Here is a 57,001-nt window from a genome sequence, read left to right as displayed (position 1 = left end):
CGCCCGAGAGGATTCGAACCTCCGACCTGTGGTTTAGGAAACCACCGCTCTATCCGACTGAGCTACGGGCGCTTCCAAAGTTAACTTATAACATAATAAAGCGTTCCGTGCAATATGGCATACTAGGTTAGCCGTAATGGATTATGGAAAATACTTCGTAGTCGCGGAGCTTATCCCGACCCGATAAGAAGTCTAGTTCGACCAAGAATACGAAAGCTTCCACCGTCGCATTACACGATTCCACGAGTCTCGCGGTGGCGAGAGCCGTACCGCCGGTAGCCAGGAGGTCGTCGCAAACCAGGACCCTGTCGCCGGCGTCGAACGCGTCAGCGTGCACTTCCACGGCGTCGGTGCCGTATTCCAGTTCGTACTCCTCGCGCCGGGTGTCGCAGGGCAATTTACCGGGTTTGCGGATGGGAACGAAGCCCGCGCCCAGAAGGTACGCTACGGGGGCGCCCAGGATAAACCCCCTGGCTTCTACCGACGCCACGTAGTCGACGCCGCGGTCGCGATACCTTTCGGCCAAGGCGTTTACGGCAAGTTTGAAAGCCTCCGGTTCGCGCAGCAACGTCGTAATGTCCTTAAATATGATTCCTTCTTTAGGCCAGTCGGGGACGTCCCGGATGTGGCTTTTAAGTCTTTCCTCGATCACCTGATGCTCCTTTCGGCCGGCACGACGTTATGGAACGTCACCGAACATATTATCACTCGAACCCCCCTCGGACTTGGCCATTTGCCGTAGTTTGTTCAACGCCTCTTTCTCTATTTGGCGCACGCGTTCGCGCGTTATCCCCAATTTCTCGCCGGTCTTTTTTAAGGTTAGCTGTTCGTGGCCGTCGAGGCCGAACCTCATCCGTAAGACGTCCTGCTCCCTTTTGCTAAGGCGCTTCATTAGTTCGGCCAGTCTACCGTACCGCACGAGCAGATAAGCCGTCGCGTACGGCGCTTCGGCTTTATCGTCCTCGACCTTTTCCAAAAGCGACCGCTCGGACCCGGGCAGTTCGGCGTCGAGTTTGTAGGTCCTGCGGGACGACAGGAGGATCCGTTCGACTTGTTCCCGCGAAATACCCATAACCGCCGCTACTTCGGCCGGCGCCGGTTCCCGCTCCAGCTCGTGAGCCAATCCCTGCAGGGTACGGAAATATTTCTTGGTAAGGTCGACGACGTGTACCGGCACCCTTATGGTCCTCCCCTGATTTATCAGCGCTCGGTTTATGGTTTGCCGAATCCACCACGTGGCGTAGGTGCTGAACCGACAGCCCTTGAGGTACGAGAACTTCTCCACCGCGCGGATAAGGCCGAGGTTCCCCTCCTCTATGAGGTCCAGGAAAAACATCCCTCTGCCGATGGACTGCTTCGCGACGTTTACTACGAGGCGCAGGTTGGAGACGATCATCTTGGCCCGGGCGTCGCCGTCGCCCTTCTCTATCTTCCGGGCCAGCTCGATTTCTTCCTCTTTAGTTAGAATGGGGATCTTGGAGATATCCAACAGGTACGCCCGCACGAGGTTGGCCTCGTACTCCTTCTCCGACTCGAGGTCGTCTATGACCTCGGAGATCTGGTCGGGCCCGAGGGCGTCTTCGTCTTCGGCCTCCGTCTCTTCGTCGAGGCGGTCCGGTTTTTCGGGGCTTTCGTCGGGGGGCGGTTTTTTTGCCACGTTATTCCTCAACGGCGAATCACGACGAGCCTGGAAGCGGCGACGTCAAGGCCGTTTTGAAGCCTTAAAATATATACCCGGCACGATACGCCGGCCGGGGGCGCGAATAGTCGTCCTGTAAACACGCGGCCTTGGCTGGATCAAAACTTAACGTCGAACGATGCGAATTCTCCCCTCGGCTCCTCGTCTATCCCGTCCACGCGACGGATGCGGCCGTAAGGCGGCCCTTGGCGGAGAACCCGTTCGAAACCCAATACCTCGTCGCGCGGCCCCTCGAGCACGGCTTCCAACGAGCCGTCGTACATATTCCGCACGTAGCCGGTCACTTTGAACACCGCCGATTCGCGAACGGCCCAATAACGGAACCCCACGCCCTGGACTACGCCCGAGAATAATAACCTGCGCCTGACGACGTCGGCGGAGAGCATCTTCGTTTACTTCAATAACGACGCGAGCTTGGCTACCGCGGCCTCCGCGTCCGGCGCCGGCCATACCCCCTCTATGCCGGGCCAGGTATTTATACCTACCACGGGTTTCCCGAGTTTTAAGGCCAGCGCTATTTCGGATAAAGTCCCGTAACGGCCGCCTACGGCTATTACGCCGGAGGCCGCGGCGACGAGTACCGTATTTCGCGCGTGGCCCAATCCTGTGGGGATTATTATATCTATGTAATCGTTGGCGGTCGCCGCGTCGTACGTCGGAAGGATGCCGACCGTCGTGCCCCCCGCTTCCCTGGCTCCTCTGCTCGCGGCTTCCATTACGCCCCCCAGGCCGCCGTTGATTACTATCCATCCGCGTTCGGCGGCTCGACGGCCGACTTCGTAGGCGGTCTCGGCGAGCCCCGGCTCGGCGGCCGCGTCGCCGATTACGCTAAGTTGGACGAGCATAAATTATCGGTTGCCGCGGCACCGGTAGGGCCGCGGCGACGGGAATTTGGGGGCGAGAGGATTTGAACCTCCGACCACCTGCCCCCCATACAGGTGCGCTACCGGACTGCGCTACGCCCCCGCGTCAGCCTATATAATATATAAAAACAACCCGCGCGGCAACCGAAAAATTCGCCCCACCGTCCCTTAAGACAACGGTCTTGCGCGGCAGGGATGCCTTTTGCGACCTACTCGCGTCGTTCGCTTCCGCGTGGGCCGTAAACAAAAGAGACTCCTCGCGGAGTCTCCTTAAACTTTTTCGGGGCGACTGGATTTGAACCAGCGACCCCCTAGTCCCGAACCAGGTGCGCTACCGGACTGCGCTACGCCCCGATAATCCGCGCCGGGCAATCGCCCGCCGCCTATTTATTATACTAAATCGGTACCGGATATGCAAGCGGTACCCCGTTCGGATGGCTACCGCTTGGCCCGTTTTTTGTCGCCGGCGGCGAGAAGGCCGAGCAATTTCTCGAGGTCTTTGCGGAGTTCGGCGACCATACCCCTGTCCTGGGCCGGCCGCCGGCGCGCGGCGGCGAGTTTCTTGCGGGCTCCGGCAATGGTATAGCCTTCTTCGTACAACAATTTCTTTATGGCCAATACCAAAAGGATGTCGGCCTTACGGTATGCGCGGCGGCCGTTGGACCGCTTCTCGGGCTTCAGCGTCGGGAACTCCGATTCCCAGTACCGGAGGATATGGCTTTTAAGGCCGGTGAGCGCCGAGACCTCGCCGATGGAGTAAAAAATCTTGTGGCGGTCGCTTAGAAAATCTTCGGCCATGACGTTACCCCCGGCGGCTTAAACCTCCACTTCCAGGGAGAAATCGAGCGCCGGCGCGGAATGGGTTAGCGCGCCTACGGAAATACGCGTCGCGCCCGTGCGGGCGTACGCCGCCACGTTCGACAACTTGACGCCACCCGAGACCTCTACGACGGCGCGGCCGTTTACGGCGATACAAGCGTCGCTCGCGGCGTCGGGGTCGAAGTTGTCGAGCATGATGACGTCGGCTCCGGCCGCTGCGGCTGCTTCCGCCTCCGCGATGGTTTCCACTTCGGCGTAAATCGGCACGCCGCGGCTTCGTTTCTCCTGCGCCCGCCTGATCGCCTCCGCGACGCCGCCGCATAACCTTTTATGGCTGTCCTTGACCATAATACCGTCGTAAAGGCCGAGGCGGTGGTTTTCGCCGCCTCCCGCCCGCACCGCGGCTTTCTCTAAGGAACGCAGGCCCGGCGTCGTCTTCCGCGTATCGAGTATCGTCACCGTTACGTTATCGGCGCGCGCGACGAACGCCGCCGTTAGCGTCGCGATGCCCGAGAGCCGTTGGATGAAGTTCAGCGCTACCCGTTCGCCGGCCAATATGGGGCCGGCGGGTCCTTGCAACCTCGCCACGGCCCGGCCCGCCGAGAATTTGCGGCCGTCCTCGAGCAGGGCGTTGAATATTACGCGGCGGTCAAGGGTACGGAAGACGCGGCGCGCGACGTCGATGCCGAACAGGACGCCGCTGTCGCGGGCGACGACCGCGGCTCGAGCCCGCTCCCCGCTGATGCCGAGCAGCGTCGTCGTAAGGTCGCCCGAGCCCACGTCTTCCTGAAGGGCCCGAGATACGACGTCATCCAAAGCAGATTCGGCCGGCACGGCCAACGCTCCTCAGTTCCCGCTTTCCCGCCCTATCTCCATCATGCGGTCTATCGCCCGTCGGGCGGGTTCGGCGATATCCGGCGGTATCGTTATCTCGTACTGCGTGTTCTTGAGCGCGTCGCGGACGCTCTCGAGTTTGGTCAACTTCATATTCGGGCAAACCGTTTCCTCGGCCACGGGCCAGAAATTTTTCTCGGGGCAACGTTTCTTGAGCGGGTACAACATCCCCTTCTCGGTCCCTATTATGAAGTCGGAGGCGTCCGACTCGGCGCAATATTTTAGCATGCCGCTCGTGGAACGCACGGCGTCGGCCAGCTCGATTACCTCCATCGGGCACTCCGGGTGCACGACGACTTTAGCGCCCGGGTGTTCTCCCTTGGCTTCCAGGACCATCTCCGCGGTGACGCGGGCGTGGGTGGGGCAACAACCCGGCCAGATTATCAAGTCCCGGCCTGTCATCTTGTGCACGTACGCGCCCAGGTGTTGGTCGGGGGTGAATATTATCTCGCGGTCCTCCGGGATGGAAGAAACCACTTTTACGGCATTAGCCGACGTGCAACAAATGTCGGTTACGGCTTTCGTCGCGGCGGTCGTGTTTACGTACGACACGACGACCGCGTCGGGGTGTTCCCCCTTAAGCGCTAAAACGTCCCCCGGCCGGACCATTTGCGCCATGGGGCAATTCGCATCTTGCTCCGGCAAGAGCACCGTTTTTTCCGGGTTGAGCAGCTTCGCCGTCTCGGCCATAAACCGAACGCCGCATAAGACGATGAGGTCGGCGTCGGTTTGGGCCGCGACCTGGGCCAGGCCCAAGGAATCGCCGACGAAGTCCCCTATGTCTTGCACTTCGGCGATCTGGTAGTTATGTACCAGGAAGGCGGCGTTTTCAGCCCGTTTCAACTGCGCCATCTCGGCGAGTACGTCGCTCTTGCGGTCGACGGCCGTGTCTACTTTCATAACGGCGTTATTCTCCCGGCGCCGTTTGGCAGAAAGCCTCCGCCAACGGGCGGTCGGCGTCCACTTTTAACCCGTGCGCCGTTTCGCCTCCGGTTACGAAATATATTTCGCGTAAGCCCGAACCGGCCAATATAGGGTATTTCGCTTTAAATTTTTTCCCTTTAATTTTAACGTCGTATTGGGAATTGCCGTCCGCTATCTTCAAGTTCCCCGCGCCGGTTAAAATCTCCCCCTCGACCTCGAGTACGTAAACCGAGGATTCATCGCGCGTTTGTTCCTCCGAGACGACGTCGAGGTCCGTTATCCCGGCGCTAAAGTCGAACGGCTTTTCGGGGTCGAATTCGGCCATAAAAAACCCCTTCATAGCGCCGTACTCGTTTGCCGGCCGGCGCGCGACGACCACTTTCCGCGGCCCGTCCGCGGTGCGAAACCATAGGTCGACGACTACCAAACCGTTTTCGGGTTCGAATATGTGCGTATCGACTTCGTCCAACCATACGCCGATAATGTCGTCGGTCTCTAGCGTCAAGGTTACTCGTAAGACGCCGGCGGTTTCCCGTTTAAGTTTAATTTTTTTAAATACGATGGAGCGTTTTGAAAAAACCTGGGTGCAGAAAAGCGTCCCCTCGTCGGAAACCACGCAGCCGATACCGGAGTGCGTAAAACGCCGGTCGAGGATGTTTTCCCGATGATATTCGCTCGCGAGCAGGAGTTCGGTGAGTTTGCGGCCTACCTCGTCCGCGTCGGCGGAAGGGGGCACGCTGTTCTCGGACGCCAGGTTCTCGGCGACCGAGATATCCGTCAAACCGGCGCCGTACACACGGTCCAAGGCATCCTTTAAACCGGGCGTCGGCGACTCGTGAGCGAAATAGTAGAGCCGCCTCATCTCGTCGGAATGCTGGCGGGCCGCGGCCGTCAAACCGTCGTCGAACGCAAGCGGGTGTAACCCCGCTTCTTCCCTGACGCGATTGACTTCTTTGAACATCGCTTCCTCGACTTCCGGTATCCCGTGGATTTCGGAAAACAGATCTCGCCGGAAGTCGGCGTCGTCCCCGGCGAACGACGCAGCAGCGGTCAAAGCCGGGACCGCGAACAGGCCGATAACGCGCCAATAAATCGTACGTTTCCCCACTTAAAGGATATTATCACGTAGTTATCATAAACGCAAGGAAAAAACTTGCGTTTCGTCCTATAAAATGTTAGAAATTATTGATGATTGCATCGGCTAAACCGCTGGTAGTCGGCCTCACCGGGGCCATCGGCGCCGGGAAGAGTACCGTCGCCGGGCTATTGTCGAAAAAGGGCGTCCCGGTTATTGACGCGGACGCGCTGGGCCGCGACGTTGTAAAGACGTCGGCCCGCGTAAGAGAAGGATTACGGGCCGCGTTCGGGCCTTCGGTATTCACCGCGCGAGGCGACGTCGACCGGGACGCTTTGGCTCGAGCGGCCTTCGCGTCCGAGGAAGCGGCGGCGCGACTGAACGCCGTCGTTCACCCGGCGTTGTGGGAACGTATAAGGCGCGAGTTGGCCGCCCATAAAAACGCCGACGTGGTTGTCATAGACGCCGCTCTTATAGTAGAATGGGGCTCGCCGTTACCCGTCGACTTAGTCGTAGTGGTCGACGCCCCCGAAGACGTTCGTAAGCGACGGTCGCGGGGCAAGTACGGCGAGGAGGATTTCTACGCGCGCCAACGCCGCCAATTCGACGAACGGCGCAAACTCTCCCGGGCGGACGTGGTCGTCGACAACTCCGGGTCGCCGGCGGAACTTGAGAAAAAAGTAGATATTTTGTATCGGGTTTTATTGGAAACCGCTCGTGGGAAGTCGCTCGAGCCTGGGCCGCTGGCTGTTTGAGAGGTTATGCCGTATCTAGTTAAAGTTGAAGGCCGCTTCGCCGCCGCGCACGCGATTCGCGGATACGACGGTTCGTGCGAGAGGATGCACGGCCATAACTTCACCGTAACGGCCGTCGCCGAAGCCGCGACGCTGGATGAGCTCGGGATAGCCGTAGATTTCAAAATAATGAGTAAGCACCTTAACGAGGTACTCGACGTTTTGGACCACCAGAACCTGAACGAGTTGCCCGCGTTCTCGAGCCGCAACGCCACCGCGGAAAACGTGGCGGCTTTCGTCTACGAGAGATTGGCGCCGAAGGTCGAAGCGCTGGGCGCGAAGTTACGCCGCGTCACGGTCGAGGAGTCGCCGAAATATGCCGCGTCGTTCGTCCCGGACCTATAACGCCGTAGTCCTCCTCTCCGGCGGCCTCGATTCCGCGCTCAACCTGGCGCTCGCCCGGCGCTACCGCGGGGCGGCGTTGGCGCTCACCTTCGATTACGGCCATCGCGCGGCGCGAGCGGAGGCCCGCGCGGCCCGGAAACTGTGCTCCTTCTACGGCGTCGATAGCCGCGTCGTTCCGTTACCTTGGTTCCGCGAGTTGCTCCCGCGCCGGCTGGCCCAAGCGGGCGCATCCCTCCCCTCTCGGCTTTCGGACGTGGATGCGGTTTGGGTGCCGAACAGGAACGGCGTCTTCGTGGCCGTAGGCGCGGCGTTTGCCGAAGCTCTCGGCGCGCCGGTGGTAGTGGTCGGCTTCAACGTCGACGAGGCGGCCTACTTCCCCGATAACTCGGCGGCGTTCGTGAAGGCCGCGAACGGCGCGCTTCGTTACTCCACAGCCGGCAAGGTTAAGCTCGTGTCGTACACGGCTTCGCTGGGAAAAGAGGCCATCGTGAAAAAAGCGGTTCGTCTCGGCGTACCGCTGAAATACGTATATCCTTGTTACGGCGAGGGCCCGCGGCCTTGCGGACGTTGCGCCTCCTGCCGGCGTACCGCGGCGGCGTTGGAAGCGGCGGGTTATCCCGAGCTACGCGCGGAGATATTCGGCGGCCCGTCGCGGCCGAAATGATTAACGGAAGTATTAACTTCGGGGCGATTTTGATATCGTCGACCGAGAGGACGACGTGGCGTCCGTAAAAACTTATTTCGAACGTACCGAGAGGCCTTACACCGAACTATACGGCCATTTCGCGCTGACGAACTTCGGCGTCGCGGGAGACGCCGTCGTCGCGTTCGTCGGGCCCTGCGACGTCCGGACGGAGAACCTCGTCGACCTCGAGGACGCGCGCGCCGGCGCGAGTATAGTCGCCGCGCGGATGTTGCATTTCGTCGTCGAACACTTCGGCCTGCCGCTGGCGGAAGCTATATGGCGGCAACGCCTGTTGGCCGCCATCGTCCTGGAGGAAGTGCGGCGGCGGGCGCCGCAAGCGCCGCTTCGGCGCGAAGGGGACGACGTCTACGCCGGCGACGGCAAGTTGACGGTCTCCATCGCCACGTCGTCGCCTACGTCGGCGATTATCCACTTCGGCGTCAACGTCGACGGCGCCGGCGCGCCGGTAGAGGTCGCCGACCTGAAGCGGCTTAACGTCGACGCCGAAGAGTTGGCGGCGGCCGTGATGTCCCGGTACGTCGACGAAGTGGACCGCTTCGTCGAAGCGCTAAGCAAAGTCAGGGGCGTATGCTGAAAGGATATATCGACGAAATATTCGTTAGCGTCCAGGGAGAAGGGCCGCTGGTCGGTACGCCGATGCTGTTCATTCGGTTCGGCGGGTGCCAGGCGGCGTGCGAGCACTGCGACACGCCCCGCGCGCGTACGCAGATGTCGCAATTCCCCATTCACGGCCCCAACGCCAGAGCCGTGGCCAACCCGGTGAAAGTCGTCGACCTTACTACCCACGCGGTGCCCCTTCTGCGGGGCCTACCTTTCCTCGCGATCACGGGCGGCGAGCCGCTCGAGCAACCCGGCTTCTTATCGCTCCTTTTGACGCGCCTTTCCAAGACGGGCAAACGCGTTTTGCTCGAAACCCGAGGGTACCATCACCGCGAGTTGGCGGAGGTAATACCGAGGGTCGACGTCGTCGCCGTGGACGTAAAGCTGCCGTCGTTCTCGGGGCGGCCCTTACCGGTCGCCGCGACCAGGGACTTCCTCAAGGTCGCCGGACAGAAGACGTGCTACGTGAAAGCGGTGGTGGGCCCGGATACGGGCGAGGGAGAGGTTATGGAAGCGGCCCGCCTCGTCGCGGACGTTAACGGCGACATCCCGTTCGTAATCCAACCCCGTAACGACGAGAAACCTCCTCCCCCGGGCGAGGCGGAGCGGCTGCTCGTGCTCACGGCCCAGCTCACGACGCTCCTTGCCGACGTCCGCCTTATACCGCAAATACATCGCGTACTGGGTTTAAGGTAAACGCAAACGAGTGGTTAAAAAGGCGCCCGTCGCCGGGCGCCTTTTGCGTAGTACGGTGCGACCTAAAGGTCCTTTAACATAACGTCGGCGTCTTCGCCGTCGAAGTAATAACGCGCCTGCCGCGCTACCTTTTTAAAACCGAATTTTTCGTAAAGGTTTACGGCGGCGCGATTGCTCGGCCGCACTTCTAAAACGACCCGGCGGCAGCCGCGACGGCCGGCTTCTTCGATCGCGTCCTTCACCATCGTCGCCCCGTATCCCCGCCGGCGTTCCCACGCCGCGACCGCGACGTTCAGCAGATGGGCCTCATCGGCGCAAATCCATAAATCGTAGTAGCCTGCCACCCGCCCCTCGAGCGATAAAATTTTAAACGTCGCCAAATCGTTCTCGATTTCGCCGTAGAGGGCGCGTTCGGGCCAGGGACAGGGAAACGCCGCTTTTTCGATGGCGCTTATCGCCGGCACGTCGCGCGGCTCGGCAAGCCTTAGCGTGGTTATCACACCTGCCCTCTTTTAAGGTAGTACGGCCGGAGGGTCGCGACGTCGTCGGGGCCGCGGCGTTCGAACGCCCGAGCGCCCAAACGACCCAATACCGCGGCGTCGGGCCAGACCTCGAGCCAACGGCCCGCGGGCCGCGCTCGACGGAGCCAGGCCGCCGGCGGCGACACCGGACCCGCGTATACGTCGTACGGTAAGGTCGCTAACGTAAGCTCGTCCCCTATGTCGGGGGCGAGGATTTCCTTCGGGTAAGGAGGCGCGCTGTCGTAGACGGCGTAAAAATAAAAACCGCCCCGCGCGTCCGACACCGTTACCACGGCGCCGTCGCCGGGCGCCGCGGATGCGACCGCCGCGAGCGAGGATATGGCCACGAGCGGAAGGCCGGTGACGAACGCCAAACCTTTGGCCGCGGCCATCCCGACCCTGAGGCCCGTAAACGACCCGGGCCCGCCGGCGGTTACTATCAAATCCGCTTCCGCCGCGGGCCAAGCTTCCTTCTCCAACTCCCGGAGCGCGGGCATCAAAACGCGCGATAAACGCCCCTCGGCGTCGATGCGGCGCGCCGCTTCGAAAGACGACGACGCGTCCACGAACGCCACCGAGGCGCGCGTGGTGGACGTTTCTAAAGCGACTACTCGCAAAATAGGCCCTCGAGCCGGCGCCGGAGCTTCGGCGCTACCGGCCCGTCCAACTCCAAACCTATCCGCCGGCGTTTCTTGTCGACGATTTCGAAATACAGTTTTATTAAAAGGGTGCCTTTACCCCAAAAGCGGGGCGGGAGGTGCGAGCTCCATTCCACGGCCACGATTCGTTTGTCGTCCAGGTAATCATCCCAGCCGAGGCCGGCGGCCTCCGTGGCGTCGAGCCGGTACAAGTCCGCGTGGACCAGCGGGCCGTACTCCCTCACGAGCGTGAAGGTCGGGCTCCGCGCCTCTTCCGTCGCCTTTAACCCGCGGGCCAAACCTTTCACGAACGTCGTTTTGCCCCCGCCCAGGTCGCCGTCCAATAGAAGGACGACGCCGGGCGGCAGCGTAACCGCGAGCCGTTCGGCGAGCGCCGCGGTCGCACGGGGGGAAGCGGTAACCACTTCTCGCACGGCGTCTACTTCCCCACCTCCCGCTGCAGCTTCAGGAGGTGCGACCGGAAAGGTTGGAACAGGTTGTCCTTCGCGGCTCTGTCGTAGTCGGGGTACGTCCAAGGCAGGGTCGCGAAGGCGCCGTCGCGATAGATGAGCTCGACGACGGCGTATATACCGCCGCGGAGGTAAACCGCTTGCGGCAGCGGTTTGGTAGTCGCGAGAACCAGTTGTAAAGCCGAGATGTATCCGGGGTCGAGGTTGACTCGTCTTTCGCCCGCTCGCCGCCATCGGTCTTCCAGCGCGACGCCGGCCAACTTGCAATCGGCGAGGGCGGACGCCGGGACAAGATGGGCGCCGGCGCACCAAAAACGTATAAGGCCGGGGCCCATTCCTTTCCGGTAGTAGTCCGTAAAGTCGAAAGGTATGCGGTCCGTCTCTCGCGCGGTCTCGAAGATTTCGTCGTTCGCGGCCCGGACGACGTCGTCGAGCGATACGCCGGCCGCTGCTATTACGCCTAAAACCGGAAGGACCGCGGGCTCTTTTCCCATATTGCATAAAAGGCGCGCCGTCCGACGCGCCCGAGCCGGCCGCGGGGACGCGGCGCCGACACTATATTATAAATTATATCACTTATTCGTTATAAGATAATTGAAGACTTGGATAGCTACCCGGCCGTGGCCATATTGCTTTCGCCAATCGAACGTGCTGAAAGCGACGAAGCCGCGGCCGTACGCGAAGCCGATGAGCAGCGGCGCGTTGCCCCGCGTGCCGGAGGAGGTCTCGACGTCGCCGCTGACGAAAACGGTACCGGTTGTATCGTCCGGTATGGCCCAATTGCCCAGGTCATACTTTAATCGCCACTTCGAAATCGTCGCGTACTTTCTTAAGTCGGCGTCGACGAAAACCCCATCCACGTCTTGCCCCGGTTTGCCTATCTCCGGGTCGGCCCGCCAAGTAACCTTCCCCGGCCACGCGGCTTTGAGGAACGGCCACGCTCGGTCGGACGTTATCAGTAGCCCTCCTTCTTCGACGAACGAGCGCAGGTTCGTTATAAAGGCCTCCTCCTGAGCCGGCGTCAGGTCGACGCCGCTGTTCAAGCAAAGTATGTCCGCGTCCCGCAGGGGGTTTTGGTTTCCGGCGAAGGCCTCCGCGCGTACGGTTTTATACAGGTAGCCGAGGTCGGCGAAGAGCGCTCCCATATCGTCGTAACGGCCCGGGACGTTAAAGAAGGTGCCGACTCGAGCCGGAGCCAGCAGCACTTCGACGTCGGCGGCTGAATAACCGTCGACGACGTCGACGTGGAAGCCGGTTTTTAAAAAGCCGTTCGGTGAGGTCACGTTGATGCGGTATAACCCGTCCGGGATACCCGCTATCGCGAAATAACCCGTCGCCGACGTAACGGTTTCGCCGTAGTAGCCCCCCGCCTTGAGGTCCGCAACGACCACTTCGGCGCGGTAGGCCGGCGTCCGACCGTTGGGGGCATAAATATTGGCCGCCACGCCTTCGACTTTACCTAGAAATAGGTTGCTGCGGCAAGCCAGCGCGGCCAGCAATAACGTAATATAGAGCGTCTTTTTTACCATTGGCATCGGAAAGCCGGTACTCCCATCTCGGCCAGCTCCCGGGCTAAAAACGCGCGAATCTCCGAAGCCGACGTCATCCGGACCGCCTGCTCGGCAACGTAGCGCGCGTCGACGTACCGGGCGGTTCTTAAGACTATTTTAATATCGGGAACCGAGGCCGGGCTCGCGCTGAACTCGTCGAAGGAAAGGCCCAGTAAAAGTATAGCCGCTTTGGGGTCGGCGATCATTTCGCCGCATACGCCCACCCATATGCGGTTGCGGTGGGCCGCGTCGGCGGTGGTTTTTATAAGTTTCAATACCGCGGGGTGAAAGGGCTCGTAAAGATAGGCGATCTTTTCGTTGCCCCGGTCGACCGCTAAGGTATATTGGATCAAGTCGTTAGTGCCCAAGCTGAAGAAGTCGCACTCCTGGGCCAATAGGTCGGCGTCGAGCGCCGCCGACGGGACTTCGACCATGATGCCCACTTCGAGCGCCTCGTCGACAAAACGCCCTTCCCGCTCCAGCTCGCGCCTGACGTCCGCGAGAATCTCTTTGGCGGCGCGCAACTCCCCCACGTCGGAGATCATGGGGAACATAACTTTTATTCTTCCGTACGCGGTAGCCCGTAAGATGGCGCGAAGTTGCGTCCGAAATATATCCTGGCGTTTCAAACAAAACCGTATCGCACGTAAGCCGAGGAAGGGGTTGAGCTCGCGCGCCACTTCCGGAAAGGATAAAAACTTATCGCCGCCGATGTCGATAGTCCTGATAATGCAGGAGTGGGGGAAGGAAGCCTCCGCCGCTCTCCGGTACGCTTCCAGCTGTTCTTCCTCGGAGGGGAGGTCGCTCCGGTGCAGGAACAAGAACTCCGTACGGTAAAGGCCGATGCCGTCGCAGCCGTGCCGTCGTACGGCTTCCAGTTCCGGCAAAAGCTCGATGTTTGCCGAAAGCTCTATCCGATACCCGTCGAGCGTCGTCGCGGGGAGCTCCGCCAGGCGGGCGCGACGTTTTTTTTCCTCCAGCAATTCGCGCGTTAGCTTCTCATACCCCGCCGTGACTTCGTCGCTCGGGCTTACGATAACGCGGCCGCTTATGCCGTCCACGACGAGGTTGTCTCCCGCGCGGACGTAGCCGACTACGCCGCTGGCGCCCACTACCGCCGGCACTTCCATACTACGAGCCATAATCGCGGTATGGGAAGTCCGGCTCCCCACTTCAGTCACGATCGCGCGGACTTTATCGCGCGGCAGCGCGGCCGCGTCCGAGGGCGGCAGGTCGTGAGTTACGAGTATCGAATTCTCGCCCAGGTCCTCGAACAAGCGGTAAGCCACGCCCAGGAGGTTCATTACGACGCGGTTGCCGACGTCGCGTAAATCCACGGCGCGTTCTCGGAAGTACGGGTCCTCCATAGCCTCAAAGACTCCCAACATATCGTCGAGCGCCGTTTTGAACGCGTACTCGGCCGATACCTCCTCTTCACGGATCTTTTCTCGGGCTTTCTCGGTCAACATCTCGTCGTCCAGGACTAACATATACGCGTCCAATATTTCGGCCCGTATCGACGTCTCGTGTTTCTTGACCTCGTCCCGCAGCGACGCGAACTCGTCGCGCGTAAAGGCGAGGGCCCGCGCCAGTCGCGCTTGCTCCGCTTCGACCTCGGCGGGGGATATCTTACGTTCCTCCACCGTAAGCTCGCGCGGAGCTACGACGAACGCTCTACCCAGCGCTACGCCGCCGCTTACCGGAATGCCCGAAAACTCTTTCACGTCAGTTCAGTCGAGGGTCCCGTTTTCCAAAAACGATTTGAGCTGTTCGCACGCCCGTTCTCCGTCCGGGCCGTCCGCCTCCAAGTAAACCGTTTCGCCCCGGGATATCGCCAACATCATGACTCCCATGATGGATTTACCGTCGACGCGTTCGCTGTTCTTCTCCAATATTATTTCGGCCTCAAACTTACGGGCCAGTTTTACGAACGACGCCGCGGGCCGCGCGTGCAAGCCGTACTTCTGCCGAACCGTTACCTTTTTCCGAGTCGCCGCCATATTACTTACGCCGTTATCGCTCCCACGACCGTCGCGGCCGCGGCGACGATGTACCAACATAACCCCGGCCTAATCCCCAAGCTCTGGACTATTACCGAAGCGAACACGGCTATCCCTACGGCCGCCGCGGCTCCGTAACCTCCTAAACCGGCATGTGCCACGCGCCATATTACGGCCACCGTGAATGCCCCCAGAAGAAACGACGCCGCGATTTTTACGCCCACGGCGAAACGAGGTAGGCGGAGCATTTTAAGATAACTCGTTACCCGGCGACCGAGCCTCAAACCCACGTGGAAGAGCTTTACCCTCGTCCAGAAGTGGAAGACGTTATATACGGCCAGCGCCGAAATCGCGCCGACGAAGGCGTAGCTCGGCAGAGCGCCGTAAAAAACGAGCGCCACCAAAGCCGCCGCCGGCATCAAGCCGGTCCAGAACAGGTCGTCGCCCAGCGCGCCCAACGCCCCCATCATAGCTTTCTTTATATGCGCGACCTCGCCGTCCACCCCTTCGCCGCCGCGCAGCTCGACGTGCGCTACTACGCCCAGGATACAATTCGCGAAGTACGGCTGCGTATTAAAAAAGGACAGGTGTCTTAGCACGGCCTCGCGCCGCTCTTCGGGCGTACGGTATAACTTCTTTATCACCGGCCATAACGCGAATAAAAAGCCCAACGACAACATACGCTCGAAGTTGTTCGTAGCCTGGATGAACAGCGAGCGTATCACCATCTCCGCGCGCATACGACGCGGTAACGAAACCTCGGCCGGTTGTTTTGTACGTCTCATATTACGAACGCGAATATGGCCGCGACGGCGGCCGCGACGGCCGCGCCGACGCCGAAGGCCGCTATGTTTCGGCCTTTCCAGTACACCTTCAACGCGGCTCCTATGCCCACGGCGGGCGAAACGGCAAACGCGAACGCCAAACCTCTATACCAGCTCGGCGTGAGGTGTTTTAGCGTCAACGTTAGTATTATCGAACCGACGAACGTCGCCGCGAGCAATAGAAAAAAGTCTTTCAGGAAAAAGTTAGCCACGCCCTTTACGACCGCGCCGCCGAGCGCGAGCGGCCTCCCGTCCAGCAGGTCGTTCTCGCTCCGGTGCAGGACCCCGACGTTACGGCTTTTTATCCAAAAGTCCAATCTACCGGCTAACACGCCGACCGGTATCGCGAGGCACGCCGCGGCTACCGCTCGAGCCGGCAAAGGCGCCGCCCCCGGCCCGGCTAAACCCACCGCGGCGATAGCCGTAATCGGCGCGCTCGGCGGAACGTACGCGCCGACGGGGATTTGACCCAACCATAAGAGTTGGAACGTCAAGGCTACCCAAACGCCCAATAACGGCTCGCCGACTATGTAGCCCACTAAGACGGCGCCTACCGCCGGTTGCGCCAACATGAATTGCCCCACGGCAATATTATCCAACCCCAAGAGAGCGCCGACGAATGCGACGCAAATCGCCCGTTCCGCGCACGCCAGTACGACGGACCCTTCCAACATACGCTCAGCTAACCTTCAGCGCGACGCTACTTTCGAGGCTGCTCACACCCGCGGGTAGCCGCCGCCAAAAGAAAAAAGATGAGCCTTGGTAAATTTTTTCGAGGCCGCACTCCGAGCGATTGACGGTATATATCGGCGCGTGCCAAAGCGCGTACGCGGGCTCGAACGCTATAACCATTTCCCATTCCGCGAGGCGGTCGGCGATTACGAACGCCTTATCGGCCCGAGCCCCGAAGACGTTATTACACCCATATATTTCCCGGCTTCTAACAAACGCGTGGTCAGGCGATTCGGATTTAATATTTAAAGTCAATTCTACGCCGAATATCGAGGTTTTGGGCAATTCCGTATTGATTACGTAGTTTAGCGTGAGACCCCGCTCGGCCAACGATATTGTTTTATCCAAGCCTAATATCCGGACGTCGCCGGCCTCTATCGCGCCGCCGACGCGCCATGCGCCGCCGTTTCGTACGGGTTTGCCCCACGAGAACGGAACGAACTCGCTCGCGCCCTCGGCCGCGTACGCCTCGGCATCCGTCTCGCCGTCGAATAGGCGTTCCAGAAACAGCCTTTTAAGATGGCGGTCGTAAACGAGATAACGTTCGAGGCCGGATTCCTTGGCGCCGCGCGGCGCATGTATCGTCTTCGCCCCGCCGGCGTCGTCGCACACGGTGGCCGCCAGGTCGTCGTGGTAAGGTTCGGGCCGCCTGGCCGGAACGTCGGTCAAGACGACCGGCGGTTCGCGGCGGGTGAACTCCACCGCCGCTAAACCCCGCGAACTAAGCACCGCCACGACGTTTTCGTTTTTCAAGATGATTTCAACGACGCCGTCGGCGTCCAAGTCGCCTACTTCTTCGCTCTCCAACGTCCCTAAACAGCGGTCGAGCATCGCTTCGGCGCGGACGAGCTCATTTTTAACGCCTCGCCGAATATGCGGCAGGTAGAAGCCGCCGAAGACGCCGTGCCAATAGGCGTCGTTAGCTTCCGCCCGCCACAAATGGCGTCGGACGCGCTCCGCTTCCGCGGCCGGCAACCGGTCGTTCTCTTCTACGCGCCGACTTACTTCCTGGACCCGCTTGTGGAAGAAATTTACTTCGGGGTACTTCTGGAAAAAGGAACGAAACCCGCTTCCCGTGACCAAATCGCCGTCGGCGCCGTCGGCCGCGAAGTCGGGCCCTAGTCGTTGGAGGCGTCGTTGTGTACCGGTCGGCAGCGCCCAGCGCGTCATCTCGCGGTACGACGTTGCCGGAAGGTACGCGGGGCCCGCGGCCGGTACGGCCGCGACGGCCTCACCCAACGTGGCCGCGCGGAGCCAATCGTTATGTTCCTCCAACGCCCCGAAGAAATCGTCCAACCAACCGTCTTCGTAACAGAGTTTATAAGTCCCCGGCCACTCGCCGAACTTTTCCCCGTCGTCGGCCAGGCACGCCATTTGGGCGCCCGTCTCGTATAGTTTTCGTAGGTAGCCCACGACCTCGTTTACGGGCGCGAACGGGACCATATACCGCAGCCGTTCCGAAATCGGGCACGTCGTTAACGTCGCTCCCTGGTGTTCGGCCAACCACGGGCGGTCGAGTCGGTCCGCGGCTATCCCGGCGGCGCGGAAGTGCCAATCGTCCAAGGCCGCGAAGCGCACGCCGACGTCGGCCAGTATCCGCGGGACGTGCGGTTCGTAAACTCGTTCGGCAAGCCACATTCCCCCGACCTCCGCGCCGAAAACTTTCTCCAATTTGTCGACGTACGCGACGATAGAACGTTTGACGTCGTGTTCGGGCGCGACCGGTGCGAGAGCCTCGTAATACGTACCGGCCAGTATTTCACATTGCCCCCTCGCGACCATTTCGCGAATCGACGCTACGGTATGCGCCGCCTCGGCCTCCATCCACTCCAGCAAGGCTCCGGATATGTGGAGCGAGAACTTGACGAGAGGATGGCGCTTCGCAGTTTGGAAAAAGGGTCCGTAGGCACGTTCGTGAACGCGCGCCACGACCTCCGGGAAGTTGCCGAACGGTTGATGGTCGTGGACGGCGAACGCGAAGACGAGCCGCTCGTCCCGCTCCCCGAGTCCCGCGTTTACCGCTGAAACCCGGCCGTTCATAGGTCGCGCGGCAGCTTCGAAATGACCTCTACCGGCCGGGCTTGGGGTACCATCTGGAAGTAAACCCGGACATTACGGGCCGCGAGTTCGCAAAGCGCCCGGCAGTCCTCTTCGTCGACCGATAAACCTTCCATGATTTGCCGTTTACCCGGGCCGAAGTGCATTCCGCCGACGTTTAACTTCTCGATTTTAACGTTCATATCCAGGAGGCGGAGGGCGTCGGCCGGCGTTTCGAAAAGTACGATGGCGGAGCGTTCGGCGAAAGCGTCGCCGTTGAGCTTCGCCGCCGCTTCCCGGGGCCGGAGTACTTCCACTTTGACGTCCGCCGGTGCGCCCATCTCCATCATCGTGCGCGCCAATTCGTCGTCCGCTACGCGGTCGCTGCATACGAGGATCGAATTAATTTTAAGATAACGCCCCCACCCCACGACGACCTGGCCGTGTATCAACCGGTCGTCCACCCTGTATAAAAGAACGCCCATTTTTTAGCGGACGGTCGACCTCGGTTAACGGAGTTTTTCGGCCAGTACGGCTCGAACGTCGACGATGGATTTCCTGCCGGCCTTAACCATTTTGGCTACTAAGTCCTTAAATTCGTAGAGGTCGCGGTCTATGGACGCTTCCAGAACCATGGGGAGGTTAACGCCCGTTATAACGGCGACTTGTCCCGGTTCGCTCTCGCTCACGAGCCGCGCTGCGACGTTCGAACAGGAGCCGCCGAACATATCGACCAATACGAGGATTTGTTGGGCGCCTCCGCGCTCGAGCTCTCGCCACGCCGTTTCGATCTCTCGCTTCAGGTCGTCGAGGTTCTGGTCGTTGCGCAGCCCCACCGCCCGGAGCAAGGGTACGCGCCCCATAATCATAGCCACCGAATTTATCAGCTCCTCGGCTAACGCGCCGTGGGCGACTATCATAATCCCGGTCATACTTTTCCTCTTTTGCGTAACTCGTAATCGGCCGCGATCTCGGCGCGTAATTTATCGTTGAAAACCCGGGCTGCGTCGAAGCCGTAACGTTTCAATAGATAGTCCAACGCCGCTACCTCCACGAGGGACGAAATGTTTTTGCCCGGTACCACCGGGATAACGATAAAGGGGGCCTCGACGCCGAGGATGTTGACGACTCGTCTGTCGAGCCCCGTGCGGTCGTACTCCTCCTTGGGGTTGAGCGGTTCAATTTTCACGACGAGTTCTACGTTTTTTGACGTGCGTACGGCCCGTATGCCGAACAGTTGCTTGACGTTCAGTACGCCCAGGCCGCGGATTTCGATGTGTTCCCGGATATTCTCCTTGGTGTCGCCGACGAGCTCCCCCGTTATGCGACGGCGGACGTGCACTACGTCGTCCGCTACGATGCGGTGGCCGCGGGCGATTAAATCCAGGGCGCATTCGCTTTTACCCACCCCGGCGGGCCCTAGAATAAGGACGCCGACGCCGTAGACGTCGAGCAGGTCGCCGTGAAAGGCCAAGCGGGGCGCGAACTTGTCGCGAAGGTAATCCGAGAGGAGCGCGATTACGTCGGTAGTCCGGCGCCGGGAGACGGCTACCGGTATACCCCTGTTACGCGCCGCTACCTTTAACGCCGGCGGCGGCCTTCTCCCGCGCGCCACGACGAAACACGGTAGGCCTTCGAACGAAGTGATTTTTTTAAAAATCTCGGAGCGCCGCTGTTCATTTAAACTAGCCAGGTACGAGAGCTCCGTCATACCGAGGACCTGAACCTGGCGGTACGAAAACCGGTCGAAGTAGCCCGTGATGGCCAAACCGGGCCGGTTGATTTCCGTACCGCGGACGTGCCGGTCGAAGCCGCCGTTATCTTCGAGGGAGGATAGCTTAAGGGTTTTCTCCGTCTCGATGAGCATTTCGCCGACCTTAACGCCGACGGGCGGCTTCGTGCCGCCCAGAGATAATTCCTCGACGTTGGCCGTTTCCTTTCGGCGTTTCGCCATCGGGGGATTAAACCTCTTCCTCTTTAATCACCGCCAGTACGTCATCCGACGTTTTCGCCTCCAAGAGCCTCTTGCGGACGGCTTCCTTCTTTAAGAAGCGCGAGAGCTTGGCCAGCGCCCGCAAGTGCTCGCTATCGGTGGGCGCGCACAGGAGGAAGAACAGGTGTACGGGTTTCTCGTCGAGCGCTTCGAAGTCGATGCCCTCCGAGGAGCGGGCGAATACGGCAACCAATTCTTTTACGATGTCGGGATGACCCTGGCGGGGGTGCGGTATCGCGGCGCCGTTCTCGAATCCGGTACTGCACAGGTTTTCCCGCTCCCGCACCGCTTTTAAGATCGCTAATTCGTCGCTTATTTTGCCGGTCCCGGCGGCGAGCGCGACGAGCTCGCGGAGGGCGCCGTCTTTATTCTGCGCCTCTATCTCCATTTTTATCCCGCTGGGGTCGACGAAATCCGATATCTTCACGGCGAAGCCACCTCACATATTTGCTCGCCCGAACGGCGGATTATCGGCACGGGTACCGGTGCTAAGGTTCTATCAGGCCGATATTGCCGTCGCGGCGATGGTAAATGACGTTTACCTCATCCGTCTCCGCGTTCTTGAAAACTAAAAAATCTCGACTCATAAGGTCCATTTCCATGACCGCTTCCTCCACGGTCATGGGTTTTACCGGTATTCTATCTACGCCGACTACGACGCGAGTGTCCTGTTCCCCGGCCATAGCGCGGTGGTCGTAAACCGTCATGACGGCTTCGTGGGTTTTTCCGGGACGCGCCGCTCGTCGGCTCTGGATCCTACTGCGGTATTTCCGTATCTGCTTTTCTATCTTGCTGCAGGCCATATCTATGGAGGAGTACATATCGGCGGTGTTGCCTTCGCCCCTGATCGTCAAATGGTCGGCTGCGATAGTAATCTCGGCGATATGATGGTACCTCTCGATCCTCAGCGTTACGACGGCGTCCTGGACATCTCTGAGCCTTTTGGTTATTTTGTTTATCTTTTTCTCGATATAATTTTTCATCGCGTCCGTAACGTCGACGCGCTTCCCGGTAATCTGTAACCCCACGTATGCTACCTCCGACTAGTAAGTAATATTAAGGCAGCGGAGCGTGAAAACCGACCCACCTCGCACGTAGTTTACCATAACCGCGGTGTTTTTTTCAAGAAGAGCCGGATTCCCCCCGGCCGTTTTTTACGCGGCGATAGATATTCCCGGCCCGGTACGAGGAGCGTACGTACGGGGCGCACGCCGCGGCCGAGAAACCCATGGCTCGCGCCGCCGCCTCCAGTTCCTTAAAACCCCGCGGGTCCCAGAACCGGGTTACCGCTAGTTGGTTCCTGGTCGGCCTGAAGTACTGCCCTATCGCTACTATCGAAACGCCGGCCGAACGCAAATCCCGCAAGACGGCGTACACCTCATCCTCTTCTTCGCCCAGGCCCACCAGTAAAGCCGATTTCGTCAATACGCCGGATTCCGCCGCCCACGCCAACACCTCGAGCGAACGCTTATATTCGGCTCCCGGCCGAACGCCGGGGTACAGGCGCGGTACGGTCTCGACGTTGTGGCCAAAAACCGCTATGGGCGCCGACGACACGAGGTCGACGGGTCGGCGCGCGCCGGCGAAGTCCGGGGCCAATACCTCGACGTCGGCGGAGGGCAACGCCGCGCGGATGGCTTCGACCGCCGCACGTATGTGTTCCGCCCCGCCGTCGGCCAGGTCGTCGCGGGTGGTAGACGTCACGACGACGTATTCCAGCTCGAGCGCGGCCGCGGCCCGGGCGACTTTTTCTGGCTCCCGCGCGTCGAGCGGCTTGGGCCCGGGCGACACCGAACAGAACCGGCAGTCGCGCGAACAGCCGGGCCCCATAAGCAAAAAAGCGGCAGTTCTGTCCTCCCCCATACAACGGCCGCGGTTCGGGCACCGGGCCTCTTCGCACACCGTATTCAGGTTCGCGACGGCGCGCCGCGCCGGCCCCCGGCCGACGCGTTCGGTTACGGGCCGCCTAAGCCACGCGGGAATGCGTTCGCTCTCGTGCGTATGCACAGCTTAAGGCTTGTGCGTGGCCAAGCCCTGCCAGTCCTCCAACGCTTCCGCGACCAACTCGGCGTACGTCGGGTGTACGGCTATGAATTCGCCCAGCTCGGCTACGGTCGCGTTGCACGCCATCGCCGCGGATACGATTTGGACGACTTCCGCGGCGCCGTGGCCAACGACGTGGGCGCCCAATATTTTTCCGTCCTCTTCCGCGGCCAGGACTTTAAAGAAGCCGTCGACGAAGCCGTCGGCGCGCGGGCGCCCGAGCGCGCGGTAGTCGGCCTTCCCCTCGCGCGCGGCGACGCCGCGTTCTCGGGCCTGGCTCGCGTTCAGGCCCACGCCGGCCGCCTCCGGCTCCGAGAAGACGGCCCAGGGTACGCGGTCGTAGTTCATCTCTTTGCGGCCGCCCAGCATGTTCTCCACCGCTACCAGGCCTTGCCGCGTCGCGACGTGCGCCAACATCGGGCCCCCGGCCGCGGCGTCGCCCGCCGCCCAAATACCTTCGGCCGTGGTCGCCATCGTGGGGGTCGTTTTAACGCGGCGACGTTCGCTCTCCACGCCCACCGGGCGGAGCTCCTCCTCTTCGATATTCCCCTGCCGCCCCACGGCGACCAGCGCCCGTTCCGCCTCGAGAACGCGCCCGTCGGCCAGATGGACGGCGACGCCGTCGCCGCGTTTTCCCAGGTTCTCTACCTTAGCGCCCACCATTACCCGGATGCCGGCACGTTTCAAAAGGCCGGCGAGGCGCCGCGCGACGTCCGCGTCGAGCCCCGGGAGCAGCTGCGACATCATCTCCACCACGGTTATTTCTGCGCCGCGACGCCGGCATATAGCGGCCCACTCGAGCCCTATGGCGCCGCCCCCTACGACGACGAGGCTTTTAAAATCCAGCGGCGAATCGACGAGGTCGTCGCTCTCCAGGACGAGCCGGTGGTCGACCGGCATCGCCGGAAGGGACAGCGTGACGGAACCGGGCGCGTACAATATCCCCTTCCGCGCTCTTAAAACCGTCTTCGCGTCGCCCTCGACGACGACCTCGCGGTTGCCCGCCAGGCGGCCCCGTCCCCGGACGAGCTCCACGCCTCGCCTTTGGAATAGGAATTCGATTCCGGCGACGAGCTCGCCGACCAACCTGTCCTTATCGGCGACGGCGTCGCTCCAGGAGCGAGTACCGGCGGCGCTGCGCCGGCAGTAAAACTTCGTCGGGATGCAACCGACGTTAAGGCAAGTCCCGCCCAGCCGGCCTTCCTCTATTAAAACGACGTCGGCGCCCAGGCGGGCGGCGCGTATCGCGGCCGGGTAGCCGGCGGGGCCGCCGCCCACGACGACTACGTCACACTCTCTTCTTTCTGCCATATTTGCCCGGGATTTTTAACCCTCGGCGGTACTTCGCGACCGTCCGCCTCGCGACGCGAACGCCGCTTTTGGATAGCTCCGCGGACAGTTCTTCGTCCGATAGGGGTGCGTTCTTGTCCTCGTCTTCGATAATATCTTCCAGCACGGCTTTAGCGCGTTCTACCGATACCGAGCCCTCGGCCGCCGAAACGCGTCCGGTGAAGAAGTACTTCAAGAGGTAAACGCCCGGGGGCGTATCGGCCACTTTTCGGGCGACGGCGCGGGAAACGGTGGAGACGTGGAAACCGACTTGCTCCGCGACCTCTTCCATCGTAAGGGGTTTCAGGCCGGGTTCGCCGATGAGCAGGAACTCGCGTTGGCGTTCGAATATGGCGGCTACCACCCGCTCGAGCGTACGCCGCCGTTGGTGCAGCGCGCGTATGAACGACGCCGCGGCCGTCAAACGGTTCTTCAAAAAGCGAACGGTTTCCTGGTCCGGGTCGCCGTCGCCCGCCAGCAACGCGCGGTAGCGCGGGCTTATATACAACCGGCCTACCCTGTCGTCCATTAGCGTAATTTCGACGTTTCCGGCCACGAGCTCGAGGCGAACGTCGGGGATTAGCGACGGGTTCGTTTCGCCGCCGAAAGCCCTGCCCGGGCGAGGCTCGAGGCTCGTGATGAAATCTATGGCCTCTTCGACTTCGGCCGGCGATACTTTGAGTCTCGCGGCAAGCTTCGCCGGCGAATCGGTCACGGTTCGGTCTAAATACTTGTCTATTATCACCCCCGCGAGCGGCGGTGCCGCTTCGCCGGCCTCTTCGTACTGCAGAAACAGCGCTTCTCTAAGGTCGCGCGCACCCACGCCCCGGGGCTCGAGCTTTTGGACGATTTCGGTCAGGACCCGTTCCGCGCTGCTCGCCTTAACGCCTATTTCTTCAGCGATGGAGGCGATGGGCACCCTTAAATATCCGTCGCGGTCGAGCGCGGAGATAATGTACGCCGCCGCTTCGAAATCGGAGTCGCTCACGCCCGATACTTCGAGCTGACGGACGAGATTCTCCGCCAGCGTAACGGGGGGCTCCGCGGCCGCCGCGAATTGGTCGAACTCTTCCTCTCTCTCGTTAAAATAATCGTCGCGCGACGCGTTCTCGAAGTAATCCTGCCAGTCGATATTCTCCACGCGCTCGCTGAGCGACGGCCGCGGCCTCTCGGCGGCGTAAAGGCCCGGTTCCCACTCTAAAACGGGGTTGGCCTCCAATTCTTCTTCGATAGCGCCCTCGACTTCCAGGTTGTTCAACGTGAGGAGGCGAAGCGACTGCTGGAGCCGCTGCGATATGATTTGGCGTTGTTCCAGTCTTTGGGTGATTTTCATATCGACCGCTTAGCGTCGGCGCCGCTACATACGGAATTTCTCGCCCAAATAAATTTTACGCGCGTCGGGGTCGTTGATAAGCTTTTCGGCGTCGCCCGAAATTAGTATCTGGCCTTCGAACATTATGTAGGCGCGGTGGGTTATCTCGAGGGTTTCGCGGACGTTGTGGTCCGTAATGAGAATTCCCAGGCCGGCCTTCTGCAGCTGTAAAACGATGTTCTGGATATCCTCCACCGCGAGGGGGTCGATGCCGGCGAACGGTTCGTCCAACAAGAGGTACAGCGGTTCCGACGCGAGCGCACGCGCTATTTCAACGCGCCGGCGCTCGCCCCCCGACAGCGTATAGGCTTTCGCCTTCAGTAGGTGGTCCACCCCCATCACCTCGAGCAGCTCCCGGGCCCGGCTGCGGCGCTGACGCGAATTCCCGCCCATAACCTCGAGTATGGCCAGTATGTTCTCCTCGACGCTCAGTTTTCTAAAGATCGAAGGCTCTTGGGACAAATAACCTACGCCCCGCCGCGCGCGTTTGTACATCGGCAGCCTGGTCAATTCCTTCGAGCCCAGGAATATCCTTCCGGCGTTGGGTTTAATTAGGCCGACGATAATATAAAAAGTGGTCGTCTTTCCGGCGCCGTTCGGACCCAGCAGGCCCACTATTTCCCCCGGTTTAACGTCGATGGATACGTGGTCCACGACGCGCCGCCCCGAATAGACCTTAATCAGGTCCTCGGTCCTTAGAGCGGCGTCGGCCTTTTTGGCTTCGGCCGTCCGAGACGGCGAGATGACTTTCCTGACCGCCTCTTCCGACGCGACTTTAACCACCGGAGCCCTCACTTTCTTTAGCGGCCGGCGTTTCTTCGGTAAAATAGGAACCGCGCGCGCGGCCTAAAACGACGATGCGACGCACCTCCCGCGCCGAAACGAAAACTGAAATGCGGTCGCCCGCCGTCTGGGTTACGCCGCTCCTGCCCTCGGCTTTGGCCGGACGGTATACGCCTTCCGCGTTGCCCTCCACGATAATTTTTTTAACGTCGCCTTCGTTCATCATCACCCGGATTAAGTCGCCCGCGGCGTCCACCTGTTCGCCGGTCTCCCGGCCGAATTCGTCGAAGGGCCAATAGTGCCCCTCGGCGTCGCCGACGATGTCCACCTGCTCGAGGACGCCGTCTGCGAAGAAACCTTCCATATTGCGGCCGGAGGCTTCGACGCGGCCCGAAGGAGGTTCCTCACCTTCGTCGCCGGCGCCCGCCTCAGCCTCTCCTGCGGCGATTTCGCCGGAGCCGGCTTCCCCTTCGGCCTCCGAGGCGGCGGGCGGTGCTTCTTCGCCGGGTTCGCCGAGAGCCTCGGCCGGTTCGGGCGTAAAGCTTTCTCCCTGTTCCTCTTCCCCCGGGGTAGCCCCTTCCTCCTCTTCCTCTTCGCTTCGGGAGAAATATAGAATGCGGGCGGACCCTTCGGCGACGGCGCGCCGCAACTTCTCCTCTTCGAGGAATAGCGTAATGACGTCGCCGGCGAGGCGGCTATCGCCCTGGTTTACTACAGGCTTGCCGCTCAACTCTATCTTATCCTCTTTACCGAAATGCTTTAACTTCTGGCCGTAACCTTCGACGTCCTCAGAAACGATTTTAACGTCGCTGGCGGCTTCGCCGTAATCCTGGTCCATCCACATCCGCATTATATCGGCCGTTATCGTTATAGGCCGGTCCCGCTCGAGGATAAGCCGAGGGCTCTTCGTGGCTACCGAGAGTTTCTCGCCGCGGTGGTACTCGGCGTACCCGGAAGTCAATGTATAATTCTGCGTGTTGTCTTTTACCTTAACGTTGCCGAGCAGGGTCGCGAGCTTTTCCGCTTCGTACGAATACGCCTCGTCGCAAGTTATGATGGTATTGCCGTGCACGATTACGACGTGGCCTATGCCGTGCAATACCTGGTTTCCGGCCGAGTAGTACCCTTCGGTAACGTCCGCTTCGACGTGGTAGGGTTTCGCTGCGCCCTCTGCCTCGGCTCGAGCCGGCTCCGCGTTTTCCGTCGGCACAATACCGTCCGTATCTTTCTCGTCACAAAGGCCGGCGTACGGGCTCATTACGAGTAACCAGCCGAGAGATAATAATATACTTGATATGGTCTTATTTAACTTACTCATTATATTGGCCGTATATAGATAGTATTGCGATAAACGGACGCCGTCCCCCGTCGGGCGCGGGCGGTACCGCCCTTTTTTAGGCCCCTCTGTCGTAGGCGATATCAAAAGCACCGCCGCGCCGTTTTATGGCACGAATTTCGATTTCGCCGTCATCGTAAATTACGTCAGTATATCCCCTTATGTACGCTTCCCAGAGTACGCGCGTTGCAGGGTCGTAATGGCTCCAGAAGTAACTTTCGGCGAACCGCCCGGTAAAAATGTGCGTAGCTCCCAGCTCGTCGACGTAGTCCGCGACTTCCGAAGGCGTATCCAGCGTTGCTACGTGGATCAACGTTTCGGACGCCTCGAAAAACGAGTCGTATATAGCCTTCCTTTCCAAGTATAGCAAATGGTCGTTAAAAATCATCAAAATTACGGCGTCCTCGGGTAAGTTTTCGTTCACGAATATGTCGGCGGGGTATACAGGGACCGTTCGTAATAAATAACTGTCGACGTTGCGGCTCATGATATATTTCAACGCGTCAGGGACATAGTAACAGACCCCAAGCGCCGTGACGGCGTACCCGAAGGCGATTACCGAGGCTATTAAAATAAACGTCAACGCGGTACGCGCCACGCGTTTAAATGGCGCCGTTATATGCGCGAAAACCCCCGCGGTTAAAATCGCGGACGTCGCGAAGGCCGCGCTTAAAAACCTTAATTGCTGAGATGCCAAAAATGCCCACGCGACGAAGTAGAGTGTCGTGTACGTTATTAATCGCCACCGCCGGAACCAAATTAAAGATAGCAATAAACCTACAAGGCTGAAGGGCAACATAAAGCCGTCGAACTTTTCGTAGCCGGTGTCAGCTTCGAAGGATACACGGTACGGCAAAAGTACGTAATCTATGGGGTCCCGCCCCATTCCTATCGATTTTTGCCACACCAAGACTTTTTCCGCGGCTACGGGCGATAAGTCGCGGCCGCCGAAAATGTTGTAAAGCGATGGGAATACAGGGTTTCCCCGCTCCACGAACGCTTTCCCCAACCACGGTACTACCGTAATAAAGGCTACGGCGAGAAAGGTTATTACGTGCCGGAGGTAAACGCGACGACGTAATAGGTCGGTTACGAAAATGGGAACCAGCCCGATCAACGCATACACGCCGGTATATTTTACGCCCAACGCGGCGCCCAAAAGGACGCCCGCGAGCGCCGCGTCGCCATAATTTCTGAACCCTCGCAGGTAAATAAAGAGCGCCATTAACGCGAAAGCGCCCAAGATCATATCCACGTACGCCGAGGGGAAATACACTAAAAAAGCGGGGGTAATAAAGAGGAAGGCGGCCGCGGCCGTGGCCCATAGGTTGTCCATATAACGGCGGGCCAACCTCCAGGTCGCGACGGCCATAAGGCCGTTAATCAAGGGCGCCACCGCGGCGGCGCAGCCTACGCCGTTCCACAGGTAAGCCCACGTGAACATCATCTCCGCGCCCAGCGGCATAGACGAGTACGCCAGCCGCGGCAGGTATACGAAGCCGTGAGCTTCCGCGTAAACTTTCGGGAGGTAGATGTGGTAGACGAGGGAGTCCCACTCGAACGGCGGCAGGCCGACGCGTATAAGGGCTGCGGCGACAAGCGGCGCGACGGCGGCCGCGACGAGGAGCGGCCCGGGCGTCAACGACGTTAAACGCTCTTTGAAAAAGCCGCCGAACTCGTTGCTGTAACGCCACAGCAGCGGGGCGGATAAGCCCAACAAAAGCAGCACCGCGGCGCGTACTACCCACGGGTACAATAAGTGGACCGCAGCTAAGGCAAAAGCGGCCAGGCCGAATATTATGAAACCGAGCGCGAGCTGGATTTCCCAATACGGTTTTCGTTGGCGGAAGACGGACCGGTAGACAAGCCGACCCACGAAATACGCCGCCCAGGCAAGCGCGAAGAATAGAAAAACGTGCGCGATTTCATTCCCGAATATCGTTAGTATCTCCCGGCGGGCCGGGTGATAATAAAAAAACGCGACCAACGACGCCGACACGCTCGCGGTAGCGACGACCGCCGCAGCGATAGCTTGTAATTTCCGCGACATCACTTCTCCTGGAATTCCGCCGTTATTATTAAAAACTTGCGTCAGCGTTAAGATTATAGCGACTACGTAGACCTATATCAAGCTCCTTCAGCGCGGCGCGGCCCGCTTACGGCGAAGCGGGCGGGTCTTAAGTTTATAATGTCGCGGCCGCGGCGCACATCCCGCGGCCCTTCTCGACTCGGAACGCCGCGTCTCACCCGCGGCGCTCGAGCGCGCGTATCTCGTAATAACCGTCGTCGTATATGGCCGTCGTGTACTGCGCCAGGTACGCTTCCCACAGGCGCCGCGTCGACCGCTCGTAATAATTCCAAAAGAACGCCGCGCCGACGCGATAGGTCATAACGTGCGTCGCGCCGAGGCCCTCGACGTACGACGCCACTTCGGCCGGGCTCCGTAGTTTTTGGATATCGTACACCGTCGCCGACGCGTCCAAGAAGGAGTCGTACACCGCGGGGCGCTCGAGGTACAGAAGGCAGTTGTCGAACAACATCAGTACGACGGCGTCCTGGGGCAACTCGTCGTTGACGAATTCGTCGGCCTTGTAGCAGGGCGCTTTTTCGCGTGCGTACGCGTCGGCGCCGCCCTTCTCGTAATACCGCAAACCCTCCAGCCCCGCCAGGATGTTCGGTACGTTAAGTAAATAGCCCAACGTCAATAGCAGGCCGACCGCGGCGAAGCGGCTTACGGCGCGCGCCGAACCCGCGAAGGCGTCGGCCGCGGCGGCGAAGACGCCGGCCGTCAACGCCGCGAGCGTCGCGTACGCCGCGCTTAAAAAGCGAAGCTGTTGCGACATAAAAGCCCACGCGGCGAAATAGAGGACCGTAAACGTAAGCAGCCGCCAACGCCGGAACCAGACCAGCGCGAACGGTACGACGAGGAAGCTAAAGGGCCATAAGCTGCCGGCGAAGCGGCCGTAGCCGCTGCCGCCGAGGACCGAAACGCGGTACGGGAGGAGTAGATAATCCACTACGCCGCGCCCCATGCCGATACGCCGCAGCGCCGGTAGGAGCCCGGCCGCCGCCTCAGGCGACAGGTCGCGGCCGCCGAAGACGCCGTACAAGGCCGGGAAAACCGGGTTGCCCCGCTCGACGAAAGCTTTGACGAGCCACGGCGCGAAGACGGCGAAAGCCGTTATTAGGAACGCCGCCGCGTAGCGCAGCGGGACCTTTCGTTTGATAGCGTCCACGGCGATTATGGGTAGAAACGCGATCAGCGCGTACGCCGCGGTATACTTTACGGCCACCGCCGCCCCCAACAACACACCCGCCAAGGCCGCGTCGGCGTAACGCCGGAAGCCGTTCACATAGACGACCAACGCCATCACGGCGAAAGCGCCCACGACGAAATCCACGTACGACGAGCCGACCGCGGTCGCGAAGCTGGGCGTGAAGAGCAGCAGGGCCGCGGCCGCGACGGCCCAAAGGTCGTCGAGGTAGCGGCGCGCCAGCCGCCACGTCGCGATCACCATTAGGATATTCAGGAGCGGCGCGACGGCGGCCGCGGCGCCCAGGCCGTCCCATAAGTACGCCCACGTAAACATCATCTCCGCGCCGAGGGGCATCGACGCGTACACTAAGTGAGGTAAGTAGACGAAGCCGTGGCCCTCCGCGAAGACCTTGGGTATATACAGATGATAGACTAAAACGTCCCACTCGACGGGCGGTAAACCGGTTCGTATCAGGAGCACGAGGGCGAACGGTACGGAGGCGACGACCACCGCGACGACGCCCGCCGACGCGCGGTTCCACTTTTCGCGCACCGCCGCCGGTGCTTCGCGGACGCAGCGCCACCACAACGGCGCCGACAGCGCGATTACTAGTAATACCGCGCCCCGGACGAGCCACGGGTAAAGGAGGCGGGTCGCCGCTAATAAGAACGCGGCCGCGCCGAAGACGACGAAGCCCAGCGCTACGTCTATCTCCCCATAAGTAGAGTTCCGGCGGAATACGTATCTCGACGCCACCCTACCTACGAAGTACGCCGACCACGCCAGCGCGGCGAACAGAACGAGGTGCGCGCCGTGGGTAAGCAGCGCGACGAACCCTTCGCGGTGACCCGTTTGGTAATAGAAGAAGGCGAAGGCCGCGGCAAGCGAGCCGCCGCCGATAACCGCTACGGTCAGGACGCCGCGTAGTCTGTACGCGGCGCGCGAGGGTGCCGCGGCCATTACCGCAACACCCCCAGTATTAGCGGCCGGGGTACCGGCTTTTCGCCGACGTCGAACGCGACCCGGGCGTAATCGAGCGCCCGACTTAATCGCTCGTCGTCGTCGTAGTGGAGCGTCATCAACTCGTCGCCGGCCGCTACCGGCTCCCCCTCCTTCTTGTGGAGTACGACGCCGGCGGCCGGGTCGACGACGTCTTCTTTGGCCTGTCGGCCCGCCCCCAACGCGTTGGCCGCCCGGGCGACGGTAAAGGCGTCCAGCCGCGATACGTACCCCCCGCGCTCGGCTTTGATAGGGGTCGTTTTCGTCGCCTCCGGCAATCGCGTCCACCATTCCTCAACGGCGCCCTGGGCCCGGGCCATCTCGTCGAGCTTCGCGAAAGCTTCCCCACTCTCAAGGGTCGCGTCCAAACGGCGCCGCGCTTCTTCGGGGCCGGCGACGCCCGCCACGACCAGCATCTCCGCGGCGACGGCGGCCGAGACCTCGAGCAGGTCGTCGGGGCCTTGGCCGCGCAAGGTCGCGACCGCTTCCGCGACTTCGAGCGCGCTGCCGACGGCGTACCCTAACGGCTGGTCCATAGCGGTAATCACGGCGACCGCTCTGCGGCGGGATGCCCGGGCCGCGGCTACCAAGCTGCGGCCGAGCTTGCGGGCGTAATCCTCGTCTTTGGCGAAAGCTCCCCTCCCGGCTTTGACGTCGAATACGAAAGCGGGCGCGCCGCCGGCGAGTTTCTTACTCAATATGCTGGAGACTATTAAGGGCAACGCCTCCACCGTAGCCGTAGCGTCCCGGAGCGCGTAGATAATTTTATCCGCAGGCGCTATAGCCTGCGCTTCGGCCACGGCGCACCCGACGCGGTCGGCCTGCTCTTTCAACTCCTCGGCGCCGAGCGATAGGTTTATGCCGGGGATGGCTTCCAGTTTGTCGACGGTGCCGCCGGTATGCCCCAGGCCGCGGCCCGACAACTTGGCTATCCGCGCGCCGCACGCCGCCGCCCAGGGCACGGCGACGAGCGTTACCGTATCCCCCACGCCCCCGGTGGAATGTTTGTCGACGTACGGCCCCTCGCCGAGTACCAGCTGTTCGCCCGAAGCGGCCATGGCCGCCGTCAACGCCGCCGTTTCTTCGGTCGTCATCCCCCGGAAATATACGGCCATAAGGAGCGCCGAAACCTGGTAGTCGGGGAGTTCGCGGGCGACGAGCGCGGCGACGAAACGCCGCCAATCGTCGTCGGCGATGACGTCGCCGTCCCTTTTGCGGGTTATTAAATCCCTAAACCAATAGCTCGCGCCGGCCATTATTTTAAAAGCCGCCCGCCGGCGGCTATTTGCCTTGAAGCGTAACGTTTAAGATGCGATTGCCTCATAGGCTGCCATAACGGCGGCCGTAACGTAGTCGACGCAATACTTGTCGCGGATATTCAAGCTGCGGTAGGTTTCGCGCCCTTCCGGTTCGTTCAGGTCGACGTTAATCAATTCCCGGCACAGGATGGTGCCGAAGCGCTCGCGGAAGTCCTCGACTACGCGCGCGGCACGTTCGTAGGACCGTTCTTTCGCCTCGTCGCCCTCGCCCTCGCGCCTCCCGTGCCGCAAGCCGACCGCGATCAACGCTCCGGCGAGAGCACCGCATATTTCGCCCCGCCGGCCCAGGCCCCCGCCGAAGCAAGTTGCTACGCGAGGTAGACACGCTTCGCCGTTGCCGAAATAACCGCTCACCGCGGTCGCCACCGCTTCGGCTCAATTGTAACCTTCGCAAAAAAGGCCGACGGCGGTCCTGGCGAGCGCGTCGGCATCCTCTATCTCCCGTCCCGCCCTTTTACTTCCGTGTGCGCTGCGGACCAATCGGGCGACTCCTTAACGCTAATCTTCGTCGGTATCTTCGTCCGGGTCGCCGAGGTGGAACCTCAACCAGCGTTCCTCGCCCCAAGCTTTTAATTGATTGGAGTAAATCTTGGGGTGGCCGCCGAACTCGATGTTATTTTGCGCATACTTGGTGCAATCGTTTATTTCGGCACACTGCGCGCAATAACGGTAACCCCGTCCGTCGAGGCAAGCGATTATCTTACACTGGGCGTTATAACAAGTTTCGGCCGGGCCCTGGCACCCGGCGCAATTAATCCGTTCGGCCTCGACCCCCATTTCGCGGGCGAGTTCGACGATGGCCTGGCGGTCGTCGGCGTGCGCGGCGATATAAATCCGACATTCGCCGCAAAATTTACCGCATCGGCCTATCAGTTTGCGGTTCATAGGCTACCTCAACGGTCAAGGATATCTAAAAGGTCAGGCGCGATTACCGCGGCCGCAACTTTCAACGCCGCCGATCCTACTATGCCCGCCGCGACGAACGGGTCGGGCATAGAGACCTCCGCCGGGAGCTCGCCGAACGTTTCGGCGAACAGGCGTTCGCCGCCGGCGATCTCGGCGCGTGCATCTTCGCCGCCCGCGAGGGCCTGACGGCACAGCTCCATATTCTCTTCCAGGTTGGCTGCCATCGCCGCGTCGTCTTCGCGGGCGGCACTCGCGAGTAATGCTTGTTCGGCCGCCCGCAGCAGTACCGGTATATACGACCCGGCCCACATGTACGCGTACCCCAAAAGCTTCCACGAGCGAGGGTTATCGGGACGCCGGTTAACTTCACCGACGTAAAGCTCAATTTGCTCCCAAACGGTAAGCCGGCAGTTGAGCTCCCGCAACGAGTCGTCGCCGGACGTGCGGCGCGGCGGGCCGCCGGTTTCGTCCCAATAAAGGCGACACCGCTCGAGCGCCGCGGCGGCGTCCCCCGCCTCGAGTAAGTCGACGATATCTTTCCGGACGCTGGCATCCATGTTAGCGTTAATTGTCCGCCTCGATACTTCCCTCTTCGACGAGAAAACGTTTTAGCGCCTCGATTACGTCGGCGTCGAATTGCGTGCCGGCGCCGTCGCTGATAAGCTCTACGGCTTGGGTTACGCCTATGGGGCCGCGGTAGTGGCGTCGGGACGTCATAGCGTCGAAGACGTCGGCGACGGCGATGACCTTACCGCCGGGCGATATGTCTTCGCCGCACAGCCCTTTGGGATAACCGGAACCGTCGAGGCGTTCGTGGTGGTGGGCGGCCACCGCCGGGACGTCGCGCAGGCGCTCCTCGAAATGGATGCGCGCCAGTATCTGCTGCGTGTGGAGAACGTGTTTTTTAATAACCTCGTACTCCGCGGGCGTCAGCGCCGTCGGTTTGCGTAATATGTGGTCGGGGACGCCGATTTTCCCGTAATCGTGCAGTAGCGCGGCGTAACGAATCACCTCTACGTCTGCGGCCGGCAAGCCCAGTTTTTGGGCCGCGCCGACGGCGTACCGCATGACGCTGCGGCTGTGGCCGGCGGTGAGCGGGTCCCGGGATTCGATGGTCTCGGCGAGGGTATCGACCAGGCTGTCGAACATTCGTTTGCGGGCTTCCAAGAGGCGGGCGTTTTGGATGTAGATGGCGGCCTGCGACGCGATGGCCTGGAGGAACTTCACGTCGTCTTCCGTGAAGCTGCCGTGGGCCCGGTTGAGGCATTGGAAGACCCCCAACCGGTCGCCCTGGGCGTCGTCCATCGGAACGCAGAGTATATTCCTCGTAGTATACCCCGTTTTGCGGTCGACGTCTTTGTTCCACCGGGGGTCGTCCGTAACGTCGGAGACGACGGCCGGTTCGCCCCGCGCCACAACCCACCCGGCGATGCCGGCGTCTTCGGGAATGCGGATCTCCCGCAGCTCGCCCTCGGCGACGACGGTCCAAAGCTCGCGGCGTTCGCGGTCGTGTAAAAACACCGACGTGCGTTCCACGCCTATGGCCTCCGAAGTCCTGCGGGCCACGACCGCCAACAGCGTCGAGAGCTCTACCTCCTTGGATAACGAGCGGGAGATATCTACCAGCGAGCGGAGACGCTTCTCCGCCAACTCCAAATGCGGCGCGGCCGCGTCGTTATTCCGCTTCGGCATACGACACTTCGGTGGGCGACAGGAAACGGCTTAGGACACGCCGTACGCCCAAATCCACCAACTTTGAGTCGTGTTTTTTGAGCAACATAGCCGCGAGCGGTTGCAGGTCCTGTATGAGCGCGGCTTGACGGGGCCGGCTGAGGATTTTCGCCGTCAGGGAAAGCTCGTACCGGAACAACTCGAACAGGGATGCGGCCAGCTCTTCGTCGCGCGTCTCGGGGTCTTCCAATATTAGGTTCTTCAAGACGCAGCGTTTGCCGAGGACGCCCTGGGGCAACTGCCAGCAACCTTTCAGACGCGCCAGGGCGTCGCATTTCGCCGCCGCAGCTTCGCTTAACTTACGGACGGCTTCCTCCCCCGCCTCTTCCGACACCGGGAATATAACCTGTGCGAAGAGCTCGTTGTATATCTCGAGCAAGGCCGCGGCGCCCGAGGTCTCCGCGGCCGACAATGTTATCTCCCTGTTTTTGACGCCCGCGGGACGCACGAGTCCGCCTTCCAGCAAGCGGCACGCTACCGAGCAGGTTTCGATATCGGAGAGGTTACTGACGGCCGCGACGTCGACGACCGACCGGCGGCCGTTCACCAGCGAGAGTACGTGCCATTGCTCGGCGTCGAACTTCACCTCTTCCTTTCCCCGCGCCGGCGCGGGTACGACTTCCAGCACGACGTCCAGGTCGGGCAGCATCTCCTTGATGCGGTTCCACTCGTCGACGGCGGCCGCGGCGTCCATTAATATCGCCTGGACGTCGAAGCCGATGGATATCTCCTCCGGCCAGGCCTGCTCGCCCTCCAGGAACTCGAACTCCCCACCCCACCAGCTGAAGAGGTTGGTAATGATCATCCGGCCCTGCGTCTTCAAACCCGCGACGAGTTTTTCGTGGGGTAATTTACCGTGTTCCAACAGACATAGGCCGAACGGGCGCCCCGACTTATTCTGCGACGCCCTCATTCCCTCGACGGTGTCTTGGTCGATATGACCTTCCCGGACGAGGACGCTCCCCAATTTCTCGCGCTCGTCCGTGCTCGAGGCGTAAACCAGCATCCCCTCGCGGAAATATAAACGCTTCTCTTCGGCGCCGCGCCGGATAGAAAGAGCTCCCGTTTTCCTGGCCGAGCTAAGAAGCTGGAGGATATCCGGGAGATTGATAGTCTCGAGATCGCCTTTTAACGCCATATTTATTCCGACCCAGGTCCTTTCGTTGGAGTATAACGTTCGCCGCTGCCTTTCGCAACCCCTTTGAACCCCTTACCCGCCCTCCGTCCCGGAGAGCTCGACGCTGATAAGGCGAGCCGCCCGCGGCGTGGCCCTCAGAATGCGGAAACGGTACGGCGGCCAATCGTACACGTCGCCGGACTTGGGCACCCGTCCCAACGCTGAGGCGAGAAAACCGCCCACGGTAATATAATCGCCGCGCGGCAGCGGTACCGGCATCCGTTTATTGAAATAGCTTACCGCGAGGCGCGCGTCGGCGGTATAACCTTCGCCGTGACGTATTAGCCCCTGCGAGCCCCAATTATACTCGTCCTCTATCTCCCCCACGACCTCCTCCACGATGTCCTCCTGGGTCAACATGCCGACGGCGCGGCCCGCTTCGTTTCGGACGACGGCCATATCCACCCGTCGGTTAGCGAGGCGCGGTAAAATGGTCTCTACGCTTTCCCGGGCCGAAACGAACAACGGCATCCACAGGTTGGCTTTCACGGGAACGTCCGCGGGCAACGCGATGAAATCGCGGGCGACGGCGACGCCGACGATCTCCTCGCGCCGACCTCGGTAGACCGGGTAGCTCGAGAAACCGCTCCGCCCCAGCGCCGCGACGACGTCTTTTTTTGAAGCGTCTTCCGGCAAAGCGGTTACGTCGGCGAGCCGCACCATAACATCTTCCGCCGTCGTCTCGCCGAAGCCGAAGATGCGCCTTATCATGCGGCGCTGCATTACCTCGGTTCTGGTCCGCGGTTGGCGGGAGGTTAATATGGCTCGCAGTTCCTCCCGGGTCGCGAACGGCAGCCGCTCCGCCCTAACGCGCACCCGGCCCAGCAGTCCGCCGGCGACGACGTTGGCGGCCCACACCACGGGTTTGAACAACGTTTCCAAAAAACCGACGACGGGCGCGAAGGACATGGCGAAATAATCCGCGTCTTCGAGGACGACCGATTTGGGTATAATTTCGGAGAATACCGTCAGGAGGACCGTCATCGCGAGCGTCGCGACGGCCACGCTGGCGGCCTCGCCGGAGTACCGAGCCGCCAACACCGTCAAGAGGGACGTCGCGACGACCAGCGAGACGTTGTTGCCGAACAGGATGGACGTGAGGAAGCTGCCGGGTCTCTCCAAGAACGATAAAACGCGGGCCGCGCGGCGGTTCCCTACCGCGGCCAGGTGTCGCAAGCGCATGCGGTTGGCCGCCAGGACCGCGGTCTCGGCCGACGAGAAAAATCCCGCGGCGAATATTAAAACTATTACGAGGATTAAGTATACTACCGACAACTACCTTTCCACCCCTCGGACTTTTTCTACGATTACCTCCGTTAAGCGATGCGGTTCGGCGCCCTCTATCGTAAATTTGAGGTCGCCTTCGCGATACTCCTCGCCGACCGCCGGGATGCGGCCGAACCGGTTCAGCAGGTACCCGGCCAACGTCTCCGCTTCTTCGTCCTGCAAGTTCGCGCCTATTAAATCGTTGAAATCGTCGAGGTCCGTATCCGCGGCGACGATAAGGCGGCCTGCGCCGACGTACTTCACCGGCTGCGACGGCTCGCCGACGATCTCCCCCAGGACGTCCGTCATCGTAACCAGGCCGTCAAGGGAACCGTATTCGTCCACCACCAACGCTATGTGGGTCCGGTTCCTTATAAAATCTACGAATAAGTTAACCGCGGGCTGGCTGTCGGGGATGAAGTACGCAGGCCGTACGGATTCGCGGAGCGCGGGCGGCGGCTCGTCGCCGGCCAACAATATATCTTTGACGTAGAGAATACCGATCACGTTCTCGAGCGTATCTTCGTAAACCGGTACGCGGGCGTACGGCGAATCGGCTACGGCACGCGCCGCCTCCTGGAAGGTCATATCGGCGTTAAGGGCGAATATCTTCGTACGGGGGGTCGCTATTTCCCCCGCCGTACGGTCCGCGAACGCCACCACCCTCTCGATCATTTCCCGCTCGACGTCGTCTAAAACTCCTTCGGCCTCGCTCTCCCGCAGCAGGCCGTAAATATCCTCTACGCCGGGGTCCAAACTACGCCGCGGCGGCCGCCCGGCCAGGAAATCGGTTAAGGCCAGCGCGGCCCGGTTCAACGGGTACAAGGCCCAGAAGACGAGCTTGATAAAGGGCGAGGTGAACGCCGCGCCTTTTTCGGGCCAGGCGACGCCCAAAGTTTTGGGGAGGGTTTCGGCGAAGACGAACACTATAACCGTTATGGCGGCCACGGCCACAACGGGCCCGTATAGCGGATGAGCGCGGACGCCCAACGCGGTCGCGAGGGACGCGGCCGCGGCCAGCGCAAACATATTGCCGACAACCACCGTTACGAGGAGTCGGCGAGGCCGGGCCAGGAGAGAACGCACCAGGGGCGCCGTAAGTCGGCGGCGAAGCTTCATGCGCCGCAAGCGCACGCTGCCCAGCGAAAATAACGCGCTCTCGGCGGTCGAGAACAACGCGCCGGCCGCGATTGCGGCTAACAACAATATGCTAAGAGTAAGGCTACTCACGGTATTAAAGCCGCCCGCCCGCCCGGGGCTAGCGGCTTTCCGCCCACACCCCCACCGTTTTACTGGTATAGGCCGCGTAGGCGTCCTTGCGGAAGAGCAGGCCGACGATGCGGCGCGGGTCGTCCGTACTCACCACGGGAAGGCTCTCGACGTCGAGGCGCTCGAACGTATCCCAAACCGTATACAGCGTTTCGTTCTCGGATACGGTGATGACGTCTCTCTTACATAACTCTTCCGCCACGACGATGTTGGAAAAGGAACGTTCGTTGACCCAGCGGCGGAGATTCTGCATCGAGATTACGCCTACGAGGTCTCCCCGGGCGTCGACGACGGGGAAAGAGTTCTGGCGCGCTTCCTGGACGAATTCCATAATGTCCTTGAACAGCATACCGGCGTATATGGTCTCGTAGTCCAGCCGCATCACGTCTCGGGCTTCGATGGCCTTCAATATGTCGACGTCTTGGCCGCCGCGTAGGTTAACGCCGGCGCGGTGCAACTTCGTCGTGTAGATGGAGAGGTGGTTCAGCCGGCGCGCCACCACGAGCGCGATTACGCAAGCCGTCATCAACGGCAGTATGATGGAATAATTATCGGTCATCTCGAAGAGGATGACGACCGCGGCCAACGGCGCGTACGTCGTGCTGGCGACCATGGCGCCCATAGCGACGAGGGCGTACGCCCCGGGCTGCGCCGTGAGCCCCGGGAATACCTGGTGGGCCAAAACACCGAACGCGCTCCCCAACATCGCGCCCATAAACAGCGCCGGCGCGAATATCCCGCCCGAGCCGCCCGAGCCCAGCGTCGTCGTGGTCGCGAACAACTTGGCCACGAGAAATATCAACACGAGTTGCAGGGGGTAGATGTTGCTTACCGCGGCGTCGACGGGACCGTACCCCGTCCCCAATATCTGCGGCAGAAAGATTCCCAAAGTCCCCACCGCCACGCCGCCGAGCATCGGCCGAGCCGGCGCCGGTATCACCCTTAAAACCTTTCCGAAAAAATCCTCCTCGCCGTAAAGCAGTTTGGTGAATACTACCCCGAGTATTCCGGCTGCGACGCCCAGGAGCGCGTATAGCGGGAACTCCCCCCAGTGCCTGAGCTGGAAGTGCAGCACCGTTAGCGACGGGTGGTTGCCGAAATACCAGCGGCCGACCGCGGCCCCCACCACCGACGATATGACCACGGGCGCGAAATTGGCGAACCCGAAATCGCCCAGTATGACCTCGAGCGAGAAGAGAGCGCCGGCGACGGGGGCATTGAAGGTAGCCGCTATGCCCGCCGCGGCGCCGCAGCCGACCAGCGTTCTCGTACGCTGCGCCGACAGGTGTAATACCTGGCTCAGCGCACTGCCTATGCTCGAGCCCATCTGGACGATGGGGCCCTCCCGACCCGCCGAGCCGCCGGAGCCCATACATATGGCCGCGGCCAGCGCCTTGACGGGTAAAACGCGGTGCCGTATTATCCCTCCGCGCACCGCCACCGCGCCCATCACGTCCGGTATGCCCGAGCCCTTGGCCTCCGGCGCGAGGTAGTATACCAGTAAGCCGACGACCAATCCGCCGGCGCCGGTAATTACGGGTAATGCGGCGCGGCCGTACGGCAGCGTCGCCTCGGCCCAAACCCAAGCGCGTTCCAAAAATATAAAATTGAAAAAGCGAATCAGCTCGCGGAAGCCGATCGCGGCGAGGCCGGTGGCGAAGCCGATTACGACGGCCAGCACGACGGGGCCTACGTGCCGGTTGTACGCTAATCCGGAAAAGACCCGCGCCGTCCGTTTGAACGGATTGACGCGGTTACGGCTGATAGTCGCCGGGTCTTCCAAGCGAAACGCCGAAGTCGGCGCGTTGGCCTTTCGGCGTGCGTACCCTTCGTCAGGGATAAAAACGGTTTAACATCCGCGGAAAAGGTATCGCCTCTCGGATGTGCTTTAAGCCGCAGATCCACATTACGGTGCGTCCCAAACCCAGGCCGAAACCCGCCGTGGGAACCGCGCCGTAGCGCCTGAGGTCGAGGTACCACTCGAGAGGTTCCAGCGGAAGGCCGTGGGCCGCGACGTTTTCGAGGAGTTTACCCAAATCGTCCTCGCGGCACGACCCTCCTATGATCTCGCCGTAGCCCTCCGGCGCGAAGACGTCGATGGAATATGTCAACCGCGCGTCGTCTTCGCACCTCTTCATATAAAACGCCTTGGCCTCCAGCGGGAACTTCTCGACGATAAAGGGCGTGTCGTACTCCCGGGCGAGGGCCGTTTGTTCGTCGCCGCCCAGGTCCCCCCCCCACGGTAAGTCGTAACCTTTACTCGCGAGGAGGCCGCGAGCTTCGTAGTACGTGACGCGCGGGAACGGCGGCTTGACGCGCTCGAGCGCGGCGACGTCGCGCTTCAAGACGTCCAGCTCCGCTCGGCGCCGGCCCAAAACGGCGGTAACGACGGCGGTTACCAGGTTCTCGGCCAGCGATATGTTCCCCTCGTGGTCGAGGAAAGCGACCTCCGGCTCGAACATCCAGAACTCCATCACGTGGCGTCTGGTCTTCGATTTCTCGGCGCGAAAGGTCGGGCCGGCGCAGTAAACCTTGCCCAAGGCCGCGGCCGCGGCCTCCATATAGAGCTGGCCGCTCTGGCTCAGGAACGCCGTTTGGCCGAAGTAGTCCGTTTGGAACAGCGTCGTCGTGCCCTCGGGCGAGGTGGGCGTCAGTATGGGGGCGTCCACGCGAACGAAACCGCGTTCGTCGAAGAAGTCGGATATGGCGCGCTCGGCGGTAGCCCTCACTTTGAGGACCGCCTCCTGGCGCGGCGACCGCAGCCACAGGTGCCGCCGGTCCAACAGGAAGTCTACGCCGTGCTCTTTCTTCTGGATGGGATATTCCCGCGCCGGCGATATTACCCGGAGGTCTCTGACGAGGAGCTCGACGCCGCCCGGCGCCCGGGCGTCTTCCCGGACTACGCCGACGACCCGCACCGACGACTCCATCGTCAACCCGTCGCACCGGGCGAAGACGTCGTCGGCGACGTCGTCCTTGGCGCATACCGCCTGTACGCGAGCCGTGCCGTCGCGAAGCTGGATGAAATGTATTTTCCCGCTGCTGCGGAAATTAAAAACCCAACCGGCGACTTCGACCTCTTCGCCGACGTGCCGGCCGAGTTCGTCGAACCAAATACGCGTCATTTCGATTTCTTGGCCGCGGCGCCGTGTATTACCCCTCGGGCGCGCAGGTTAAACCAGGCGACGAGCGCACACCCGAATAGCGTTACGCTCATAATTTGCGCTATCGTCAGCCCCAACGCGAACGGTTGGTTGTCCCCCCGGAGGAACTCCATCGCGAACCGATAGACGGCGTATAAAATCAAGTAACCCCAGAATATCTGGCCGTCGAAGCGGCGCCGCCGCCAGGCGAGAAACAATACGACGAAGATGACGAGGTTAACCGCGACGGCGTAAAGCTGCACCGGGTGGAGGCGGATGACGGCGTCGGGCTGTCCCGAGAAGAAAGCCGCGAACGAGAGCTCGCCGATGTACCGGCCCGCGCCGGACCCCGGCGGGAACTCGACGCCCCACGGCAACGAGGTGGCCTCGCCGTAGCAACAACCGTTAAGGAAACAGCCTACGCGCGTTATGGCGTAGCCGAGCGCTATCTGGGGTGCTATCAAGTCGCCGCCCAACCAAACCGGGATGCCCCGGCGCTTCATAAAAACGATAGCGGTTAAAACCGCGGCGAAGAGGCCGCCGTAGAATATCAGGCCGCCGTGCCATATCTGCACGATCGCGATCGGTTTTTGGATATACTCCCGCAAATTGAAGAGGATGTAGAAAACGCGGCCGCCCACTATAGCGGCGATAACGACCCAGAAACCCATGTCGACGAAGTCGTTGAATTTCAATCCTACTTTACGGGCGTGCCGGGCCGTTATGAATATACCCAAAACGAACGCTATGGCGATCGCCACGCCGTACGACTTGATCGCCATCGTATCCGAGATTCTCCAAATAACGGGGTGCAACGTTACCTCCGCTCGAGCCGGGGACCCGAACGCGTTACTCGGGCCGCACGCTTAAATCGTCGAAGTATGCGGTGGCGCCGCGAACCTCGAAGCCCATCGGGCCCTCGAGTAGGCCTATGTCCGTGGCCTCGCCCACCACCGTACCGTTTAATTCCATCGTAAGCTCGTTGCCGGAAACGGCCGCTTTTACGGTATACGGCATCCCCACGCGCAAGGCGGCGACGCGGGCGCTGGCGAGAACCAGCGGCTTCGTTTTCCCGGCGATCTTATTAATCCGCGCGAGCTTTTTCTTGGGTAAAACCGCGAACGCGTACCGGTCCCCGCCCTTCGGGTTCACGCGCATGACTAGGCCGGCCCAGCCTTCGTCGTTTTCGACGTTTTGGACGAAGACGGTACAAGAGGCCGAGTAATTGGTGCCGGGGTCGTAGTTTAGGCCCACCAGCGCGTTCCGGACCTTCAGCATCTCTTTTTCGGGTTTTACGACCGCCCCCTCGCCCTTTTGCCATACCGTGAAATCGTCCTCCGTAACGGCCGCGAAATCGTGCGTGACGCCTTCGCCGTCCAAGGCCAGGCCCCATTCCTCCAGCATGCCGGTGAAGTGGAGGCCCAGGACACACGCTACCGCCAACAAGAAGATTACGCCGACGAAGACCGCGGCGATACAACAACCCTTCTTGCTTTTTTTCTTCGGCTCTCCCGGCGCCGTTTTTTCCGTTTCGTCGTCAGGGCGTTCTAAAACACCCTTATCTGACGCGGATTCCGCGGGGGGCGGCGTTTTAACGTCCGGGGGTTCGTCCCTCGGCGGCGGTTCTTCTATCGGGGGTTCGTCTTTGGGGCCCGGTTCCGCCGGCGTTGCGGCCTCCGAAGGCGCGGGCGGCTCGCTCTCCGCCGCTTCCTCCCGTTTCGCGCCGCAATTTATACAAAACGTCGCGTCGGACTCGTACGGCGTCCCACAATTAGGACATTTTTCTTCCGGCATTTTCGACCTCCGCGTAAACGGTCGCTACTATGGTTCCAAAGCCTTAATTTTTCGCATCGCGTCGCAAAAACCCTTACCGAAGCCTACGTCACCGTTTGAAACGCCAAAAAAATTTAACCGGGATGGGTGGAGCCAAGAAACCCTCCCCCGGCGCGTTTATTCCACTATAACAACCGGCGTTCCGGGCGAAACTACTTTCACCAATTCGCCGGCGTCGTCGTTGTACATTCGTACGCAGCCGTGCGAAGCGGCGGTACCGATGCTGGGCGGCTCGTTCGTGCCGTGAAGGCCGTAACCCTTCTTGTTTATCCCGATGAACCAATCGCCCAAGCCGTTTTCCGGCCCGGGCGGAATCGCCTTACCCTGCCAATACCAGGTCGGCTTTTCCAACGTCACGGTAATCTCGAAGCGGCCGGTGGGCGTCGGCGTCTCGGCCTTCCCTACCGCGCACGGCCAAACGTCGGCCAGCTCGCCGTCTTCGAAGAAATAAACGGCGTTTTCCGATTTATCGATATATATCCCGCTCGCGGGCGCCCGGTCGAACGACGACGCCGGCGCGTCCCAACCAACGACTATTTCGATTCTATCCAAACCCTTTTCGTACGAAACGGTGCCGAAACCCAGGTTTTGCCGTACGCCCTCCGCCTGCTTCATATAACGCTCGTCGCACCGGATAAGGGTCTCGCGAACGGAATAGTCCAATTCGCCGTCGCCGTCCCTATGGCCGTCGACGCCGTTCGGCAGCTCCACGCCGAGCTTGGCGGCTACGGCCTCGCACACCTCCCCCCTGCCCGCGCCGTTAAGGACCACTACGGCTGCTTCGGGCGCGGCCGCGGGCATCCCCCGGGCGTTTTCCGCCGAACCCCGGCAGCCCGCGAGCGCGGCCGCGACCACCGCCAACGGTAACGCTAACCGTACGTATTTCAAGGGGGCGAACATGGTCCCGTGTCACTCGCCGAAGAACGAAACGGTTTCCTCCCGAGGGCGCCTCTTCGGCGCTTGAGGCGCGTCTTTGCCCCCTAGCCGTTGCCCGAGCGCCACTATCGCTAAAAGGTCCCAATTTCCCTCCGGCTTAACGAGCTTTTCGATGTCCTCTTTCGCGATAAGGGGCCCCGTCATCCAGCAGGCCGCGTACCCGAACGCGTGCGCCGCCAACAACATATTCTCCACCGCCGCGGCGACGCTCTGCACGGACGCGTTTTCACGCGTACTCACTGATATTTCGGGCGCGTACCTGCTCAACAAACGCTCAAGTAGCGCGCGGTAAGGCTCGACGAAACAGCATATTACGGCCGACGAATTATCAAAAAACGTTATGTATTGAATATATCCGTCGAAGCTGCGTTGTGCGCTGGCCGACGATATCCTGTCTTTAATCAATTCGACCTTCGCAACCGCGGCATCTTTCATCTTGTTTATTAATTTTCTATCCGTAACGACCGCAAAATGCCAAGGTTGCTGGTTCGACCCGGAAGGCGCGAAGAGACCGCATTCGACGATTGCGTCCAGATGCTCGCGGGGTATAGGTTCGGGGGACATCGCCCGGCTCGAGCGACGTCCTTTAGCCAGTTCTACGAAATCTTCCGGCTTAATGCTCATCTAATAGGGTTTGTTTAATAATAAGGGTTAAACGCCTGGGAATTAATCACTTTCGATGTCCATCCTTAGACGTTCTTTGGTGACTACCGTATGGGCTCGAGAAATCGGCTCCGGGATACGGAAGCGGGGGGTCAGCTCGAGCACCAGCTCCTCAGCCCAATCGAGACGGGTGCGGTGGCCTACAGATACGTATATCGGTTTAACGCCGGTACGGGTCCTGAGTACGGTGCCCAATCGTTCGCCGTCGTGCATTAGCGAACCGCGGCAACCCTTGGTTTTACCTAACCTTCTAGGTCCCTTGCCGATAAGGCGGGATTTCGCACAGCCGATGGTTGGCACGTCGAGGAGGACGCCGAGGTGAGACGCGATTCCGAAACGGCGCGGGTGGGCTATTCCCTGGCCGTCGACCAATAGGATATCGAATTTTTTACGAAGGGAGTGTAAAATGTCGTAACACAACGGCGCCTCCCGGAAGCTGAGCAGGCTGGGTACGTACGGGAACGGCGTCGGGCCCTGCCGGCAGACTACCTCCTCCGTCTCGAGCTCCGGGTAGGAGAGAATGACGACGGCGCATAAGTTCAACGAACGGCCGCGGTGGTAGGCGACATCCACCCCGGCCACGCGACGTACGCGTTTCGGCCGGCCGGCGTACTTGACCAACCCGGCCATTTCTCGCTGGAGGACCAGGGCCTTTTTAAGGTCTTTAGGGAAATAGGGTTTAACCATATTATTGCGTACCCGGCGGTTTCGTTACCGCTACCAGCACGACGCCGAAACATATTAAAAATAAACCGGCTACCCGGACCCACGTCACCCGCTCGTCGAAAAACCACCACGAGAAGAAAAAGACCAAGACGTAGCCGAGCGCCACCATAGGGTAAGCGAACGAAAGCTCGGTGCGGCTCAAGACGACGAGCCAAGATATCGACGAAAGGCCGTAACAGAACAGGCCCAGAAGGACCAGCGGTTTAAATAGCGTAACCAAAACCTCTCTATTCAAACCGGTTATAGGGCCCTCCGCCGAGACGCCCTGTTTCAGGAAAATCTGACCCGTAACGCCCAGCGCCACGGATAACAGAATGAGAGCTATGGTCTTCACGTTACCTCCGCCGGTTAGGCGTCCGACGACCTTACGCGCGTAAGCGCCGGCGGCGCCGGTGCTTGAAGTCGCGCAACGCGTAGTACAAACGGGCCGCGCGCGACGGTTTTAGATATACGGCGTCGTCCGCGCAAGTCTCGTAACAACACAAACACTCGATACATCTTGAAGGGTCGATCTCCGCCACGCCGCCCGTCATACGCACCGCCGCCACCGGGCAAGACTCCACACAACGATTACACCCCGTACATCTATCTATCCTTACCGCGGGCTTAATAACAAATTGGCGGCCCGCGAAACGCAACAAAGGCCGCGGCAAGTGCCTGAGCCACAGGCTGCCGGGCGTCGCGACATCATCGAAAACCAGGTCCGAGTATTCGGCATCCCGCAGGATTATATCCGGCGCCGAAGACGTCAAGCCCCGTTCGACGCTGAACTTGACCGTCGGCACGTCTTCCGGCGCGAACCCCAGGATTTGCGTCAATACTACGTCTACGGCCGCGGCGTTGTATCCGCCGACGATAAGGCCGAAACTCCGTGTCGCGCCCGACGCCGGGCCGTCACCTTCCAAGCCGACGACGCCGTCCACGAAAGCGAACCTCGGCGCCAGCGCCGGCAGTAAGTCTACCACCAGCTCCGCGAAATCGTCCGGATGCGGCGCGCGCCGGTGCAGCTCGGCTTTCGCCAGGCCGGGAATTACGCCCAGGCAATTCTTTACCGCCCCCGTCAAAATCGTTAGAAAATGGGTTTTGAGCTTCGCTACCCCTATTACCGTCGCCTCGTCGCAAAAGCGCGTAACCCTCACTTCCTCGACGAAGCGGCTCTTTACGGGCCGCGGGACCGACCCCTCGGCCTCGAACGATACGAGCCGCGCTCCCGCCGCGCGCGCCGCCTCGGCCGCGCCCGTGTTCTCCCAAACGCGCTTAATCCCCCTGACGGCGCCGGCCGGGCTATCGCCTATTATTACGTCCCGGCCCCGAGCCGCCAATAGTTCCGCCAAAACTCGGATAAGGGCCGGATGCGTCGTAACGGCACGGGACGGTTCCCGCGCGGCCATAAGGTTAGGCTTTACGAGTACCGGACGGCCGGGAGGGGCCACCTCATCCCAACCGCCCGCCGCGTCCACGATACCCTCTACGGCCCGGCGGAGTTCCCCATCTTCGTACGACGAAGCCCGCGCGATGAAAACGCTATCGTCGGCTTCGTAATTATATTCCCCGGACTTTTCGATTATTTCATTATAATAAACGGCCTACCTTATTTCAAGCGATTTAAATATAGTTAAGATGCGCGTGACCTACGGCCCTCTTCGGGGACGTTCTATAATAGGCACTTTTAGAACGGCGGCCGCGCCGGCGCGTTATATAACGTTCTTACCCGCCTCCGCCTCGCTCGAGCCTGAAAGGCCTCGTTAAAAGCTCGGCTACTTCCGCGACCTCATAACCCCCGGCGCCGTCGCCCCAAGCCACGGCGGCTTCGGGGCCCAACTCCGCGATTACCTGAAGGCACGCGCCGCACGGCGGGACGGGGGGCCTCGCGGCCACCGCCACGGCGAGTATTTCCGACGCGCCGCCCGCTACGGCCGCGGCCACCGCGACGCGCTCGGCGCAAAGGCTCAAGCCGTACGAGGCGTTCTCGACGTTCGCGCCCAGGTAGACCCGGCCGTCGTTCCCCAACGCCGCGGCGCCGACCTTGAAACGTGAATAAGGGGCGTACGCTCGTTCTCGGACCGCGCTCGCCGCCGCTAACAGCTTGTCGATATCTATCGCAACCATAGAACGACCTTCGTTAAAGAAAGGGCGCCGACCCGCGAATGCCGACGCCCAAGAGGAGGGGTTTAGATAATTACTCGGTGTAAGTCGCGGTCCAAGGGCCGTCACCGCCCTTGGAATATACGGTCAGCGTGAATTTACCGCCGCCCGTAAGTTCGATTATCTCGCTTTCGCTCAAGTCGAAGTCGCCCAAGTCGTCGCCGGCCATGCGGAGTACTTTGACGTGGAAGTACGTATCGTCGGGCCAATCGAATTCGACTTCGATCTCGTCGCTTTCCGCGAAGACGTCGAACTTATTGGAATCGTTCGCGCCGCGCAGGACCCCGGAATACGTCTTCGTGTCACCGGACGTAACCTTGGATACCTTGCCGGCTTCCGGCGTAGGCGCCGGCGCGGTTTTCTTCTCTTCGCCGCCCTTTAAAGAGCTACAAGCCACGATCGCGGCGCACAGGACCGCCGCTACCGCCAACGTTATCAACAACTTTACCTTCAAGAAGCGAACATCCTGTTTAATCATCTACGAATAATAGCTCCTTGTATCCGCCGAGAAAATACCAATAATGGCGATGGGTGTCAAGATGTTTTTACCCCGTTGTTTCCCCGACACCGAACCCGCGCCGTAGGCCGGCCGTTTCCGCGGTCGCCTCCTCCGTCACGGCCGGATTTTCGCGTTGACCCGCGGCCGGCGCGGTGGTATCCTTTCAACCAATTATGCCTGTCACGGCCATACTTTTGATAGTCGCTTCCGGGTTCGTTCTGGCTTTATGGAACTTTCTGGTTAAAAAGGCTTCGGACCCGTCGGTGTTTTTTTTCGGCGCGGTGGTGTCGGCGCTCGCTTTATATACCCCGCCCTTCGTAATATTCATCGCGCCCCGCCTCCCGGCACCGACTCTCGAGCCCTTCGTCGCGACGGCGCTCGCAGGTTTTATCGAAGGGGTTTATTTTATCCTGCTGACGTATACGTACCGCCGCGGCGACCTCTCGCTCGTTTATCCGGTGAGCCGCGGCTCGGCGCCGTTGTTCATCCTGGCGGGCGGGATAACCCTGCTCGCGGAGGACGTTACGATTACCGGTTACGTCGGCATCGGCCTTATCGTAGCGGGGATAAGCACCGTCGCCTGGCCCGGCCGCGGCGCGCGCGTTACGGCCGCCACGGTTCTACTTTCCCTCTTGACCGGCGCCGCCATCGCGGCCCATCACGTTTGCTACAAGTGGGCCATCGGGTTCATCCCGCCGTACGCCGCCATCTACGTGGCGTGGCTCGTCGCCGCGGCCACCCTCGGCGTATATTGTTTGGCTACCCGTTCTCCCTTCGCCGCGGCCCGGTACTTGTATCGCCACTTTTTCCTCGCCGCGGTCGTCGGCGTCGTCGCCATGGGCGGTTTCCTGTGCGCGCTCATCGCCCTCAACATGACGCTCGTATCGTACATGGGCGCCGCGCGCAACGTCGGCATGATATTCAGCGTGCTCTTCGGCGCGCGATTTTTGGGGGAAGGAGGCCGTTGGCGCCGTCTGGGGGGTGCGGTCGCCATAACCGCAGGGGTAGTCGCGATGGCGTTCGCTTAATCGGCCGGGCCCCCGGGGATAAGCCGGGTTCCCGGTTAAATAATCCCGGCCTTCGCGGCGTACGCTTCGACGGTGGCCTCCCGGGCGTAGAACAGCGCCAACGCCTCGTCGGGCTCCGTATTAACGGTAGCATCCGGGGCTACGACGGCGCCGAGGACGTCGCCGTTTTTTATTAAAATATTCGCGGCCTTCTCGCCGGCGATAATCGAGACCAAGCCGGTAATCCGCGCCTTGCGGGCCCACGACAGGTATTCTTCGATATTGACCGCGGCTGAAGGCATTCGCGTGATAGCTAAGTGCCCGGCGAAAGCTACCGCCATCGCCGAAGCCGCCCTCTCGCCTGCGCTGAACAGCTCGAGTTCCCCCCGTACCTGTTCGAAAACCTTTTCCAAAGCCGCCGCCGCTTCGTCGCCGCGTCGGTAACTATCGCAATCCCACATAAGGCCGCCTACCGCGGCGCCGTCGATGAATAAAAACAACCCCAACCTTTCCGCCGCCGGGCCGACGGCGCAACACCCCGTAAATTTCTCCTTTTCCAGCCCGCCGAAAAGTTCCGCCAAGCTTTTCGCCGATACGGGCCCCGCCGGCTCGCCCGCCGCTAAAATCGGGGGGGGCGGTACTTTCGCGGCCGCGGGTCCCTTCAAGGTCTCGGCCTTACCGACGCCCAGAGCTACCGCTACCTCCGGCGGGACGTTGACCGGGAAATCCTCTTCGTCCGGCATTACGTCCTCGATAAAGCGGTACTCCCCTTCCCGCCACGTAAGTACCGTTTGCACCGCGGCTTCTCCTTCGACCCCTTTACCGGAAGCGTGTTGAGCGAGGCCGCGTTTAAACGTTACGAAGACGGTCTCTCCGCCGGGGCCTTTGAAATGAATGACCCCGTACGCGCGTGCCTTATGGACGGCGGTGAATATTTCCGCCGGGCCCGTTTCCCTTAACTCGCCGTTTTTCTCTATATCCATCTAACTCACTTCAGCGTGCGACACCTTTACCGCGCGAATATAGCATAGCCATAGCGACCCGTCAAACACGGAGATAATGACGTTGCGGGCCGAGGGGAATGATGTTATCTTTACGCGTGGCGTTGAAGACGGCTAAACACGTCGAGTTGGAACTTTTCGTTACCCTCAGGGTCGTAGACCGCGTGGCCTTAACGGCGCGCCAAACCTTGACGGAACGGCTGGGGTACGGCGACATCCTGGCCGACCTAAACCGCCAAGATTATTACCGCATCGCCGTTACGGGAGGAGAGGCCGAGGCGCTGGCGTACCTTCGCGAAATCGCGGAGAGTACCACCCTATTCGCCAATCCCAACAAAGAGACGTTCACGGTACGTACCGTCGAAAGGCCGCTATCGCGAGACGACACCTACGTCGCGCTCGTGTACCCGCGCGAAGGCCTTTTCGACGAATCGTTGTGTCGCCATTTAGCGCTCGAGCTGGGGTACGACGGCGTCGTGGCCGCCGGCCGCGGCGTCGCCTGGACCATCGAATTATCGCGCGGCGCGGACCCGAAGTACGTCGAAGAAATCCTGGTAACCCGGGAACGTTCGCTCGGACTGCTCGCCAACCCTCACGCCGAGAAGTACGAAATAGTTTAGCGGGGCCCGAATAACGCCCTCCCTACCCTTACCATATTCGAGCCCTCCTCGACCGCGAGCTCGAAGTCGTCCGTCATCCCCATAGACAACCATCGGAAGGCGCCGCCGAAAGCCGGCGCGATTTCTTCGAACAGGTCGCGCAGCGTACGGAACGCGCTCGCCGCGGCGGCCGTGCCCGCGCCGAGCGGGCCGACCGTCATTAAACCCTCCAGGCGGAGGTTGGCGCACCCGGCGACGTATCCCGCAAAATCGGCGACCGCTTGGGGCGCCACGCCGAATTTAGTCTCCTCCCCGCTCGTGTTTACCTCCAACAAGACGGGTAAAACTTTCCCGGCGGCCGCGGCCCGCTTTTGGAGCTCGTCCGCCAGCCGGGGGCTGTCCAGCGATTGGACCATCCCGAAAAGCCGTACCGCTTTCGCCGCTTTATTCCGCTGCAAGTGACCCACCATATGCCATTCGGATTCGACGCCGGCGAGCTCGCGGATCTTGACTTCGGCCTCCTGTACCCGGTTTTCCCCTATTACTCCAACGCCGGCTTCGATTACGGCGCGGACTTGGGCCGCACTGCGCGTCTTGGCGGCCGCCACGAGCGTTACGTCCCCCGCGTTTCGCCCGGCCCGTTCGGCGGCGGCGGCTATGCGGTCCTGCACCGCCCTTACGTTATCGGCTATCGTCGCCATCTTCTTACGTAGGCCCCGGGCTCTCTTGGGCTACTTTTTCGGGCCGGAATACCTCGGCGCCGGCCAAAATTCCCAGCGCGTACAAGTTTTCCAGTTCGCGTTGGTCGCAGTATAACGTGCCGCGGGCGCGGCCGCCGCGTTCAAGCCGTACCTCGCCGCGTCCGCCCCCCAGGCGGCGCCGGACGATGACTTTATGGCCTTCTTCGATGATCGTCAAATCCGGTTCGTCGCGGGCCCGGATACGGAAAGCCGCTACCAAACCGTCCAAAAATTTGGCTATCTTGCGGCGTGCCGCGCCGCGCCACCACGGCGCGGCGAACCGTACGACGGCTACTACCGTCCCCAGCGGCGGCCTCTCCTTCAGCTCGGGCTTCAATACCGCTTGCCGCCCGGCTCCCGCGTCCAACGTCTTCTCTTCCGCCATTTCCGTAAACCCGACCGGGAACGCATACCCCCGGCGGCCTAATATCCGAACGAAGCTCGGTAAAACCTTACCGTGAACGCCGCGTATCGCCACAATTTACCATAAATCGTTTGCCGGGTGCAATAGGGTAACGGCCTTAGCGCTTGACTTAAGCCCGCGTTTTAAATAAAATCGCTTCTAAGCGTGGAGGACTTCGGAATATGCGGCTGCCGACGTTGACGTGGACCGGCGACGCGCTCGAGCTTATCGACCAAACGCTCTTACCCACCGAGCTGGCCGTGAGGCGTTGCGAGTCGGCCGAAGAGGTACGCGACGCCATTCGCAGGCTGGTCGTGCGAGGCGCGCCCGCGATAGGCGTCGCCGCGGCCTACGGCGTATTGCTCGCCGCGCGCTCCGGGAGGAACGGGTCGCCCGCAAAACTAAGGGGGCGCGTCGCGTGGGCGGCGGAGTTATTGGTCGCCGCGCGGCCTACGGCCGTCAACTTAGCGTGGGCCGTCAACCGGATGGCGGCCGCGGCCGAAGAGGACGCGGCCTCAGCCGAGGACCTTTACGGAAGGTTGGCGCGAGAGGCGAACGCTATAGAGCGGGAAGACCGGGAAGCCAACCGCCGCATAGGCGAGTACGGCGCGGCTCTCCTGGAAGACGGCGCGACCGTTTTAACTCACTGCAACGCGGGCGCGCTGGCGACGGTCGACTACGGCACGGCCTTGGGGGCCGTATACGCCGCGACCGAAGAAGGGAAAACCATTTCCGTATACGTCGACGAGACGCGGCCCTTACTGCAAGGTGCCCGCTTGACGGCCTGGGAATTGGCACAGGCCGGCATCTCGGCCACCCTTATCTGCGACGACATGGCCGCCGCGGTGATGTCGCGGGGGAAGGTCGACTGCGTCATCGTCGGCGCCGACCGCGTCGCCGCCAACGGCGACGCGGCGAATAAGATCGGGACGCTCAACCTAGCGCTTCTGGCGCGACGCTTCCTGGTCCCCTTCTACGTGGCGGCGCCCTTTTCGACGGTGGACTTCGCGATGCGTTCGGGGAACGATATCCCGCTCGAGGAGCGCGACGCGGAGGAAGTAACGTCTTTCGCCGGCGCGCGTTCCGCTCCCGTAGGGGTGAACGTTTTCAACCCGGCATTCGACGTCACGCCGGCGTATTTAATCGACGCCGTTATAACCGAGGAGGGCGTGGCCAGAGCCCCGTTGGAAGCCGCGCTCGCGGCGCTTCGAGGTGACTACGGCAGATAGACGCTTCGACCGCATCGTCGTCGTCATACTCGACGGCGTCGGGATAGGCGAATTACCCGACGCGGCCGACTTCGGCGACGGGGGCTCCGATAGTCTGGGCAACGTCGTTAAGGTTCGCGGGCGGCTACGATTTCCCCACCTCGCCGCCCGGGGCCTTAGCCGCTTGACGCGCCTCCCCGGGTTCGAAGAGGCCGCAGTGACGGGCGGCTACGGCAAGCTTAAAATGACCGCGGCCGGGAAAGACTCCATCGGCGGCCATTGGGAAATCGCCGGCGTCGTTTTAAAAGACGGCTTTCCCCTTTTCCCGGAAGGGTTCCCGCCGGAAGCGGTAGAGCTGTTGAGAGTCGCCACCGGCCGTGAATTCATAGGCAACCGGGCCGCGTCGGGCACGAAGGTAATCGACGAATTGGGCGAAGAACACCTTAGAACCGGCGCGTTGATAATTTACACGTCGGCCGACAGCGTTTGCCAAATAGCCGCCCACGTCGACGTCGTACCGCTCGAGGAACTATACGCTATCGGCCGGAAAGCGCGGGACGTCATGGCCGGGCCGTACGCCGTGGGCAGGGTCATCGTCAGGCCGTTTGGGGGCGAAGCCGGCTCGCTCTACCGATTGAACGACGCTCGCCGCGACTACTCGCTGCCTCCGCCCGCGCCCACGCTGCTCGACGAGCTTAATGACGGGGGGTTCGACGTAAGGGGGGTCGGCAAAGTAGACGACATGTTCGCGGGCCGCGGCTTCACCCACTGTCGCCACACTAAGGACAACGCCGACGGCGTTAACAACGTGAAGGCCGAGCTGCGGGGTAACTTCGAAGGGTTGCTGTTTGTGAACCTTAACGATACCGATACCGTATACGGCCACCGCAACGACGTCGAGGGTTACGCCCGAGCTTTAGAGGATTTCGACGCCGCGCTGCCGACTATCGAGAGTGAGATGGTTTCGAACGATCTACTACTAATCCTATCGGACCACGGCAACGACCCGACGACGCCCGGCACGGACCACAGCCGCGAATATACGCCCCTACTCGCGTGGCAGCGCCGCCTCAAACGCGCCGTTCCGCTGGGTACGAGGGCTACCCTCGCGGACGCGGGTCAGACCGTCGCGGAGAACTTCGCCGTCGGGCCTTTGACGGCTGGAACGTCATTCTTAGATGAAATCAGCGATTAAGTACCTATTGATATTTACGGTGTTTACGCTCTTCGCGCCGGCGCGGGCCGACGAGGGTGGCGAGGAGGCCGAGTCGGCCAAAACCTTCGACTTGGATTTTTACTCCCGCAGCGACTCAAAAAACGCGGGGGCGAGCGTTTCGTATACCGTACCGCTGACCGGAAACCTCGACTTCTCGACGTCGACGTCGCTCAAAAACGGCTATAACCCCGAGGACAACAGGTCCTCGCGCGGAAGGAACACGAGCCTTACTATCGACTACGACCCGCCGTCGCCGTGGCGCTTGAACGTCTCGTACGGCAACTCGTATGACCTGGTACACCGTCCCCCCGGCGAGGAGTACGACGAATTTAAAACGGAGAGTTCCTCCAACGGCGTGAACTCTTCGCTGGATTATCAATTCTCGGACGACTTGAAAACCGATCTACGGTTGGGGGTCCAGGACTCTTCCCAAGAAATATTAATAGCGCGCGGCGAAGAGGTGCCGCCGCCGACGACAAGCCGAACCCACAATTTCGGCGGCGGGGTGGACTATAACCTGACCGCGGCTACGACTTTGAGTCTGGATTATACCGGCGATATTAGCTCTTCTAAAATCGAGGTAGCTAAGACGCGAACGTACCCTCCACGCAAGCCGAAACCGGCGGTATCGCGCAAAATCGGGAATACCATATCCGGCCAAATCGGCATGAATAAAGATTTAAGCGAAAAACTTAACCTCAACCTGTCTTTCGGCGTTACGGACGGCGTAGCGCGGGACAAATTGGAACCGGCGCTGGATAGCGATGCGTTAAACGGTAACGCCTCCGGCGACGTAACGTACAACGTAAGCTCGTTGCTGTCGCTCACCAACTCGGTATCTTTTACCGGCGGGCGGGATTTCTACGAGAACAAGGACCGTTACCGCAAATTACTCAACGAAGTGCGCTACGACGTTGAGAGAGCGGGGTTCGAAAATACCGCCAATATCCGCGTCACGCCCGGCGAGCATTCGGAAGTCAACGTCGCCGTCAATTATAAAGAGTCCGAGAACTTCTTGAGGGATGCCGACGGCAAACTCCCCCCTCGCGACGAACCGAGCTCGGCCAGCTCGTGCGAAATATCGAAGAGTTATAAAATCACTTCGGACTTCGACCTCGCCCTCGGCGAAGACGTTACCTTTCACCTCGCGCATTACCTCACCGAGAGCCGGCCGCATAAACTCGTTTTCCCGGAACAGGACCAGACGACGAAGTTCAACAACCTGGACGGCAACGTCGGCTTCGACTGGACCGAGGACCTGCATGTAGACGTAAATACGGCGATGAACGTCGTCATATATCGATACAAAGACCCGGATTCCGCCATAGATAACAACCACGACGACTTAAAAATTTTACTCGGTACGTCTTTCATATACGACGTAACGAGCGATACTACCGTAGAGATAAAAACCGATATAAGCAAAAACAGTACGGCGTTCGTCGACCCGTTAACCACAAGAACCGACAGTGCGCAGATCAACCGCCACTTGTACACGAATATACGGCGCGATTTCGGCGAACTTTTTAAACCGAACGTAGGGGTAAATATTACGTACGGCCGCGATTACTTCCCCGCAAGCCCGCGTACCAATAAGCGCCGGTGGAATATAGGGGTTAACCCGGGTACCGAGATAAATACCTCCGACAAGTTAAAATTAAACCTCTCGTTCTCTTACTCGAGGGAAAAAATCGAAGGCGTCTTCGAACCCGACCCGGAGGATTGGCAAATAATTTACGGCTACGCCGGCGGCGCCGGCGTCACGTACGTGGTTTCGGAGAACTTAACGTTAACGGCGAGCTCGAGCTCGAGTCATTCGTACCATATAAAAAACAGCATTCGCCGTTATAAAGAAGTACCGGCCGAAACTTTTTTCGACCTCGACGCCGGCCTGAATTTTTCTTTTTAACGTCAT

Annotated in this window: 63 protein-coding genes and 3 tRNA genes (1 of these 66 cut by a window edge); 11 read left to right on the top strand and 55 right to left on the bottom strand. The window is 60.9% G+C overall.

Going from position 1 to position 57,001, the window contains the following annotated elements; translation table 11 throughout:
* From VMX79_04105 to VMX79_04055, 11 genes are all read right to left on the bottom strand, one after another.
* Window positions 1-72, bottom strand: a tRNA-Arg gene (locus VMX79_04105) (it extends 2 nt beyond the left edge of the window).
* A gap of 55 nt (window positions 73-127) precedes the next feature.
* Window positions 128-649, bottom strand: coding sequence for an adenine phosphoribosyltransferase (locus VMX79_04100; GenBank protein HUV86274.1), 522 nt, complete (start codon window positions 647-649; stop codon window positions 128-130).
* 30 nt (window positions 650-679) lie between these two features.
* Complete coding sequence (locus VMX79_04095; GenBank protein HUV86273.1) at window positions 680-1,657, bottom strand: sigma-70 family RNA polymerase sigma factor; 978 nt, start codon at window positions 1,655-1,657, stop codon at window positions 680-682.
* Window positions 1,658-1,797: 140 nt separating this feature from the next.
* Complete coding sequence (locus VMX79_04090) at window positions 1,798-2,085, bottom strand: acylphosphatase (GenBank protein ID HUV86272.1); 288 nt, start codon at window positions 2,083-2,085, stop codon at window positions 1,798-1,800.
* Window positions 2,086-2,091: 6 nt separating this feature from the next.
* Window positions 2,092-2,544 (bottom strand): TIGR00725 family protein, encoded by a 453-nt coding sequence (locus VMX79_04085; GenBank protein ID HUV86271.1) that lies wholly within the window; start codon window positions 2,542-2,544, stop codon window positions 2,092-2,094.
* A 47-nt stretch (window positions 2,545-2,591) separates the two neighbouring features.
* Window positions 2,592-2,665: transfer RNA gene (locus tag VMX79_04080), tRNA-Pro, on the bottom strand.
* A 177-nt stretch (window positions 2,666-2,842) separates the two neighbouring features.
* Window positions 2,843-2,916, bottom strand: a tRNA-Pro gene (locus VMX79_04075).
* 84 nt (window positions 2,917-3,000) lie between these two features.
* Entirely contained in the window at window positions 3,001-3,360 is a 360-nt protein-coding gene (locus tag VMX79_04070; GenBank protein ID HUV86270.1) for a MerR family transcriptional regulator, read from the bottom strand.
* 18 nt (window positions 3,361-3,378) lie between these two features.
* Entirely contained in the window at window positions 3,379-4,215 is an 837-nt protein-coding gene (nadC, locus tag VMX79_04065; protein ID HUV86269.1) for a carboxylating nicotinate-nucleotide diphosphorylase, read from the bottom strand.
* 12 nt (window positions 4,216-4,227) lie between these two features.
* On the bottom strand, window positions 4,228-5,175 hold the full coding sequence (nadA, locus tag VMX79_04060) for a quinolinate synthase NadA (GenBank protein HUV86268.1): 948 nt from the start codon (window positions 5,173-5,175) through the stop codon (window positions 4,228-4,230).
* Between the two features lie 7 nt (window positions 5,176-5,182).
* Window positions 5,183-6,307 carry a CAP domain-containing protein gene (locus tag VMX79_04055; GenBank protein HUV86267.1) on the bottom strand — a complete coding sequence of 375 codons (1,125 nt, stop codon included), beginning with the start codon at window positions 6,305-6,307 and terminating at the stop codon, window positions 5,183-5,185.
* 80 nt (window positions 6,308-6,387) lie between these two features.
* Here VMX79_04055 and coaE point away from each other — a divergent pair, with 80 nt between their 5' ends.
* From coaE to VMX79_04030, 5 genes are read left to right on the top strand one after another with little or no spacing between them, the layout of a single operon-like run.
* On the top strand, window positions 6,388-7,029 hold the full coding sequence (gene coaE / locus VMX79_04050; GenBank protein ID HUV86266.1) for a dephospho-CoA kinase: 642 nt from the start codon (window positions 6,388-6,390) through the stop codon (window positions 7,027-7,029).
* 6 nt (window positions 7,030-7,035) lie between these two features.
* Window positions 7,036-7,413, top strand: a complete 378-nt coding sequence (locus VMX79_04045; protein HUV86265.1) for a 6-carboxytetrahydropterin synthase — start codon at window positions 7,036-7,038, stop codon at window positions 7,411-7,413.
* Complete coding sequence (locus VMX79_04040) at window positions 7,385-8,077, top strand: 7-cyano-7-deazaguanine synthase (protein HUV86264.1); 693 nt, start codon at window positions 7,385-7,387, stop codon at window positions 8,075-8,077. Before VMX79_04045 ends, VMX79_04040 begins: the two co-directional genes overlap by 29 nt.
* A gap of 55 nt (window positions 8,078-8,132) precedes the next feature.
* Window positions 8,133-8,693, top strand: a complete 561-nt coding sequence (locus VMX79_04035; GenBank protein HUV86263.1) for a DUF366 family protein — start codon at window positions 8,133-8,135, stop codon at window positions 8,691-8,693.
* A complete protein-coding gene (locus VMX79_04030; protein ID HUV86262.1) occupies window positions 8,687-9,415 on the top strand; it encodes a 7-carboxy-7-deazaguanine synthase QueE in 729 nt (242 codons plus the stop codon). Before VMX79_04035 ends, VMX79_04030 begins: the two co-directional genes overlap by 7 nt.
* A 62-nt stretch (window positions 9,416-9,477) precedes the next feature.
* Here VMX79_04030 and rimI read toward each other — a convergent pair whose 3' ends face one another.
* The 10 genes from rimI to VMX79_03980 form a co-directional block, all read right to left on the bottom strand.
* Window positions 9,478-9,915, bottom strand: coding sequence for a ribosomal protein S18-alanine N-acetyltransferase (rimI, locus tag VMX79_04025; protein ID HUV86261.1), 438 nt, complete (start codon window positions 9,913-9,915; stop codon window positions 9,478-9,480).
* Window positions 9,912-10,553, bottom strand: coding sequence for a tRNA (adenosine(37)-N6)-threonylcarbamoyltransferase complex dimerization subunit type 1 TsaB (gene tsaB / locus VMX79_04020; protein ID HUV86260.1), 642 nt, complete (start codon window positions 10,551-10,553; stop codon window positions 9,912-9,914). The genes rimI and tsaB overlap by 4 nt, the downstream gene beginning before the upstream one ends.
* On the bottom strand, window positions 10,544-11,008 hold the full coding sequence (gene tsaE, locus VMX79_04015; GenBank protein HUV86259.1) for a tRNA (adenosine(37)-N6)-threonylcarbamoyltransferase complex ATPase subunit type 1 TsaE: 465 nt from the start codon (window positions 11,006-11,008) through the stop codon (window positions 10,544-10,546). Before tsaE ends, tsaB begins: the two co-directional genes overlap by 10 nt.
* Window positions 11,009-11,013: 5 nt before the next feature.
* Window positions 11,014-11,538 carry a DUF4416 family protein gene (locus VMX79_04010; protein ID HUV86258.1) on the bottom strand — a complete coding sequence of 175 codons (525 nt, stop codon included), beginning with the start codon at window positions 11,536-11,538 and terminating at the stop codon, window positions 11,014-11,016.
* A 78-nt stretch (window positions 11,539-11,616) separates the two neighbouring features.
* Window positions 11,617-12,579 carry a carboxypeptidase-like regulatory domain-containing protein gene (locus VMX79_04005; protein ID HUV86257.1) on the bottom strand — a complete coding sequence of 321 codons (963 nt, stop codon included), beginning with the start codon at window positions 12,577-12,579 and terminating at the stop codon, window positions 11,617-11,619.
* Window positions 12,567-14,318 carry a phosphoenolpyruvate--protein phosphotransferase gene (ptsP, locus tag VMX79_04000; protein HUV86256.1) on the bottom strand — a complete coding sequence of 584 codons (1,752 nt, stop codon included), beginning with the start codon at window positions 14,316-14,318 and terminating at the stop codon, window positions 12,567-12,569. The genes VMX79_04005 and ptsP overlap by 13 nt, the downstream gene beginning before the upstream one ends.
* Window positions 14,319-14,324: 6 nt before the next feature.
* On the bottom strand, window positions 14,325-14,594 hold the full coding sequence (locus VMX79_03995; GenBank protein HUV86255.1) for an HPr family phosphocarrier protein: 270 nt from the start codon (window positions 14,592-14,594) through the stop codon (window positions 14,325-14,327).
* 5 nt (window positions 14,595-14,599) lie between these two features.
* Window positions 14,600-15,334, bottom strand: a complete 735-nt coding sequence (locus VMX79_03990) for a PTS system mannose/fructose/sorbose family transporter subunit IID (protein ID HUV86254.1) — start codon at window positions 15,332-15,334, stop codon at window positions 14,600-14,602.
* 41 nt (window positions 15,335-15,375) lie between these two features.
* Window positions 15,376-16,092 (bottom strand): PTS sugar transporter subunit IIC, encoded by a 717-nt coding sequence (locus tag VMX79_03985; GenBank protein ID HUV86253.1) that lies wholly within the window; start codon window positions 16,090-16,092, stop codon window positions 15,376-15,378.
* Window positions 16,093-16,096: 4 nt separating this feature from the next.
* Window positions 16,097-18,079 carry an alpha-amylase/4-alpha-glucanotransferase domain-containing protein gene (locus VMX79_03980; protein HUV86252.1) on the bottom strand — a complete coding sequence of 661 codons (1,983 nt, stop codon included), beginning with the start codon at window positions 18,077-18,079 and terminating at the stop codon, window positions 16,097-16,099.
* Between VMX79_03980 and VMX79_03975 the strand changes: the two genes are divergently transcribed.
* A complete protein-coding gene (locus VMX79_03975; GenBank protein HUV86251.1) occupies window positions 17,999-18,175 on the top strand; it encodes a hypothetical protein in 177 nt (58 codons plus the stop codon). The genes VMX79_03980 and VMX79_03975 overlap by 81 nt on opposite strands.
* 11 nt (window positions 18,176-18,186) lie before the next feature.
* Here the strand turns inward: VMX79_03975 and VMX79_03970 are convergent, their stop codons facing one another.
* The 31 genes from VMX79_03970 to VMX79_03820 form a co-directional block, all read right to left on the bottom strand.
* Entirely contained in the window at window positions 18,187-18,672 is a 486-nt protein-coding gene (locus VMX79_03970) for a PTS sugar transporter subunit IIB (GenBank protein HUV86250.1), read from the bottom strand.
* Between the two features lie 24 nt (window positions 18,673-18,696).
* On the bottom strand, window positions 18,697-19,119 hold the full coding sequence (locus VMX79_03965; GenBank protein HUV86249.1) for a PTS sugar transporter subunit IIA: 423 nt from the start codon (window positions 19,117-19,119) through the stop codon (window positions 18,697-18,699).
* Entirely contained in the window at window positions 19,116-20,141 is a 1,026-nt protein-coding gene (hprK, locus tag VMX79_03960) for an HPr(Ser) kinase/phosphatase (protein HUV86248.1), read from the bottom strand. The genes VMX79_03965 and hprK overlap by 4 nt, the downstream gene beginning before the upstream one ends.
* A gap of 7 nt (window positions 20,142-20,148) precedes the next feature.
* Window positions 20,149-20,607, bottom strand: coding sequence for a PTS sugar transporter subunit IIA (locus VMX79_03955; protein ID HUV86247.1), 459 nt, complete (start codon window positions 20,605-20,607; stop codon window positions 20,149-20,151).
* A 61-nt stretch (window positions 20,608-20,668) separates the two neighbouring features.
* A complete protein-coding gene (raiA, locus tag VMX79_03950) occupies window positions 20,669-21,208 on the bottom strand; it encodes a ribosome-associated translation inhibitor RaiA (GenBank protein ID HUV86246.1) in 540 nt (179 codons plus the stop codon).
* 94 nt (window positions 21,209-21,302) lie between these two features.
* Window positions 21,303-22,187, bottom strand: a complete 885-nt coding sequence (locus tag VMX79_03945) for a lipoyl synthase (GenBank protein ID HUV86245.1) — start codon at window positions 22,185-22,187, stop codon at window positions 21,303-21,305.
* A 3-nt stretch (window positions 22,188-22,190) separates the two neighbouring features.
* The gene (locus VMX79_03940) at window positions 22,191-23,534 is read right to left on the bottom strand and encodes an NAD(P)/FAD-dependent oxidoreductase (GenBank protein HUV86244.1); all 1,344 of its coding nucleotides are present in this window, start codon (window positions 23,532-23,534) and stop codon (window positions 22,191-22,193) included.
* Complete coding sequence (gene rpoN / locus VMX79_03935) at window positions 23,512-24,885, bottom strand: RNA polymerase factor sigma-54 (GenBank protein ID HUV86243.1); 1,374 nt, start codon at window positions 24,883-24,885, stop codon at window positions 23,512-23,514. Before rpoN ends, VMX79_03940 begins: the two co-directional genes overlap by 23 nt.
* Window positions 24,886-24,909: 24 nt before the next feature.
* The gene (lptB, locus tag VMX79_03930; GenBank protein ID HUV86242.1) at window positions 24,910-25,668 is read right to left on the bottom strand and encodes an LPS export ABC transporter ATP-binding protein; all 759 of its coding nucleotides are present in this window, start codon (window positions 25,666-25,668) and stop codon (window positions 24,910-24,912) included.
* A gap of 31 nt (window positions 25,669-25,699) precedes the next feature.
* Window positions 25,700-26,917, bottom strand: coding sequence for an LptA/OstA family protein (locus VMX79_03925; protein ID HUV86241.1), 1,218 nt, complete (start codon window positions 26,915-26,917; stop codon window positions 25,700-25,702).
* A gap of 184 nt (window positions 26,918-27,101) precedes the next feature.
* Window positions 27,102-29,093, bottom strand: a complete 1,992-nt coding sequence (locus VMX79_03920) for a glycosyltransferase family 39 protein (GenBank protein HUV86240.1) — start codon at window positions 29,091-29,093, stop codon at window positions 27,102-27,104.
* Window positions 29,094-29,286: 193 nt separating this feature from the next.
* Window positions 29,287-31,260, bottom strand: coding sequence for a glycosyltransferase family 39 protein (locus tag VMX79_03915; protein ID HUV86239.1), 1,974 nt, complete (start codon window positions 31,258-31,260; stop codon window positions 29,287-29,289).
* The gene (locus tag VMX79_03910; GenBank protein HUV86238.1) at window positions 31,260-32,555 is read right to left on the bottom strand and encodes a thymidine phosphorylase; all 1,296 of its coding nucleotides are present in this window, start codon (window positions 32,553-32,555) and stop codon (window positions 31,260-31,262) included. The genes VMX79_03915 and VMX79_03910 overlap by 1 nt, the downstream gene beginning before the upstream one ends.
* A 48-nt stretch (window positions 32,556-32,603) precedes the next feature.
* Window positions 32,604-32,984 carry a C-GCAxxG-C-C family protein gene (locus VMX79_03905; GenBank protein HUV86237.1) on the bottom strand — a complete coding sequence of 127 codons (381 nt, stop codon included), beginning with the start codon at window positions 32,982-32,984 and terminating at the stop codon, window positions 32,604-32,606.
* 132 nt (window positions 32,985-33,116) lie between these two features.
* Entirely contained in the window at window positions 33,117-33,503 is a 387-nt protein-coding gene (locus tag VMX79_03900) for a DUF3795 domain-containing protein (GenBank protein HUV86236.1), read from the bottom strand.
* Window positions 33,504-33,511: 8 nt separating this feature from the next.
* A complete protein-coding gene (locus VMX79_03895; GenBank protein HUV86235.1) occupies window positions 33,512-34,081 on the bottom strand; it encodes a hypothetical protein in 570 nt (189 codons plus the stop codon).
* 7 nt (window positions 34,082-34,088) lie between these two features.
* On the bottom strand, window positions 34,089-35,216 hold the full coding sequence (locus VMX79_03890; protein ID HUV86234.1) for an HD domain-containing phosphohydrolase: 1,128 nt from the start codon (window positions 35,214-35,216) through the stop codon (window positions 34,089-34,091).
* Window positions 35,200-36,393 (bottom strand): DUF4388 domain-containing protein, encoded by a 1,194-nt coding sequence (locus VMX79_03885; protein HUV86233.1) that lies wholly within the window; start codon window positions 36,391-36,393, stop codon window positions 35,200-35,202. The genes VMX79_03890 and VMX79_03885 overlap by 17 nt, the downstream gene beginning before the upstream one ends.
* A 72-nt stretch (window positions 36,394-36,465) precedes the next feature.
* A complete protein-coding gene (locus VMX79_03880) occupies window positions 36,466-37,707 on the bottom strand; it encodes a hemolysin family protein (protein HUV86232.1) in 1,242 nt (413 codons plus the stop codon).
* The gene (locus VMX79_03875) at window positions 37,708-38,928 is read right to left on the bottom strand and encodes a hemolysin family protein (GenBank protein HUV86231.1); all 1,221 of its coding nucleotides are present in this window, start codon (window positions 38,926-38,928) and stop codon (window positions 37,708-37,710) included.
* A gap of 28 nt (window positions 38,929-38,956) precedes the next feature.
* Window positions 38,957-40,750: a chloride channel protein gene (locus VMX79_03870; protein ID HUV86230.1), complete on the bottom strand. Its 1,794-nt coding sequence runs from the start codon at window positions 40,748-40,750 to the stop codon at window positions 38,957-38,959.
* A gap of 49 nt (window positions 40,751-40,799) precedes the next feature.
* Entirely contained in the window at window positions 40,800-42,092 is a 1,293-nt protein-coding gene (gene asnS, locus VMX79_03865) for an asparagine--tRNA ligase (protein ID HUV86229.1), read from the bottom strand.
* Window positions 42,089-42,925, bottom strand: a complete 837-nt coding sequence (gene lgt / locus VMX79_03860; GenBank protein ID HUV86228.1) for a prolipoprotein diacylglyceryl transferase — start codon at window positions 42,923-42,925, stop codon at window positions 42,089-42,091. The genes asnS and lgt overlap by 4 nt, the downstream gene beginning before the upstream one ends.
* A 34-nt stretch (window positions 42,926-42,959) precedes the next feature.
* Complete coding sequence (locus VMX79_03855; protein ID HUV86227.1) at window positions 42,960-43,904, bottom strand: zinc ribbon domain-containing protein; 945 nt, start codon at window positions 43,902-43,904, stop codon at window positions 42,960-42,962.
* A 156-nt stretch (window positions 43,905-44,060) separates the two neighbouring features.
* A complete protein-coding gene (locus tag VMX79_03850) occupies window positions 44,061-44,831 on the bottom strand; it encodes a L,D-transpeptidase (GenBank protein HUV86226.1) in 771 nt (256 codons plus the stop codon).
* 21 nt (window positions 44,832-44,852) lie between these two features.
* A complete protein-coding gene (locus VMX79_03845; protein ID HUV86225.1) occupies window positions 44,853-45,503 on the bottom strand; it encodes a nitroreductase family protein in 651 nt (216 codons plus the stop codon).
* A gap of 42 nt (window positions 45,504-45,545) precedes the next feature.
* Window positions 45,546-46,229, bottom strand: coding sequence for an endonuclease V (locus VMX79_03840; protein ID HUV86224.1), 684 nt, complete (start codon window positions 46,227-46,229; stop codon window positions 45,546-45,548).
* A gap of 1 nt (window position 46,230) precedes the next feature.
* Window positions 46,231-46,602 (bottom strand): EamA family transporter, encoded by a 372-nt coding sequence (locus VMX79_03835; GenBank protein ID HUV86223.1) that lies wholly within the window; start codon window positions 46,600-46,602, stop codon window positions 46,231-46,233.
* A 31-nt stretch (window positions 46,603-46,633) separates the two neighbouring features.
* Window positions 46,634-47,701, bottom strand: coding sequence for a DUF362 domain-containing protein (locus tag VMX79_03830; GenBank protein HUV86222.1), 1,068 nt, complete (start codon window positions 47,699-47,701; stop codon window positions 46,634-46,636).
* Window positions 47,702-47,975: 274 nt separating this feature from the next.
* Complete coding sequence (gene cdd, locus VMX79_03825) at window positions 47,976-48,377, bottom strand: cytidine deaminase (GenBank protein ID HUV86221.1); 402 nt, start codon at window positions 48,375-48,377, stop codon at window positions 47,976-47,978.
* Window positions 48,378-48,447: 70 nt separating this feature from the next.
* Entirely contained in the window at window positions 48,448-48,891 is a 444-nt protein-coding gene (locus VMX79_03820; protein ID HUV86220.1) for a hypothetical protein, read from the bottom strand.
* Window positions 48,892-49,106: 215 nt separating this feature from the next.
* Here VMX79_03820 and VMX79_03815 point away from each other — a divergent pair, with 215 nt between their 5' ends.
* A complete protein-coding gene (locus VMX79_03815; protein HUV86219.1) occupies window positions 49,107-49,940 on the top strand; it encodes a DMT family transporter in 834 nt (277 codons plus the stop codon).
* Window positions 49,941-49,975: 35 nt separating this feature from the next.
* Here the strand turns inward: VMX79_03815 and VMX79_03810 are convergent, their stop codons facing one another.
* Complete coding sequence (locus VMX79_03810; GenBank protein ID HUV86218.1) at window positions 49,976-50,902, bottom strand: DUF4388 domain-containing protein; 927 nt, start codon at window positions 50,900-50,902, stop codon at window positions 49,976-49,978.
* 98 nt (window positions 50,903-51,000) lie between these two features.
* Here VMX79_03810 and VMX79_03805 point away from each other — a divergent pair, with 98 nt between their 5' ends.
* Entirely contained in the window at window positions 51,001-51,540 is a 540-nt protein-coding gene (locus VMX79_03805; GenBank protein HUV86217.1) for a hypothetical protein, read from the top strand.
* Here the strand turns inward: VMX79_03805 and VMX79_03800 are convergent.
* On the bottom strand, window positions 51,537-52,220 hold the full coding sequence (locus tag VMX79_03800) for a YggS family pyridoxal phosphate-dependent enzyme (protein ID HUV86216.1): 684 nt from the start codon (window positions 52,218-52,220) through the stop codon (window positions 51,537-51,539). The two genes, VMX79_03805 and VMX79_03800, sit on opposite strands and share 4 nt — an antisense overlap.
* A gap of 4 nt (window positions 52,221-52,224) precedes the next feature.
* Window positions 52,225-52,644 (bottom strand): hypothetical protein, encoded by a 420-nt coding sequence (locus tag VMX79_03795; GenBank protein HUV86215.1) that lies wholly within the window; start codon window positions 52,642-52,644, stop codon window positions 52,225-52,227.
* A gap of 200 nt (window positions 52,645-52,844) precedes the next feature.
* Here VMX79_03795 and mtnA point away from each other — a divergent pair, with 200 nt between their 5' ends.
* Genes mtnA through VMX79_03780 form a run of 3 tightly spaced genes read left to right on the top strand, consistent with a single transcriptional unit; the run spans window position 52,845 to window position 56,995 of the window.
* On the top strand, window positions 52,845-53,891 hold the full coding sequence (gene mtnA / locus VMX79_03790; GenBank protein HUV86214.1) for an S-methyl-5-thioribose-1-phosphate isomerase: 1,047 nt from the start codon (window positions 52,845-52,847) through the stop codon (window positions 53,889-53,891).
* Window positions 53,875-55,065: a phosphopentomutase gene (locus VMX79_03785; protein ID HUV86213.1), complete on the top strand. Its 1,191-nt coding sequence runs from the start codon at window positions 53,875-53,877 to the stop codon at window positions 55,063-55,065. The genes mtnA and VMX79_03785 overlap by 17 nt, the downstream gene beginning before the upstream one ends.
* A complete protein-coding gene (locus VMX79_03780) occupies window positions 55,049-56,995 on the top strand; it encodes a hypothetical protein (GenBank protein HUV86212.1) in 1,947 nt (648 codons plus the stop codon). Before VMX79_03785 ends, VMX79_03780 begins: the two co-directional genes overlap by 17 nt.
* Window positions 56,996-57,001 lie beyond the last annotated feature (6 nt).

It is taken from the genome of bacterium, from assembly GCA_035529855.1.
Lineage (GTDB): Bacteria > RBG-13-66-14 > B26-G2 > WVWN01 > WVWN01 > WVWN01.
Note: the sequence above shows the minus strand (reverse complement) of the source record. Positions and strands in the feature narration are given on the sequence as shown.

Bases quoted from the DNA above. Each gene is read 5' to 3' on its own strand.
- VMX79_03900 (HUV86236.1), bottom strand. From the start codon at position 33,503: ATGAACCGCAAACTGATAGGCCGATGCGGTAAATTTTGCGGCGAATGT.
- VMX79_03840 (HUV86224.1), bottom strand. From the start codon at position 46,229: ATGGTTAAACCCTATTTCCCTAAAGACCTTAAAAAGGCCCTGGTCCTC.
- VMX79_03990 (HUV86254.1), bottom strand. From the start codon at position 15,334: ATGCGCGCGGAGATGGTGATACGCTCGCTGTTCATCCAGGCTACGAAC.
- VMX79_03995 (HUV86255.1), bottom strand. From the start codon at position 14,594: ATGGCGGCGACTCGGAAAAAGGTAACGGTTCGGCAGAAGTACGGCTTG.
- coaE (HUV86266.1), top strand. From the start codon at position 6,388: ATGATTGCATCGGCTAAACCGCTGGTAGTCGGCCTCACCGGGGCCATC.
- VMX79_04005 (HUV86257.1), bottom strand. From the start codon at position 12,579: ATGCCAATGGTAAAAAAGACGCTCTATATTACGTTATTGCTGGCCGCG.
- VMX79_04010 (HUV86258.1), bottom strand. From the start codon at position 11,538: ATGGGAAAAGAGCCCGCGGTCCTTCCGGTTTTAGGCGTAATAGCAGCG.
- VMX79_03915 (HUV86239.1), bottom strand. From the start codon at position 31,260: ATGGCCGCGGCACCCTCGCGCGCCGCGTACAGACTACGCGGCGTCCTG.
- VMX79_03800 (HUV86216.1), bottom strand. From the start codon at position 52,220: ATGGCGACGATAGCCGATAACGTAAGGGCGGTGCAGGACCGCATAGCC.
- VMX79_03895 (HUV86235.1), bottom strand. From the start codon at position 34,081: ATGGATGCCAGCGTCCGGAAAGATATCGTCGACTTACTCGAGGCGGGG.
- VMX79_03855 (HUV86227.1), bottom strand. From the start codon at position 43,904: ATGCCGGAAGAAAAATGTCCTAATTGTGGGACGCCGTACGAGTCCGAC.
- VMX79_04045 (HUV86265.1), top strand. From the start codon at position 7,036: ATGCCGTATCTAGTTAAAGTTGAAGGCCGCTTCGCCGCCGCGCACGCG.
- VMX79_03910 (HUV86238.1), bottom strand. From the start codon at position 32,555: ATGGCCGGCGCGAGCTATTGGTTTAGGGATTTAATAACCCGCAAAAGG.
- cdd (HUV86221.1), bottom strand. From the start codon at position 48,377: ATGGTTGCGATAGATATCGACAAGCTGTTAGCGGCGGCGAGCGCGGTC.
- VMX79_04085 (HUV86271.1), bottom strand. From the start codon at position 2,544: ATGCTCGTCCAACTTAGCGTAATCGGCGACGCGGCCGCCGAGCCGGGG.
- VMX79_03845 (HUV86225.1), bottom strand. From the start codon at position 45,503: ATGAGCATTAAGCCGGAAGATTTCGTAGAACTGGCTAAAGGACGTCGC.
- nadA (HUV86268.1), bottom strand. From the start codon at position 5,175: ATGAAAGTAGACACGGCCGTCGACCGCAAGAGCGACGTACTCGCCGAG.
- VMX79_03890 (HUV86234.1), bottom strand. From the start codon at position 35,216: ATGCCGAAGCGGAATAACGACGCGGCCGCGCCGCATTTGGAGTTGGCG.
- VMX79_03820 (HUV86220.1), bottom strand. From the start codon at position 48,891: ATGATTAAACAGGATGTTCGCTTCTTGAAGGTAAAGTTGTTGATAACG.
- VMX79_04040 (HUV86264.1), top strand. From the start codon at position 7,385: ATGCCGCGTCGTTCGTCCCGGACCTATAACGCCGTAGTCCTCCTCTCC.
- VMX79_03805 (HUV86217.1), top strand. From the start codon at position 51,001: ATGATGTTATCTTTACGCGTGGCGTTGAAGACGGCTAAACACGTCGAG.
- mtnA (HUV86214.1), top strand. From the start codon at position 52,845: ATGCGGCTGCCGACGTTGACGTGGACCGGCGACGCGCTCGAGCTTATC.
- VMX79_03810 (HUV86218.1), bottom strand. From the start codon at position 50,902: ATGGATATAGAGAAAAACGGCGAGTTAAGGGAAACGGGCCCGGCGGAA.
- VMX79_03965 (HUV86249.1), bottom strand. From the start codon at position 19,119: ATGACCGGGATTATGATAGTCGCCCACGGCGCGTTAGCCGAGGAGCTG.
- VMX79_04070 (HUV86270.1), bottom strand. From the start codon at position 3,360: ATGGCCGAAGATTTTCTAAGCGACCGCCACAAGATTTTTTACTCCATC.
- VMX79_03985 (HUV86253.1), bottom strand. From the start codon at position 16,092: ATGTTGGAAGGGTCCGTCGTACTGGCGTGCGCGGAACGGGCGATTTGC.
- VMX79_04030 (HUV86262.1), top strand. From the start codon at position 8,687: ATGCTGAAAGGATATATCGACGAAATATTCGTTAGCGTCCAGGGAGAA.
- VMX79_03795 (HUV86215.1), bottom strand. From the start codon at position 52,644: ATGGCGGAAGAGAAGACGTTGGACGCGGGAGCCGGGCGGCAAGCGGTA.
- VMX79_03780 (HUV86212.1), top strand. From the start codon at position 55,049: ATGAAATCAGCGATTAAGTACCTATTGATATTTACGGTGTTTACGCTC.
- VMX79_03885 (HUV86233.1), bottom strand. From the start codon at position 36,393: ATGGCGTTAAAAGGCGATCTCGAGACTATCAATCTCCCGGATATCCTC.
- VMX79_03970 (HUV86250.1), bottom strand. From the start codon at position 18,672: ATGGGCGTTCTTTTATACAGGGTGGACGACCGGTTGATACACGGCCAG.
- asnS (HUV86229.1), bottom strand. From the start codon at position 42,092: ATGACGCGTATTTGGTTCGACGAACTCGGCCGGCACGTCGGCGAAGAG.
- VMX79_03940 (HUV86244.1), bottom strand. From the start codon at position 23,534: ATGGCAGAAAGAAGAGAGTGTGACGTAGTCGTCGTGGGCGGCGGCCCC.
- VMX79_04090 (HUV86272.1), bottom strand. From the start codon at position 2,085: ATGCTCTCCGCCGACGTCGTCAGGCGCAGGTTATTATTCTCGGGCGTA.
- hprK (HUV86248.1), bottom strand. From the start codon at position 20,141: ATGGCGAAACGCCGAAAGGAAACGGCCAACGTCGAGGAATTATCTCTG.
- rpoN (HUV86243.1), bottom strand. From the start codon at position 24,885: ATGAAAATCACCCAAAGACTGGAACAACGCCAAATCATATCGCAGCGG.
- VMX79_03920 (HUV86240.1), bottom strand. From the start codon at position 29,093: ATGTCGCGGAAATTACAAGCTATCGCTGCGGCGGTCGTCGCTACCGCG.